Genomic DNA, 57,671 nt, shown 5'->3' with positions numbered 1-57,671 from the left:
TCGATAGCGTTCTTGTGCTAGCGCTGCATAGGCTCTCATCCGTTGAGGCATCTGTGTTGTGTAACGTAGTTGTAGTTCATTTAGTACTAAAAAATCTCCGTGAGTGGCACTGTATGCTTTCACCAACACATCTGTTTCGCGGCTAATCCAGTGAAACTCAGAGCCGAGAATTTCTTTTGCCACAACTTCAGGACACTGTGTCACCCACTGTACCCATGCATCGGGAGCTAAATTAATTAGTCGCTTGCTACCAATATCTGCTGCTTTTGTCACAGGACGCTTGATATGCTTATCAGTAATTAATGGTATATCACAATAATTGCAGTATTCTGGCGTTATTTTTTAAGTTGAAGCAATGACTATAACAGGAGCATTTCAATGAGTCGAAAAACACGCCTGTCCTGGCGAATAGAATTCGCGCGTCAGTTGCTTCTCCTAAGGGACACGCGCAAGGGACAAGTCGAATAACCGCATCGCTCTTGGCGTCTCCCCTTGGGAGAAGGGCGCACTGGCTTGGCTATACGAGACTTTACCTACCTTTATGGGTTTCAAATTCCTTGAGTTTGCGTAGGCGGACGAAAGTTTGTGTAGCTGCGATTTCTAATCGCCAGGTATATTTGCAAAGGTGAGATGCTCCCGACTACAACAGGCTATGACGCTCGAACGCAAGAGCGTGTCGCAGACAAGACTCGCTATCGGCGTCGCACTGTTTTAGGAAATGTATGATTGATGTGTGTTAGGTTTTGAATCAACATTTCTGGATATAAACCGCCAATGAACGCCGATATTAGACCTAATTATACAATTTTAGAAGTTCAAGAACTTGATGTTAATTATGGTGGTATTCAAGCTTTAAACAAGATTAATTTAATTATTAAAAAAGGCGAGGTAGTGACTCTAATTGGTGCTAATGGTGCTGGTAAAACTACTACACTCCGCACCATATCGAAAATAGTTAATCCTAAGAGTGGTGTGATTATCTATAATGGACATAATATTACCCGCCGACAAACTCACGAAGTTGTACAACTTGGTATTGCTCACTGTCCAGAAGGACGCAGAGTATTAGCACGGCAAACAGTGTTTGATAACTTACTTTTGGGTGCTTATATTCGCTCTAATCAAACAGAGATAAAAGCAGATATTCAGCACCAGTTTGAGCTATTTCCGCGATTATCACAAAGACGTGATCAACTAGCAGGAACCCTCAGCGGTGGTGAACAACAAATGTTAGCGATCGCTCGGGCTGTAATGAGTAAACCACAACTCTTACTTTTAGATGAGCCTAGCTTAGGTTTAGCACCTGCGATCGTCCGGGAAATCTTCACTATTATTGAAAATCTCCGGGCTACAGGGGTGACTATTCTGTTAGTTGAACAAAACGCTAATCTTGCCCTACAAATTGCCGATAGAGGATATGTTCTAGAAGCTGGTTCTATCACTTTAACAGGGGCAGCATCAGAATTAATTAGTGATGAGCGAGTGAAAAAAGCTTATTTAGGGTAATTAATTAAATGAAAAATTTGGAGGTACAAACACATGGTAAAATCACCAGTTAAACCCTTAACTTTAGAAGAGTTTTTGAAACTACCAGAAACAAAACCTAGCTCAGAATACATCAACGGTCAAATTATTCAAAAACCAATGCCACAGGGAAAACATAGTATTCTTCAGGGTGAACTAGTCAGTAATATCAATTTTGTAGCCAAACCTGAAAGAGTTGCCCTTGCATTTCCAGAATTGCGGTGTACTTTTGGCGGACGTTCAATTGTGCCAGATGTAGCAGTGTTTGCTTGGGAACGGATTCCCTTAGATGAGCGTGGAGATGTCGCTAATGTCTTCAAGACATATCCAGACTGGACAATTGAGATTCTTTCGCCGGATCAAAGCCAGACTAAAGTAACCGGAAATATTTTACATTGTCTAAAGCATGGTAGTCGCTTCGGTTGGCTGATTGATCCAGATGAGCGTTCTGTTTTAGTCTATCCATCAAAGCAGCAACCGGAACTTTTACAAGAAGAACAAGAAATATTACCAGTTCCAGATTTATTTAGCGATTTTCAGTTAACTGTGGGGCAACTATTTGGGTGGTTGAAGTTGTAAACATCTGTATAAATTCATATCTGGCTTTGGGAATACTAAAGGTAGTAATTTACTGAAGTCAGAGCGAGATAATGGATTTCGTGAATTTAATAAAAACGGGTAATAGTTGGAAATTTGCGACTGAAGCTGATTTAGAAGATTTTGTCTGGGCGAATTTAAAGGAACTTTTCGGATTAATTCCCCTAAAGCGACAATATTATGTTAAAGGTCAAATTTGTGATATTTTGGCCTTGAATGACAAGAAACAGTTAGTAGTGCTGGAATTGAAAAACGGTGAAGATAGATATATTGTTCAGCAACTAACTCGATATTATGAAGCTTTACTAAAGAATAAACCCTTCCAGGAAGAGGTAGACTATGAACAACCTATTAGCTTGATAGTAATTAAGCCTAATTTTCATCGAGATAATTTTACAGATAGAAAGTATAACTGTTTGTCTATTCAATTTTTACGCTTTGAAATTTTTACAGATGATGAAAGATTTTACATACATTTAAGAGATATTGATAATCAAAAAGTTTCAGAGTTAGAAATTCATTACCAACAAAAAAATATTTCTATTGAGGATCTTCCTCAGCAACCAAAAGCATTTTCTAAAATTTTGAGTTTTTGTAATCATCAGCAACAAGAACAGTTAATAAATATTCAGCATAAAATTCTGCTATTTGATAGACGTATGCAAGAAATTTCTGTGCCTGGAAGCATTAAATATGGAAAAGCAACAAGTTGTTTTTGTGCTGAAATTTGTTCCGATAGCAAAGGACAGCCAGTGTTATTTATATGGTTGCCTTTAAACTCTTCTGATGGTAAAAGGATTGGGAGAATGAAAATTTGGACAGATTGGGAATATTATACTTTAATTGAAGACCATGTACCAAAAGGAATCCGCACAAAAGCAATTAGTAAAACAGAAAAACAGCGTAAAAGGGGAGTTGAAATGAAAATATTATGGAGTCATTCAAGAGGTATAAGGTACAAAATAGGTAGCAAGGAAGTGAGTGAAACGGAATACATCAACGAAGACAAAAGACGACATCAAGATTATCAAAATGCTATTAAATCTCGAAAAACTTTGAATGAGCTAGTCGATATTGCTTTAGAGATTTGGCTAAAAAGGCTTTAAGTAAAACTACACTGACGTTACTAATAAGTTTTCCAAATAGTTTATATTATTACAAATTATTACGATTTTTGTCATATATTAATATTTGCAGCCCTCCTTGCAGATATCTATATATTTGTTTAGCGGCGAATTCTATTCACCGGAATAATTAAACCCATGAGTCAAATAGTCTGGATAGCAAGACACGCTAACCGCCTCGACTTCGTAAACCCTGATTGGTTTCTCACCGCCGAACGACGTTACGATCCACCTTTGTCTGATGATGGTATGGTGCAGGCACAGCAGTTAGCTAAACGATTTAAAGGAGAAAATATTGCCCATATTTTCGCTTCTCCTTTCCTGCGAACTGTACAAACGGCAAACGCAGTTGCAGAAGTGCTTAACTTACCGATCAAATTGGAAACAGGTTTGAGTGAATGGCTAAATCCAGTTTGGATGACAGAAGAACCCGAAAGACTCTCAACTCCAGCATTAGCAGAGTTATTCCCCAGGATTGACACCAGCTATACTTCGCGCATTGCCGCCAATTATCCTGAAACTCGCGAAAAAGTGCGAGAACGTTCTGGACAAACTGCTAGATGTTTAGCTACTGAATTCCTTCCAGACAATATCCTGCTAGTAGCACATGGTGCATCTGTGTTGGGGGGAGCAATGGGGCTAGTGGGGGAAATTGCCATAACAGAAGTTAAAGCTTCTTTATGTTCCCTGGTAAAAGTGGTACGCGAAGATCCAGAATGGTTATTAGAACTAAAGGGAGATACTTCCCATTTAACCCACATAGAAGAAGTTATTCGATTTGCTTAAATCTCTGATAGGGATTTGCGTTCATGGCTTCTGCGAGGTTGGGTATATCCTACAAAAAAAGTAATTAATTCACGAATAAATTCTATGACTTTGTTACTAGCAGGAGACATCGGCGGGACGAAAACTATTCTGCGATTGGTTGAAACATCAGACTCACCAAGTTCAGATCCTATTTATCAGGAGAGTTTCCACAGTGGCGATTTTCCCGATTTAGTACCGATAGTGCAGAAGTTTTTGGTCAAAGCTAACACATCTCTACCACAAAAGGCTTGTTTTGCGATCGCAGGCCCGATTGTCAAAAATACTGCCAAGCTGACCAATTTAGCCTGGTTTTTGGATACCGAACGTCTAGAACAAGAATTGGGTATCCCACAAATTTCTTTGATTAACGACTTCGCCGCCGTTGGCTATGGCATTTTAGGTTTACAAAAACAAGACTTGCTGACGTTGCAGGTTGGCAAATCTCAACCCGAAGCCCCCATTGCCATTATTGGTGCTGGTACCGGCTTAGGGCAAGGATTTTTAATTAAGCAGGGAAACTACTATCAAGTCTTTTCCTCAGAAGGTGGACACACTGATTTTGCTCCCCGAAACGAGATCGAGTTTCAATTGTTAAAATACCTGCTGAATAAACATGATATCCAACGCATTTCTGTAGAACGCGTAGTTTCTGGAATGGGAATTGTCTCAATTTACCAATTTTTGCGCGATCGCAAAATTGCCCACGAATCACCAGACATCGCCCAAATCGTCAGAACTTGGGAACAACAAGCCGGACAGGAAGAGAAAATCGATGCTGGTGCTGTCATTGGTACAGCTGCACTAGAAAAACGCGATCGCCTCTGTGAACAAACTTTGCAATTATTTATAGAGGCTTATGGTGCAGAAGCCGGAAATCTTGCCCTTAAACTCTTACCTTACGGTGGCTTATACGTCGCTGGTGGAATTGCGCCCAAAATCCTACCCTTAATGCAAGACAGCAGTTTCTTATTAAATTTCACCCAAAAAGGCAGGATGCGCCGTCTCCTTGAAGAGATACCCGTGTATATTATCCTCAACCCGCAAGTGGGACTAATTGGTGCTGCTTTACGTGCTGCTGGGTTATAACAGCTAGCATCATCAGTGATATCAGCATCTATAAAGGCAAAAAATATGACAGTTAAAAGTCTGTTGCCATTAATCGCCGCCACCTTTGTTTGCGGTGGATCTGTTCTCGTGGAGGCGCGTCAAACCAAACCTTTGGCGGCTGTTGTCAAACCAACCGTTTCTCAACCCGCACAGCCACAATGGAAGTTATTCACCGCTCCAGATGGGCGCTTTTCTATTTTGATGCCGGGAAGCCCCAACAGAAATACCCAATACCAAAAAACTTACATGGGGGAAATTAACTTAGAAATATTTGTCGCTCAACCACCAAAACAGCAAGTAGCATATGTAGTTACTTATAATGATTTTCCTTATAGTTACGGTCAAATGGCTGACCCCCAAACTGTACTTAATAATGCACGGGATATGGCTTTAAAGACTACGAAAAGTAATTTAATTAGTCAACGAAATATTCGTAGTTCCAATAATCATCCTGGCAAAGAAATTGAGTACATCAATTCTGGAGGGAAAATCACTAAAAGTAGAATGTATGTTGCCGAAGGAAGACTATATCAAGTAATGGCAATAACTACAAAAAAACAGCAGAAGACATTAGCTAAAACCATTACGGGATATTTAAATTCTTTCCATGTAGTTTTGAAAAAGTGAAATAACTTAATCAAAAGACCTTTAAAAGGTTTTACTACGCAAAACTGTCCCTCTCGCCCGTCAAAGAGGGATAGACTTGAACTTTAGTTCAAGTCTGAAAGAGGTTCATCGAACTCAAAAAGCTGCAAGATAAGCGTGCGAAAACGAAAACGGAACGACAACAGCAGCGCAAGACTGAATTGTCTTGTCGCTACGAAATTGACGTGACCCCTGAGCCGGAGGAGGCGCGATCGTGTGAGAAATTCTGCATCCAGGACACTTAAGTTTTTAGATTATCTAAATAAATATGTACATATACCACTATCTTTGCTAATTAGCAAAACCCTTTCTCCTTATAGGGCATAGGCTTTTAGAGAAGGTATTATGAATTAATACTTGTTTTTTAACTCAATTTGTGCAAATCTTATCAAGATAATACTACACTAATACGATTGATTTACCGTATTTGAAGCAAAGCACGTAAATTATCTAAACAAACTCAAACATCGTAGTTAAAAAGTTCTTTAAAGCTATGTCTGAGCCACACTACGGGATACAGGCGATCGCATTGGTCACGTTCTTCTGGGGAAGCTGAGTTTATGATTGCTTTCCAGGTGGTTCACTCTGGTTCTGTGTGGCGACCCAGACTGATTTAGGTTTTTTACAAGAGGCGGGTAATGATTTTATGATTGTTACGGAGGACTAATGAGCGGATCAAAGCAATTGAAATTAGGTGCTTTCATGCGCCCTGTAAGTATACATACTGGTGCTTGGCGCTATCCAGGGGCTTTACCTGATGCCAATTTCAACTTCCCCGCGCTGAAACGATTCATCCAGAAACTAGAGCAGGGCAAGTTTGACGCATTCTTCATGGCCGATCACTTAGCGGTGCTGAATATGCCGCTTAACGCGCTGAAGCGCAGCCACACTGTCACCTCCTTTGAGCCTTTCACCCTGCTTTCTGCCCTCGCCAGCGTCACCGAACACATCGGGCTGGTAGCCACCGCTTCCACAACCTATGACGAGCCTTACCACATCGCTCGCCGCTTCGCGTCTCTCGACCATATCAGTGGCGGCCGCGCCGGCTGGAACATCGTCACCACATCCAATCCGGACGCATCACTCAACTTTGGCTTGTCAGAGGAGGTAGAGCATGACGAACGCTACGCGCGGGCTAGGGAATTCTATGATGTTGTAACGGGTCTTTGGGATTCCTTTGCTGACGATGCGTTCATCCGGGACGTGGAATCAGGGATTTATTTCGATCCCGCAAAAATTCACGTTCTGGGTCATCAGGGAAAACATCTCTCGGTGCGGGGGCCATTGAATATCGCCAGACCTGTCCAGGGCTGGCCGGTGATCGTTCAAGCGGGAGCCTCGGAAGCGGGTCGTCAACTGGCTGCCGAAACCGCCGAGGTCGTGTTTGCACCTGCTGGTAATCTGGAGGCAGGCAAGATCCTCTTTGCTGATATTAAAGGTCGCGCCCGGGCGATCGGACGTGACCCAGAAAGCATCAAAATTCTTCCAGGTGTCTTGGTGATCGTGGGTGAAACTGTTGCACAGGCGATCGCCAAGCGTGAACATTTGGACAGCCTAGTGCATTATGAGAGCGGGATTGCCAGCCTGAATAGCGCACTTGGCTACGACGTTTCAGGGTTCGATCCGGATGGACTATTGCCTGAAATCCCGCAGACTAACGCCGGACAGAGTTCGCGAGAACGAGTGATAGCGATGGCGCAACGCGATCACTTGACCATTCGACAGCTGGCTCAACGCATCGGCAGTTACGGGGGCCTTGCGTTTGTCGGCACACCCCAAACCATCGTCGATGACATGGAGCAATGGCTGATTGAGCAAGGGTCTGACGGCTTCAATGTCATGTTCCCTTTCCTGCCTGAAGGGCTGAACGATTTCGTAGATAAGGTTATCCCAGAACTCCAACGGCGTGGAATCTTTCGCCGGGAGTATGAGGGCAAGACCTTGCGCGAAAATCTGGGACTTGCCCGCCCTGCTAACCGCTTCTTCCAGCCGGCAATAGTGTGATATTCATACAAAATTGATACCGGATAACGGCGGTTATCGTCTCAACAAGAAGAAATATTACAGCACTGGCAGCCTTTATGCAGACTTGATCTTCGTGCATCTGTTGTCACCTGATGACACCGTAGTTACGGCACTCCTCCCGACCAAACGCGAGGGGATTGAGCTGGTGGACGACTGGGACGGCTTCGGGTAACGGCTGACCGACACGGGAACGACTACGTTCACGAATGTTCGTGTAGAAGCTGAAGAAGTGATTATTGATACAGATATAGACAAAGATAATCTACCCTACAACATTGTCCCGGTAGTGTGCAGAACAGTGATCGCAAGCTGAATATGGGTGTGGGTTAGTTTTACACTACTAACCCAGTTGCTAATTATGGGGGAATGCGATCGCATTAGATATAGAAGTGAAAACTTTTGTAGAGACGTTACATGTAAGGTTTCTACAAGGGTTTCAGGTAACGCATCCTTAATTTATGGAGATGTCTAATCCCCATCACTAAGCACTTCTTAACGCCACAATCGGGTCAAGTTTAGCAGCGCGACGTGCAGGAACAACGCCAAAGAATAAACCAATACCACCAGAAACACCAACTGCCATAATAATCGCTGTTGGAGAAAGTGCTGCTTCTAAGGGAGTCAACGCTCCCACTAATAGAATGCCACTGACGCCAACCGCAGTCCCAACTAGACCGCCAGCGGCTGAAACTATTACTGCCTCAATGATGAACTGTAGCAAAATATCTTGCTCTGTTGCTCCGATCGCTTTTCTCAATCCAATTTCTTGGGTGCGTTCGGTGACGGAGACAAGCATAATATTCATGATGCCAATGCCGCCGACAAACAGCGATATACTTGCGATCGCTGCTAACATAATTGTCAATGCACCTGTGATTTGACCGACAGTTTGCAAAGCATCTTTTTGAGAGCGAAGAGTAAAGTCATCTTCACCATTAATTTTGTGCCGGAGGCGCAGCAAATTAGTAATTTGAAATTCTGCTGCATCCACGCTATCTGAATCACGAGCGGCAGCGACGAGGTAATCTAAAGCAATACCATAGGGAGAATTCTTTCCCACAAGTCGGTTTGCTGAGGTTGTAATCGGTATTACCGCAGCATTATCATAATCTGCTCCGACGCTGGAACCTTTGGCTATTAACGTCCCAATCACTTGAAAGCTGGTATTTCCAACTCGCAATTGCTGACCGATAGCGTTACTATTACCGAATAGTTTTTCTGCCAAGTCTCCACCTAGCACAACGACTTGGTTACTTCGCTTGATGTCTACCTCGCTAAAAAACCTGCCTTTAGCAGTTTCAAAATCCCGCACTGATAGAAAACTGGGAGTTGTGCCAATAATGTTGACATCAGTGTTTCTGTTGCGATATGTAATTACCTGTCTTGTGTTTAATTCGGGAGCAACTCCTACTACAGTTGGTACCTGAGAGGCGATCGCTTCCGCATCTTGCAACACGAGAGTTTTTGGCACTTCAAAGGAGATACGCTGAGTTTCTCGATTACCTGGCAGGATAAACAGCACATTTGGCCCTAATGACTCCAGCTGTTTATTCACGTACTTTTGCCCACCTTCGCCAATGCCAATCATGCCAATCACTGAGGCGTTGCCAATAACTATACCCAGCATGGTGAGGGCGCTACGTAGCTTATTTGACAGCAGGGTTTTGCCCGCCATCTTAAGGCTTTCTAAGGGGTTCATACTAATTCGTAATTAAAATTTCAAAAATCTTGTAATCAGAGGTTTTCTATGCGTTAACCTGTTGAAACAATATATTCTTGCTAAGGGAATTATTTATTATTTTGTTCCTTGGCCTTTTCGATTTTGTAATCTTTGGGTGGGTTGACAAAAATGCGATCGCCTTCTTTTACTCCCTCTAAAATCTGAGTTTGGTCTTGGATTTGCGCCCCAACTGTAATTTCGCGGAACTGGGGTTTATTCTTTACATCTGGTACAAGTACGCCAGTTTTACCCTTTTCGGTGACGATTGACACCGTTGGTAATACCAAGGCATTATTAACGCGATCGCCCACAAAAGTCAGATCCACATTTAAGCCAGAACGCAGTTTATCTGTGCCAGTATCAAGAGCAACCCGCACCTGGAAGGATGTTACACCTTGTTCTATCACTGCTTCTGGAGCAATCAGGCGCACATGACCTTTAAAAACTTGATCGGGATAAGCATCGGCGATAATTTCCACCTGCTGTCCCTGTTTAATTCTGCCAAGATCGGCTTCGGGAACTTGAGCTAATACTTCTAAACCGCGTGCTACGGCGACAATTGAACTGGAAGTTGCCGACGCACTAGTAGAAGCAGAAGTTGTGGGTGTGACAAACGCACCTGGATCGGAATACTTTTGCGTCACAATTCCCGAAAGAGGAGCGCGAATAATTGTATCTTCCAACTGCACTTGCACACCTTTCAATTGAGCCTCAGCAGCTGCAACAGCTGCTTGGCGCTGGACAACTTCCTCAGGACGGGTGCCATCTTGCAACAGTACCAATGCTGCCCGTGCTTCGGTAACAGCTGCTTGGCGTTGGTCGATTTCCTCAGTTCGAGTGCCAGTTTGGACTAATGAGAACCGTTTTTTAGCTTCTTCTAGACTGGCTTTAGCACTTTTGTCTTCACTGATGGCTTGATCGAGTAATTGTTTATTCTCTGCTCCCTGTTGGTACAAGTATTGATAACGCTTTACCTGTCCACTGGTGTAATTCGCTTTTGCTTGAGCCGCATCCACTTGGGATTGAGATTGAGCAATCTCTTGGGGACGATTACCAGACCGAGCTTGGGCTAGCTGGGCTTGAGCTTGTGCTAACCGCGCCTTTGCTTGAGCGATTTCTTGAGGACGACTACCAGCAACGGCTTCGGCTAGTTGTGCTTGACTTTGGGCTAAGTTAGCCCGGTACTGGCTTCTTTGGGCCTCAATGCTGGCACTATCCATGCGGGCGAGAATTTGCCCTTGTTGAATGCGATCGCCTTGTTGTACATATAATTGCGATAGCACTCCAGGGTTCTTCGGACTAATATTTACGCTCTGAACTGGCACGATTTTACCACTAGCTGTAATCCTCAAGGTGACGTTTTTCGCTGCCACTGGCACAGTTAATTGAGCAATGTCTTCTTTTGTCCCTTGATTTACCAAGGTGTAAGTTGTGATACCAATAACCAAGGCACTCCCTGCTATCAGCCCCATCAGCCAGCGGAATGGATACTTAAGTTTGCCAAAATCAGGAATTTGTATGTGCGTAGCCATATCTAGAAGCCTATAAATCTTGCTTTATGGGAGTAGCCTGTAATAAAAGGACAAGTGCAGGAATGCGGAGTTGTTAAAATTTTTGGATTAAATCTTTAATTAGTGAACTAACAACTAGACGCATAATTAGCTTCATGTTGCTTAATCTTACTTCATAATAGGTATTATATGTCTGTATGTCTTCACCTAAATGGGTGACTTTTACCACATTGTTAGGTGAAACGTTGCCAGCAGACGGACTATAAGTGAGGTTGCACTTAATTTATACCCAAGCTTCAGCCTTTGTCGTTACCCATATCTTTTTAATCTCTGGCTTTGTTGCCAACCCGTAGCTTGCTTTTAATTGCCACATTTTTGGCAAGAGAATAGCGATCGCAAAATGCCTGTAATATTTAAGTTGCTTCTACAGCCAAAACTGGCATCGCCCTCTAACATACTGCTTGGATAAATCCCTCTTAAGCACAATTTAGTAGTCTTATTGGCAACTTCTAAAGTGCCTGATATCTACTTTAATTAAACAGAAATGGTTTGACAGATGAAATCATCCGATCTAACTCAGTCTTATTGTGTTTGAGAAGCTCGTGTCCCCACAATTCATTCGTGTTATCGGAGCAATCTTTTGCAAGAGCTTCTCCGATATTTTCAAAATCCTTGTTAATATCTCTCCTTAACCTCTCTGGTTCAGATAACACTCCCAGAACAAATACTCTATTTTCTAAATCATCTGGAATCTGAGCCTTTACATAACTCAATCTATCTTCATGCTCATCAAAATCAATCAGCAAAGCAATCATTCTGTATGGATATTGTCGCATTGTAGAGGCATAATCATTCGTGAATTTCTCCACAACGTCTATCCAACCACGAACCTCTGGTAGGACTTGAATAGCACGGCTATTGAGGTTTAAATCAAGAATAAATCCGTTCGCAATCTGGCGATTAGCATCGTCTTCTGGCAACACAAGAATGTGCGGTCTATGCTTATTACTGCTCATAGTTATATATCGCCACGAATCAAGGCATCTACAAGATCACCTTGAACAGACATATCACTGAGCAATCTGACTGAAGTTGGCTCCAAGTGGCTTTTTCGATCAAGTACAAAGGTATTTTCATTTGAAAACTTTCGGATTGCTTCCTCATCATGCGAAGTCATCAAAATTTGTCCACTATTCTTAAATGAGCGTCGCAGTGATGCTATAAAATGTCCAACCTCTGACAAGGAGAGATAGTTGTCAGGCTCGTCCCAGAAGCAAAAAAGAGGGCCGTATGATTTGTTTGCAGCTAAGACAACAGCGCAAAGAAAAAAACATTTTTCACCCTCGGATAAGGCTTCAAAATCAACACTCAGATTTGCATTATTTTCATCAAACCGAACAATCATGCTTTTGGAGTCTTTGCCGATTAGTTCATTCAGAAAGTCCTTAATATCAGGCATCACTTCACCGAGATATTGGACAACCTGTGTGTAGGCGGCAGGATAGCGACTGAGTAACCCAGAAAACCACTCCCCAAAGTTTGAACCATCCCGTTTTGGCTCCAAAGTGTCGCCGTTGGACTCTCCTGTCATAAACTTTGGGATTGGGGCTAAAATGATCATGCGAGCAAGCCAAGTCTTGAAAATATGAAGTGGATCAGTCTCTGATTGCTCCTGAATTACTGGAAGGGCAACAAGATGCCAATCTACCAAAAACTGAGCCTCACGATTTTGTGAACTTTTGTGAAGAGTGACTTGGGCTTCTTTTCGAGAGTAGATTGGATCTCCTGAAACTAGCAGTTGCTCTTCAGAAACTCGAAGCTCTTTAAATTTTTCTGGCAACTCCAAGGCAAGGATATATTTGTATAATTTATTGTCAAGTAATACTTCTATTTCAAAGCGGATCGGAACATCAGACCTTCCACGAGCAAAATCTTTCGGGCTAATAAGTTTAAGCTTTTCAAGTTCCCGCATTCTATTAATGCCTCGACCAATGCACTGAAGTAGCTCTAATGCAGAGGCAATACTTGATTTACCTGAACCGTTTTTTCCAATCAAGAGAGCAGATGACATTCCCTTTATGGGCAGTTGAAAGTTTTCTAGGCATCTGAAGTTGTGTATATATAGTCTTTGGAGCATAGAAAAACCATTCCGAGAAGTGGAAAGTGAAAGAACTTTTTCATCTGCCTAAGTAGTGAATAAGCATTGCCATGAACGTCCTGAGAATTCGGGTGCTTTGCTGCTCGACAGAGGGATTAGCTACATATTAGATTACATTTACTTTCATAACAAACGCTATCCTCAAGAAATGGGAGTTGATGAACTTAACAGTTTAGAGGTTGTTTGGAAAGTCGTAAAGACGAACTCTTTTCCAACCATAAGTCTCCCATGCCACCGATCGCGGTTTTTATCGCCCTTGGTCTTTGTGTCCTATTTGGAGGAAATCAGGCTGTTATAGCAATAGTCAAGGCATTATTTGAGTTATCAATCCATTGTAAAATTTTTGACTTCCCTAAGCTCAATGAGTATGGTGTTTTATCATAAATGATCTAGGATTGCTATATATCTGGAAATTGACTTTTTGCCAATAATTATTTATGTAATTCCATCACTTCTACTACGCCTCTGTTTGTTCGTACCTTACGTTTTGTTGCAAGTTGTGTAGTGTGCGATCGCCATCATCTCCTGGCAGCGATCGCACACCACACACTACTAAACTAGAAAGTAAGATGCTCAGGATAGCTTATGGACGCCACAACAACCACTTTACCTTCTACACTCAAATTGAAAATCGACTTGACAGATGAGCAATTTTTCCAGATGTGTCAGAAAAACCGCGATTATCGATTTGAACGTACAGCATCAGGGGAATTATTAATTATGCCACCTACAGGTAGTGATACTGGCAACCGTAATTTTGATCTGGTTGTTGAATTAGGAATCTGGAATAAACAGACTAAATTAGGCAAAGGTTTTGACTCTTCAACTGGCTTCACCCTTCCCAATGGTGCAGAACGTTCTCCTGATGTTTCTTGGGTGAAAATTGAGCGTTGGAATGCTTTAACCCCAGAACAACAAGAAAAATTTGCCCCAATTTGTCCTGATTTTGTAGTAGAGTTGCGTTCTCGTACTGATTCCTTGAAAGAATTGCAGGATAAAATGCAGGAGTATATCGAAAATGGCGCTCAATTAGGCTGGTTAATTGACCGGAAAAACAAGCGAGTAGAAATTTATCGTCCAGGTAAAGATGTAGAGATATTAGACAATCCTGCTAGTTTATCAGGAGAAAATGTCCTACCTGGATTTGTGTTGCATTTACAGCAGATTATGTAGCTTTATCGATTAGGATACACATGGCGCATTTCAAAGCGACTTTGTTCCCAAAGTGGTAGCAAAGCCTGTTTAGCAGCATTTAATTGAGCTTGCGAGAAAGAGATTTTTCCATTTTGTATAATCCAAATAAATGTGCGAGTTATTAAATCTGCCTTTAAACTATTCTCGTATTTACAATTATTTATTCTTGCTACTTGCTGATCTAAGCAATCCATAGCATGTTTAAAAGTTAAGTTTTTCCAGTCTCTGGAATTGTGAGGAATTTCTTCTTGCGTATTTTTCCACTCAATCCTATGCAAATTTCCGATAATATAGTCTATACCTATTATAGACGAATCAGTATTACGCACCAAATTTGTATAGGCTTGGTAATATGGTTTCAAGAACGAAGCAGGAATATTTTCTACATATATATGTAGCCAAGATTGTATATCGCGAAGATAAGGTACTAAATCTCTGAGATGATCAATTTCTTTAATAAGCGCACGGTCACTTGTGTAATTTGTTATTTTAGCTAACAATTCAGCTTCAGATAGTTGAGACTTTCCTGAGTAATAATTAATAACTTTTGGAAGATATTTCTCTAATAACCACTGTTTGGTATATCTAGCTGTCCAGGTTCCCCGGACTCCAATATCTTGCCGCAATAAGGTTAATTTATCTGTATCAATAGATTGTAAATTAACATCATTTAGCTCATAGATTATGTTGATTTGATTATTAAGCAATAAATATAAATTTTTATCAATTTTGGGTAAGATAAATGTATGATCGCGAATTCCACGACTGACTCGAATTGATATATATACTCTATGGAATAGATGCCATTCTGACTTGCCTTTAGTATAATCAAATTCATTAGCAAACTGCTGCATTAACTCCCATAATTCTTGTTTTACAGAAAAAAGGATAAAACCGCGACTTTCTGAAAATTTGACGAATTCAAAATTCCATGTTTCTAAAGTATTTTCAAATTCAATTATTAAATTTTTATATTCTTGGCAAACTCCATCAATACACAAACACAAATCTACTGCTTCTAACTCTGATAAGATTAGAGTTGTTTGACCTAAATATACCTCAAAAGTATTTTTATCTAACTGTTTAAAAAACCGACGACATCCCCAATCTGGCTGGGTGTGCAATCCAATCATTAATTGACCTAAAATATCTTGATGATTTAAGTAAATTTTTAGACCTCTTAAAATGATGCTGCTGAACTCTATTTCACAATTACCCTCTCCAAATGCTTTGGGTAAATTACATGCAATCGCTACTTTCGTTTTCACAACAATTAAGCGATAGCCTTCTCTCGTAGTGGAAGGTTCAAAATCACATTGTTCTAAAACATCCTGTAAATCTGGATAGCGTCTGATAAATCTTTCTATTAAGTTATATTTAGTATAAGTTAAAATACTGGGTGTATTTTTATCAATATTTTTAACCCAATCAAAATTGATTTGATTATAAAACTTTGAGGCAATCTCAATATTTTTAAGTATATTTATATTTATATCAAATATCGACTCTTCCTTATGGTAACGTAGGCGTTTAAAAACTTTTATTTGATATCCGTTAGTAACTATAAAAAATAGTGGATTAAAATGAATACTATAAAATTTAGCTTGCTCAATAGCGTCATAAAATTTATTTTTATACGGTTCTATTACTTTAATAAAAATCAGTGAGGTATCTGTATTTTGTTGCTTAATATTATCTGTTGTATAATAAATATGAGCAATTTCTGGATTTTTGCCGTACTCTACTGACTTAGATGTTTGTAAAGGGTATTCACGATGACATTTATCTGGATAGCAGAGATAGTGAAACATTGGCAAAATTAACTTTTCTTTTACATCATCTTCATTTCGTAAAATTTGATGGTCAAAACCTTGTATCCATGTGATAAATTTTTTAATTGACTCTGGAATAGTCATCAGATAATCTACCTGCTAGATAAGTTTGCTATGCCTTATTTTATTTGTTTGTGTAATTAGCAATTTATCAAGTCAGGTTGGATAGTATAGTGATTTTGAATACTATAATGAAACCATTTGTCTTGAACTTGACCTGGTAGCATCTCAATGAGTGTAAAAATATGCCCAGTCCTGGCGAATAGAATTCATCCGCCAGTTGCTTTAAGTCAGCACCGGACGCCAGTCATCAGATAAAGGAAACCCGTCTTCTAAGGTAGACGCACTAGCTTGGCTATAGCGATCGCAGCTGGCCAATTAAACAATAAAATCAAGAAGCCTTTTTAAGTAGTATTTTTTTAATCCAAAATATATTTGATTAACTAAGTACTTGATTATCCTCCAGGTGCGGTTGCATTGTAGATAACCGAAATTTGATTGTGTGCGATCGCCTAATTAGGAGAACCCTATAATTAATAACCCACGACTTGGTTTATTAGCACTAATAATAACTGAATTATTTATATTTTTAGTATTTTTGCAGTATACATAAGTATGTTATAAAAAAGTTTAAGCTTAAATTAAGGGCGTTACAAAATCAAAATATGATTCAGCAACGCCCTTAATTTAATTTATTAAGCCTCGACAATCCAAAGTCTAGGTACACAATTATGGTTGAGATTATATCAGCAAACAAGGCAAAATTTAGTAAATTAGATGGGGCTTTAATTAGTGAACAAACCACTAATTAAGTAAAGGCAAAAATTTGCGAATTAACCCAATTGTCACTGCTGGCAATTCTAACTGCGGTGTTAACCCCACATCTTCCAACTGTTGAAAAAATCGGATCGCTTGGGGATTAATTTCGGCAAGGCGGCGACCAATTGAGGGACCTGTAAATTCCGACCTTTGTCCCCAAATAATGGCGGTGGGAGTAATTAACTGTTGAATGTAAAGGGATAAATCAAAGCATAAATCGCCACGGACAAAGGACAGTGCTGCATACTCAGCATTAGGCTGTTGGGCGGATTGTAAATAAGCATCTACAATTTCTTGGTACACTCGATTAGACTGAGCAAATTGCCGTTGCTCTAAGAAGCTGCGAATACCACCATCGGTTGCGATTCCAGTGCTGTAAAGTAAACGGTCAACAAGGGGAACGCTGACTAATTGAGCAAAAAAACTATTGGAGTAGTCTTCGCCAAAGTCGGAAAGTCCTGAGGGGGTAGTGAGAATTAAAGACTTGAATAAATCTGGATGAGCTGCTGCTACTCGAATTGTAAATCCTGCGGTCAAAGAAGAAGCGATCGCTGTTACTGGTCCAGTACAAGTCTGCTCGAAAAACTCCCGAATTGTGGTCAAATAATCCTCAATTTTATAACTCTGTGCCGGATGCTCAGACCTACCCCAACCGATCAAATCTGGCGCAATAATCCGATATTCAGTGGCAAAAGCCGGATAAACTTTTGACCACTCATAAGCAGAAGATCCACCACCAAAGCCGTGCAGGAACACCAAAGTTTCCCGATCATCTTTGGCAGTTACATTGTCCTGCCAAGGTGACCCAGCGGCAGTATAATATACCATTCTACCTAGTGAGGTATTTATGGAGCGTTGTTCAAATCCTATTGGTTGAAACATAAGTATTTTTTGTTGAATGTAGTGATTATTGGCATAAGTAACATATATAATATCTGTAGGTTGGGGAGCCACTGCGCCCAAGAGGGTTTCCCGACTTGTTCGCCCTTGGCGTTCTTGCTCTTTAGTAAGTGGCGTTTGAGGAACGTAGACCCAAAGGGGCTTCCCGCAGGGTAACCCAACATTAACAAGAAGTATTTGTTGGGTTTGACTGGCGTACCCCTACGGGGATCTTGCTACAACCCAACATACATTGATAGATTTTATTATAATTAATCACCCGAACTTGATATTACAACCTATTCAGGGCTAACTAATCTTAATGGGAGCGCCTAAAAGCGGATTTTTAGAAGCTACTTTCTTGCGTCCAGTTAGGGACTTCCAGTTAAAAAACATCCCATCGTAGGGGCGCAAGGTCAAGATCCCCTACAAATGTACAAATAATTTTGGATAATTTATTTTTTGTCAGTCCCTTAACTCGGTTAACGCTGTCACTAGTTCGCAACGCCTAGTGCTTTTTGCCGACGATCGCGATCGCCAACTCCTCGATCAAACTCCACTAGCAAGCGCTAATCTTACCAATTCAAACTTGGCAATTTCCTCCAATACCTTATTATCCATAACTGTGAATAACATTTACAGCGTTACCTTCTGTGCTTTTGATGGTCAATTCACCCTTGATAACTTTCGTTTTTGTCTTTAAATTCGCAAAATTCACGCATTCAAAATTTAAAAAGCCTTTACGCCCTTGCTCTAAGGCATTTAAAATGTTATCTTGATTTCCGCCGTCCTGTACTAGTCTACTATCCGTCCATAAAAACCGGGCATCTTGTAGTTTGGGGCTTCACCCTTTCTTCATCCCTAGTAAAACTTATACAATAGGTAATTTTGTAATCAAGTAGGTAAACACTGTGGCACAGGCTTCGTCTTCTTGGCAGCAATTGATCAACCAGATCCCCAGATGGAACTGGTCGCTGACAAAGTTCAAGACAAAAGGAGCTACAAAGCAGCAAACATTTAAGCGCTTCTCTGGGCCTGGGGGCTTTCTTGGGTTTCTGACAATCGTCGTTGCCATGTTGTTGTGGAACTGGAAACTCCTATTGGCTCTCTTAATCGGCGTTGGGATAATGGTATTGGTTTACTCAATGCAGGATTGGGACTGGCAATTGCACTGGTCTAAGTTCCGTAAGTTCTTAAATAGTTCAAATCGTCGGTTAGCCTTAGCAGTCGTCAGTGGTGGTCTTGCTACTGTCAGCACTTACATGGCAGCTGCAATTTGGGTTGACTCTCACAGTCCCTGGATTGCTGCTGGTGCGATTGTGCAAGGCGTGGGAACCCTGTTAACTATAATTTTATTAGTATGGCAAATTATCAACTTCTATGAAAATCGAGAAGAAGACCACCTCGATCAGTTGTTGGTCAATTTAACAGAAAAAGATCCATTGAAGCGGTTGATTGCCTTACGTCAACTAACTAAAATCATCAGCAGTAAGCGAGTTGATTCTTCAGTGCAGCAAAATGTTGTCGAATGCTTGCAACTGCTACTCAGTCGAGAGGAGGAAGTTGTGATCCGAGAGGCAGCTTTTAAAAGTTTACAAGCCTGCGATCGCCTACAAGTCCTAGCACCCAAAACAGCAACAACTTTCGTACCCGTATCAGCAAAAGTCAAGCACCACGTTTATTAGTTATTTGCCCAATGACGCCACTTGACGCCAGTCCGCTCAAGTCGGGATACCATGCACGGCAGTTCCTCCTGGGGGAAACCCCCTACAGCCCTACGGGCATCCTACGGCAGGCGCTAGCCTCTCACGAATGGGAGAAGACCGCAGTGGCTCCCCCATACCCAATGCTTAGGGACTGACAAAAATTAAATTACTCAATTCCTGTAATCCAATACGACTATCCGATTTCTTCTCCCCCTGCTTCCCCTGCTTACCAAAACGATTGATTATTTTTTTATTTGGAAGTCCCTTATTTTCGAGACAGCCGTCCATTGCGAACTTGCACTACCCGATGATTGCATCGCCGCACCAACTGTTCATCGTGAGTGGTAACAATTACTGTAGCCCCAAAGGAATTTAACTTCTGGAGAATCTGGATCACTTGCCAGGAATTATCTGGATCGAGATTTCCAGTAGGCTCATCCGCCAACAGCAGCGGTGGTGTACCAACGATCGCTCGGGCAATACTCACCCGCTGTTGCTCTCCCCCAGACAGTTGATCTGGAAAGCAGTCAGCTTTACTCAGCAAACCCACCAGCTTCAAGGTTGGTTCTAGGCGTCGTTGAATTTCTTTACGGGTATACCCTTGAGCTTGCAGCACAAAAGTTACATTTTCCGCTACTGTTCGTTGGGTAATCAATTTGTAGTCTTGAAACACAATGCCAATCCGTCGCCGCAATAATGACAAGCGATCGCCCCGTAAACCTGCTACATTACATTCCTCAACAATTACTTCTCCCTGTGTGGGTAACTCCTGGCCATACAGCAGTTTCAAGAGCGTTGATTTACCTGAACCACTTGGCCCGGTGATAAACAGAAATTCTCCCTTTTTTACCTCAAGGTTCGCATTCAACAAGGCGTGAGTGCCGTTAGTATAAGTCTTGGTTACAGATTGCAATTGCACCTTTGCAGTAGTATTACTACCGTGATGTTGAGTTTCAGTGTTTTCTCTATGAACGGATTTGTGTGTTTTAACTTGAGTTGTTAATACTGGCATTGTTAAATTTTCCTCATACCCACAACCAAACAGTTTGCCGACTTAGGTGTGACATTCCTCTCAAAATAAGGATTCCCAGGTTTCGCCTGGGAATTTAAAATTCAACAAAGAAAATTTAAAATTTTTTAAAGACTTTAATACTAACTAAGTAATAACACCCAGTACAGACGCGATTAATCGCGTCTCTCCCCTCTTAACTAATTGCACCCCTTGCTGTCAAACGATAAACAAACGCTTTCACAGCAAACGCTGGCAAAGCTAACATCCGCCGCCAGCGCCAAGGTTCTCGATAAAGCCGATACAACCATTCCAAATTATTATTTCCTAACCAGGCGGGAGCACGAGTTTTAGTTCCCGACCAAATATCAAAACTGCCACCGACGCCAATCCAAATTGCTTGAGGACACAAATGGCGGTTTTCGGCAATCCATAACTCTTGACGTGGCACTCCCAAACCAACAAAAATCACTTGTGGCTGCAATTGAGCAAGAGTTTGTTGCAATTGTGCTTCTTCTTCTGGGGAATGGTAGCCTGAGTGAGTGCCTACTATACGCAAATCTGGAATTTGCTGCTGCCAAAAATCTGCCGCAATTGAGGCCACTCCAGGCGCTGCTCCATAGAAAAATACCTTTGCCCCTGTCTTCTGTTGCCCAAGTTCTTGCAAAAGTTTTTCTGCTAGTTCAATCCCTGGAAAACGCTGCACTTTTTGCCATAACAGCCACCGCAAATACAGAACAACCCCGGCTCCATCTGGAATCACTAATTCAGCATTTTTAATCACCTGAGCTAAGAAATGATTTCGCTCTGCCTGCATAATCATTTCTGCATTGAGCGTTACTACATGAGTTCCTCTGCCTGCGTGCAGGCATTCTAACAACCAGCCTGGATAGTTAGCCATTACATGAACTGGTATTCCCAACACTGAAAATACTTGATTGCCGTTAGACATAGCCTATTCTTGAGTAATTCTCACACCAGATTTCCTTGAATGTTAAGTTTATCAAATTTTTTATATTAGAACTTAGGCAGGAGAGATTCCCCCTTGCCCTGCAACAATAGAAAGCATAATTAAACTAATTAGTCTTGGGCGCTTGTAGTTGGGCTGAACCAGTCCAAATTTTATTGTTAAGGTGTAATATTCACTCAGTATAAAACGCTCAACTCGCAACTCTGGTTCCGGGAACAGAAGCCCCCACTATACTGCTTGCAGTTAGTGTGGGAGTATGTCACGAAACTCGACTTTACGGTTAAGGTAGTGTAACGGGCTGAAGTTGGCTATGAGTAAAATTCGTATCGCTCTGATTGAAGATCATGATCTAACTCGTGTGGGTATTCGGACAGCATTACTGCAAAAGGATGAAATTGAAGTTGTAGGTGAAGCTGCCAATGCTGTTGAGGGACTAAAAATGTTAAAAATGGTACAACCAGATATTGCCATTGTAGATATTGGTTTACCAGATAAGGATGGCATTGAGCTGACACGGGAGGTTAAATCTACTGCTAATGGGCAGCAGCTAGTCACAAAGGTGTTAATTTTGACACTGCGGGATAACAAAGAAGCTGTGTTGGCAGCTTTTGCAGCTGGTGCAGACTCTTACTGTATGAAAGATATCAAATTTGATAATTTGCTGGAAGCAATACGAGTAACTTACAATGGCAACGCCTGGATCGATCCAGCGATCGCTCGGATTGTATTACAACAAGCGCAACAAAATCCTCAAAAGTTGGAATCGGCTTTTGTAGATATCAAAACTATTGCCTCTAACCCTGATGATGTCGAGAATCTGGAAGGAATTCAACCTTATAGCCTGACAGAAAGGGAGTTAGAAGTGTTACAGTTGATTGTCGAAGGTTGTAGTAATGCACTAATTGCGGAAAGACTTTACATCACCGTTGGGACTGTTAAAACTCACGTTCGCAATATTTTGAATAAGCTATGTGCCGATGACCGTACCCAAGCAGCAGTCCGCGCCTTGCGTTCTGGGTTAGTTGGATAAAGTTAATTTTGCTGTGGAGCAATTGAGGATGATCAAGAGAAACTCACAACTTTGAGAAAGTTATTTCAAAGTGAATGGGTTCTCTAATTTTCTGTTATTTATCAAGTGGGATAAACATCACACTATCTCGCTATTCAAATATGTGAAAACTAAAGTCAAATATGGCTGAGATCGGTTTGGAGAAACTTAAGCTCATGGTGGTAGATGATGAGCCAGATAACTTAGATTTACTCTACCGCACTTTTAGGCGAGATTATCAAGTATATAAAGCCAATCATGCCTTTGGTGCTCTGGAAGTCTTGGATCAATTTGGCGAAATGGCGGTGATTATTTCTGACCAAAGAATGCCAGAAATGAGTGGTACGGAATTTTTTAGTCGCACTGTAGAGCATTTTCCGGACACGATTCGGATTTTATTAACTGGTTTTACTGATGTCGAAGATTTGGTGGATGCGATTAACTCTGGTCAGGTCTTCAAGTACATTACCAAACCCTGGAATCCAGATAAACTCAGGGCATTAGTTGAGCAAGCCGCTGATACATATCGCCTAGTTAAGAAGCGCACGCAAGAGTTGCGTCGGTCCCTACGGCGAGAATCTTTGTTTAATGCGGTAACAACGGCAATTCGGGAATCTTTAGACTACGACAGTATGCTGCAAAAGATTGTAACAACTATTGGACAAAGATTTGAAGCTACTAGTTGCTTGCTCAGACCAGTAGAAGGCGATCGCTTGACACAAGACCAGTTCTTATACCGCGATCCTCAATCGCGTGTATCAGATTCCTTCTTCGATCCCAGTCCTTTAATTGAAAAAGTACTGGAAACCCGTCATTATCAACTTGCTCAAGAAATATACGACGGCAACCCCTGTCACCACCTGGTTGTGCCACTTAGCTACCAGCAGCATTTGTTGGCTGTGCTGGCCCTCCACCAATGTGGAGGCGATCGCTTCTGGCAAGACGAAGACATCCAACTGATTGCAGGTGTTGCCGAACAAGCAGCCTTAGCCCTCTCTCAAGCAAAACTCTACCAGCATCTCCAAGAAAAGCAACAGCAGATTCATAATGAGTTGGAAGTAGCTCGCCAAATTCAATATAACTTGCTACGCCAAAGTTTACCTGACATCAAAGGTGTGAAGGTGCAAGCCTGCTGTTACCCAGCGCGAGAAGTTGGAGGCGATTTTTTTGAAGTTTTTGTTCATCCCAAAGGTGATTTGTGGTTAGCAGTGGGTGATGTCTCTGGCAAGGGCGTCCCAGCTGCTTTATTTATGGCTAGTATTATTTCAGTTTTGCGCCGGGAATTATCTCAAGAAGCACCAGCCGAGCCGAATGTGGTCATGCAAAACCTCAACCACGCTCTCAGTGAAGATTTAATTAGCAACAATTATTTCATCACTCTTGTGTTAGCCTGTTATACCCCTACCACTAAGGAACTCGTCTACACTAATGCTGGTCATATCTATCCACTATTATGGTCACGCCAAGGCGCTTTAGCCGACAATCCCAATTACCTCAAAGTCCGTAGCGTTCCTTTAGGGATCTTGCCCAAGTGGCAGGCACAGTCTGGTCGCTTGGTTCTCGCTGCTGGAGACACATTGTTACTAGCCAGCGATGGAATTACAGAAGCGATGGTATCGAATAATTTGGATTTAGCAGTAGAAACTGGGTCTGGCGTTGAGTCAGTTAATCGTTCTATGCTGAATCAAGATGGTCTTTGGCAACTGTTACAAGAAGAGCAACAACCACTTTCTCTTAACCATTTACTAGCTCGCATCCAGGCAGATAATCACGTTCAAGAAGACGATCAAACTATACTTTCGCTGGAGATTTTGTAAGTAATGAAAAGTGAGCTTCATGTACCAAGTGACTTGAATTTTCTCAATATTGTCGAAAACTGGTTGCTGGGATGTTTGAAAATCCAGTTAGGAGATTCTGTGGATTGGTCGCGACAATCAAGTCGTTTGAGACTGGCTTTGGTGGAAGCCTACTCAAATGCAGTCCGTCATGCCCACAAGGACAAACCAAATTTACCGATTTTATTACGTTTGGAAGTCAAAGATCGGGATCTTGCCTTAGAAATTTGGGACTACGGCGAAGGCTTTGATATGTCTACCTACTACGCTCCAAACCCTATGGAAAAACAAGAAGGTGGTTATGGTTGGCTAATTATGAATCGTCTCATGGATAAAGTAGATTATCAGTTGCAGATTAATGGTGCCAACTGTCTCAAGTTGGAAGCTACTTTACCCGAATTAGTCCAATAGACAAAACTTACTATTTTTCAAGTAATCTGATTTATACAAATTTTCAATGCCGAGATTTTGTTTTGGGTATAAACACACTTTTTTAAGTAATTATACTTACTTCCTAAATTTCACGACGTAAAGAAAGTAACTCTTGGGGAGAGGCTAAAAGTTTGATTCTAGTATAGGAAATTTGCCGTTGTTGATTAAGGATAAATAGCCACAATACATTCACACTACACCATGAGGTTTGTGCTTTGCCTGTTATCTGAACTTGGATATCACCATTTTCTAAAGTCTCAGCTATTCCTATATTGGGATAAGCTTTAATGTTTTGACCTTCTTGTTTTAAGTAGGCTGCGATCGCATCTGTCCCCACAATATCAGATTCAAATGGTGGACGCATCACACCATCTACCGCAAATAAGGCAGCAGTTGCCTCAAATTCTCCTGCATTTAAGGTTTCAAAATAACGCAGTACACTTGTTTCTGTAATTCCCTCAATCTGGAATTCTTCTTTCAACTGCGCTGAGGATATAAATTCAGCAGAGGTCACGTTGCTTCGCTCCCAATTCAAAATTCACGCATTACAATCCCTATAAAGAAATTTAGTTACTCTGTATCCTTTTCTTTGTCGGTGATAGAATTGCCTGTATCATACTGAATATCAATTTAAATACAAAAATAGGTAAAAATAAAGCTGCTATTGAGATAGATTATTACATATTGCTAAATCTTCCTCACGATGGAAGTTTTAAAGCATAATTCATGATTTAGAAGTAAAACAGCCTTGATTTCTGGCTTCGAGACTTAGGTTGTATACTTCACTAAATTAAAATCCGCTGTAATTAACTGGAGTTTAGACTAAATTCTATTTTCACGCTACAAACCTTGTGTAGCAAGCATTTTAGACTTCGGAATCAAAATAAGCCTGTAAATTACATAAGCCCGTCTGGATAAGGGTTTGACGGTCTTTTAAGCCAAATTAGTCTAAACTCCAATAATTAAACAAACCTGAATTAACATCTTATAAAGAAGTAGTTTCTAGGCTATAAATAAAATTTCTATCTAGGTAAGTAACAAATCTTAATCAAGGGTATTGACTAGGTAATGTAAAATTAACATGCCTTTAGTTAGGCAAAATCTAGATAAAAAAATGAATCAGTATTCCGTAACAAGCAGCAGTGTAGTAAAAGAGAAAGCCAGCGAGTTGGGCTTTCACAAAGTTGGAATTGCTGCTGTAGATAGGGTAGATGCCACAGAAGCGCAGAGGTTACAAGCATGGATTGAACTGGGTTATCACGCCGATATGGAATGGATGACTAACCCAAAACGTCAGGATATCGACTTAGTTATGCCAGAAGCGCGATCGCTAGTGTGTGTGGCGCTGAATTACTATACACCACATCAACGTCCCGAAGGCGAGGAATACGCCAAAATTTCCCGTTATGGTTGGGGAAGGGATTATCACAAAGTGATGCATAAAAAACTCAAGCGGCTATCTACATGGCTAGAATCACTTGATCAAGGTGTACGAGCTCGTTATTATGCAGACACTGGCCCGGTACAAGATAAAGTGTTGGCTCAACTTGCCGGAATTGGTTGGATTGCCAAAAATGGTAATGTGATTACACCGCAATTTGGTTCTTGGGTATTTTTGGGAGAAGTGTTGACAAATTTGGAATTAGAGAGCGATCGCCCGCATACAGAACACTGCGGTAGCTGTACTCGTTGTCTTCAGGCTTGTCCTACGGGTGCAATTACTCAGCCTTTTGTTGTGGATGCTAATCGCTGCATTGCTTATCATACCATTGAAAATCGGGCGGAGGAACTGCCACAGACACTCACACCTCATTTACAAGGCTGGGTTGCTGGTTGTGATATTTGCCAAGATGTTTGTCCTTGGAATCAACGTTTTGCCAGCACAACTGATATTGAAGACTTTCAGCCTTATCCTGGGAATATTGCTCCCCAGCTGCTAGAATTAGCCCAAATCTCAGATCAGGAGTGGGATAAACAATTTCCAGCATCTGCCTTGCGGCGGATTAAGCCAGAAATGTTACGACGCAACGCCCTAGCTAATCTTGACGCATCCAGGCGAAAGAATGACCCCGAAAGTAATTATTTTTGATTTTGATGGCACTATTGCTGATACAGTAGATGCCCTTGTTAGTATTGCTAATCGTCTAGCTATAGACTTTGGTTATAGACACATAAGTCCAGAGCAATTAGCCCTCCTTAAAAACTTAACATCTAGGGAAATTATTAAGTACTCAGGAGTTTCTCTATTTAAGATCCCTTTTCTAGTTAAAAAAGTTAAAGGGGAATTAAAAAACAAAATCCCAGAATTAAAGCCCATTCCGGGAATTAAAGAAGCATTAATGCAACTCCAAAATCAAGGATATAAACTGGGCATTATCACTTCTAATTCTAAAGATAATGTTACGCAATTTTTGAGAATTAATGATTTAAATCACCTATTTGATTTTATCTACTCAGGAATTACAATTTTTGGCAAAACAACCATAATCAATAATGTATTGAGGCAAAATCAACTCAAACCTGAAGAAGTTATTTATGTTGGAGATGAAACCAGAGATATAGAAGCATCAAGAAAAGCAAATATCCAAGTGATTGCAGTGACTTGGGGCTTTAACTCACCAGAAATACTAGCCAAGCAAAATCCAGATTATTTAATTCAGCGACCTAGTGAACTACTCGAAGTGATGAATAGTCGCTAATTGATCAATTATAAAAAGTCGATAGTAAAAATCTTAACTATTGGCGATTGACCAAAACAGTAAAGAGGGCAATATCTACCAATGCCAAAACTTCAATTTTAATATTTGTGACATTGCCCACCCAACAAAATAGCAAGATATCAGGAAAACTTAATTTTTACGTTCACCCTTTTCCAAAGCTTGTTCTACTAAATCGTCACTGACATTAGTTACACCCTGAGCCGGAGAATTCCCAACTTCCTTTGCTGACTCTAGAAAATCATCAGGATTACCAGTTGACTGCGCTTGAGTTTTTGTCTCTTGTGGCTGAGAGGTTTTCTGATTAGGTGCAGTAGCTGCTTGAGCTGCTGCTGCACCTTTACCTGTGCGATCTACATCACTAACGCTGAATTGTTGTGCAGCTGCATAATCATTATCAAAATCCACCGTTGGCACTTTTTCTTCACCACTAGCTATGCTTTCGGCAGCTAATTGTGCATCCTGGGTGGAAGCTTCATTTAAATTGGGCTTCACTTCTTCATCAGGCATAATTAAAACCTTAGGTAAATTTTTTATTGCTGTGGTGATCATAGCAAAGTGATCTGCTGCTTTGTTGCTTCTTGCGGGAGACTTTTACCTCTATTAAAAGGTAGATTATAGCTACAATTTTAAATTATTTTAACTCTTTCTATAGATAGTAGAATTTGATACTCAAACTTTGGTAAGCCTTAGTTTGGGAGTAAAATTTCCTTGGAAACAAATTTATGACTGCAAGTTACGATAAAAATATTTCTCAAGCTCAGAGCAATGAAACTCAAAACTTGGTAGATGCGTTTAACGCCTTAGATACCGATGCAAAATTAGCTTGGTTCTATTTGGTTTATAAAAAAATGGGTGACTCGATCACCCCAGCTGCTCCTGCTGCTGCCGATTCAGATTTAGCACCACTTCTGCTAGGAGACTATTTTGAGTTATCAGATGAGCAGCAACTAGATATTATGCGGGATATAGTTAACCGCAAAGATACAGAATATTCTCGTGCTTATGGGGCGATCAAAGAAAACAACCAACTGTTAGTTTGGTATGCTTGGGCGGTAGCTATGGGGGATACAGTAGTTGATTTGCCAAGCAGCTACCAGCCAGCTAAAGAAATTAATGATTTGGTTTCCCAAATTGAAGGATTAGAATTTGAAGAACAAATGTCGGTGTTTCGGACAATAGCTGGTGAAGTGGGTTACACGGATGTTAAGCCGATCGCAACACAAGCAGAAACTGGCAAAACCTCAAGTTTGTAATTAGACTAAATCCATATCCATAACTGTGAAAAACAAGATCCCCGACTTCTTTAAGAAGTCGGGGATCTTGGGTTTTCAATTATTAAAAATCACATAGGCTTGCAATTTAGCTATCTGTTAATGATGTGTTCACCAGCCATTTACCGATTATCTGCTCCAGACAAGTTTCTCTTTCGGTAAACCCAAGTTTTTTGTAAAATTGGATAGAATCATCTGTAAACAAACAGACAACAAATTAAGAATTTATCACATAGCAAGCTGACTCAAGTCAGATGGTGTGAGATTGGAGTGTACTACTTGACCATCACGGAACCAAATGATGCGCTGGGTTTGACGAGCAACTTCTGGTTCATGAGTTACCATGACAACGGTGATTCCACTGGCATTGAGTTCGCTAAAGATATCCAATACTTCTTGGGTTGTGCGCGAATCAAGTGCGCCTGTGGGTTCATCGGCTAGGAGTACTACAGGACGATTGACAATGGCTCGAGCGATCGCTACTCGTTGTTGTTGTCCACCAGATAGCTGAGTTGGTTTGTTGTTGAGGCGATTTGCTAAACCGACTCTTGTCAGTGCAACTGTTGCGCGATCGCTTCTTTCTTTTGGGTTGACATTAGCATACACCATCGGCAACATCACATTTTCTAATGCTGTTAGTTGGGGCAATAGGTGGAATTGTTGGAACACAAATCCCAGTTTTTTATTACGGATATGTGCCAATGAGCGATCGTCCATTTGAGCTACATCGAGGTTATCTAAGTAATAACGTCCACCTGTGGGACGGTCTAAACAACCGATAATATTCATGGCTGTGGATTTACCAGAACCTGAAGGTCCCATGATTGCACAATATTCGCCCTGTTCCACAATTAGGTTGACATCATTCAGCGCTCGTACTTCTGTTTCGCCACTACCATAAATCTTGAAAATGTTTTCTAGTCGAATGATTGCTGGTTTCGGTACGGGATTAGGAACCAGGGAATCGGTAATTGAAATAGTGTTTGTCATAAGGAAATAGGTAATCTTGGACTAGGAAGAGAGTAGCTTACCAGTTGTCACTATAGTAACCACTGTCGCTTTGAATATAAACGCTTACCATTTTCTGACGACTACCCTATCAGAAAAATTGATCATGAAAGTTGCTGGAGAGAATCAGGTATTGACGACGATGTAGATACTTTTCTCTCATGGTGAAAGTCGCACGGTTTCGGATGGGACGGGGAGGTTAGCAATAACTTCTCTCGACCCTACCAATCCCCCCAATTAAATTGGGAGAGTATGTCAAAATACTTTATAGTCTAAATCCTAAGAAGGGATCTTAAACAAACAGGACTTACGCAAAATCATGAAAAAACGTAGACGCGTTGGCGCAGCCTCTCGTAGAGAAGCGGCTTGCCGCAGGCTACCGCAAAGGACGCATAGACACCTACTCCTACGGAGAAGCAAGCTACGCAAAGCGTCTCCAAGAGTTGTGGCTTCCCGCAGGGTAGGACACAAAGGAATAAGGTTTCAGAGAGTTATTGCCTAAGTCCTAACAAAGAATATCTGCATAGATAAGAGTTAGACCGCTCATGCTTGAGGGAATGACCGAAAGACAAGGAGGATAAACCAGTGTCCAAGTTTGTAGACAAAGTAGCGATAGTCACCGGCGCGGCGACCGGTCTCGGTGAAGCGATTGCCGTCAAGCTGTATGAAAATGGTGCGAAAATTATCCTTGCGGACATCGACGTCGCCCGGGCGCATGAAGTCGCCGGGCGGCTGGATTCGTCTGGCAAGCGTACATACGTCATCGAGACAGACGTATCCGATCATCGTGCCGTCGAAGCAATGGTGGCCGGGACGGTGGAGCGCTTCGGTGGGCTGCACATGGCAGTCAATAATGCCGGCTTCACTGGACCACACCAGATCAGCACCGCCGACTATGAAATCGAATGGTGGCATCGCGTGATTGCGGCCAATCTCAGCGGCATCTTCTTCGGACTGAAATACGAGATTCCGGCAATGATCCAAAGCGGCGGCGGGGCAATCGTCAACATGTCGTCGGTCGCTGGCGCAGTCGGGGTCGCTGGTATCGGTCCCTACGTCGCCGCGAAGCACGGCATCATCGGACTGACGAAGGCGGCAGCACTGGAATATGCCAGCCAAGGTATCCGGGTGATCGCAATCGGGCCGGGCTATGTTGACACGCCCAATATGCGCGAATTGCCGGAGGAAGCACGGGCACAGATGGCCGCCTCGCACCCTTTAGGTCGCCTCGCACGGACCGAGGAGGTCGCGGATATGGTCAGCTTCTTCTTGTCGGAGCGTGCCTCCTTCGTCACCGGCAGTTTCCACCTGATGGACGGCGGCTACACGGCGCAGTAGCGATCGCAGATTCTTTCTTGTTGGGCTGAGTCTGCAAAACCAGAAGTAGCACAAATTGTTTCCAAACATCTTGCACTTCAAAGTAAAACCTATGTAATTCAAAATAGAAGAATATTGGTATATCAACTTTTAAAGTCTGGTCTGGATTCTCATACAACAAATCGAACTATTACTGTACTTGTATCAAGTCTGGTTTTACAATTAACCAACAAAAACCAGTGTGCAATTAATTATAGACAAAAGTAACTATACAGGCATTCAATGATGATATTAGACCTATCTTTTCAGTTTTTCTCTGTCTTGTAAAGTTCCTAAAACTGGCTTCATCTCAAACGCTTTGAGCTTTTGTGCAGATGCTTCACTTTTAGTCAAACCAAAAACGTTGTGACCAGTCTCTTTGAGTCGTTGTGCAACAATTGAACCAATATACCCTGTTGCCCCTGTCAGAAAGATGTTTATAGTTCACTCCCTTGAAATCAGAACATTACTGCGGTCTGACTATCTAGCAAAGTAATAATATGCAGTTCAGCACACCTATCTATGGGATTATTCTATATTTTTGTCGGCTAACTCTTATTAGCTCGCTTAATTTTTGAAATAGCGATCATTTATCGTAGTATCATTCGAGCTTGAGCAACTGGTTACAAGCTAGGCAAACTGACGCCACAGTGTACTAGTCCCCAGTTCAACGCAAACAACGAATCGCCTCTAATAGACCTCTAGCTTTATTCAGTGTCTCTTCGTATTCTTTCTCTGGCTCAGAATCAGCCACCAAACCTGCACCGGCTTGTACACTCACTGTCTGATTATGCACTACCATTGTGCGAATTGCGATCGCAGTATTTAATTGTCCTTCAAAATCGTAATATCCATACACACCGGAATAAACACCTCGACGACTAGACTCTAACTCGTAGATAATTTCCATCGCCCTAATCTTGGGTGCGCCGCTTACCGTACCTGCTGGGAAGGAAGCTTTCAGTAAATCCCATGCTGTTTTATCAAGTCCTAATTTACCCACAACATTGCTAACAATGTGCATCACATGGGAGTAGCGCTCAACTACCATTAATTCGTCAACTTTGACGCTACCACTTTCACAAACACGCCCTAAATCATTCCGCCCTAAATCAACAAGCATTACATGTTCGGCAATTTCTTTAGGATCTTCAAGTAAATCCTTAGCGAAGGCTGCATCTTCATTGATGGTTTTACCTCGTGGACGCGTTCCTGCAATCGGACGTACCGTTGCTATCACTCCACCATGTGGATCAGTTTCAGCTTTCACCATCACTTCGGGACTGGAACCGATGATTTGCCAATCTTGGAAGTTAAAGTAAGCCATGTAAGGCGAAGGATTTATCTGACGTAGGGAGCGGTAAAGGGCAAAGGGGTCGCCTGTGTATGGTGTTGATAGTCGCTGGGAAATTACTACTTGGAAGATATCGCCTGCTTTAATATGTTCTTTTGCTTTTTGGACACTAGCACAAAAATCTGGGCGGGTGAAGTTGCTGGTGTATTCCTCTGCTCCTCCAGATACGCGACTTCCAGGCGGTTTCCATTCCAATCTGGTTTTTTGCGGCGATAAAGGTAAAGATAGCTTTTCGAGCATTTGGGTGACGCGATCGCCAGCTTGTTGATATGCTGCTTTTAAATCTACTTTGGGGTCACGTAAATCAGCATAAGCGATCGCCCAAATTTTCCGCTTTACCTGGTCAAAAATCAATAGGTGGTCTACCTGCATCCACAACCCATCAGGGATATTTCGCTCATCTGGTGGATAAATTGGCACGCGCGGCTCAATCCAGCGAATTAATTCATAGCCCCAAAACCCAAATAACCCGCCAATTCCTGGCGGTAGCTGTGGTAACTTAACTGGGTTATAAGGTGCTAAACATTCGGCTAAAGCTGTAAAAGGGTCGCCTGCAAAAACGACCTGCGAACCATCGCGGTTTGTCTGTGTCGTGCGATCGCCCCTTGCTTCCAAAACCCAAACCGGATCACAGCCCACTAAACTATAGCGTCCTAGTTTTTCTCCGCCTTCTATCGATTCCAACAAAAAGCTATAGGGCTGACCTGCACAGACTTTATACCAAGCAGATACTGGCGTATCTAGGTCTGCTACCCATTCTTCATATACTGGGACGAAGTTGCCTTGCTGCGCTAGGGTGCAAAACTGGGAGAAATCCGGAAAAATCATTATTTTTAAAAGATAATTGGTAATTGGTAATGGGTAATGGGTAATTCTTTTTCTTACCAATTATCCATTACTAATTACCCATTAGCCACTAAAGCTAGTTATGGAGCGTCGTAGGTATTAACACCGCTAAACTTAAGTTTAGCTTGACTGGGGTTTTGTCCGATCCGACGGTCTACATAACGCACTATGTCACGACCTTGCTTCACCTTTTCGGGGAATTCACCATCAGCTGGGTGAATTAAAGTGGTTTCTCCATTGGGTAAAATCCGGTAAATTTTGTAATCTGTAATTTTGAGTTTCCGGAGTCTTTGACCGCCCAAAGCGATGCCATATTCTTTACGAGCTAAATACAGCAGGTTTTCACCTTTTTGCATAATAGCGGCACCACCTGTAGGCAGTTCAAATACTTGCTCTTTCGGGCTAGTCCAAGTGATAGCGTACTTTTCTTCCACTTCTGCTTTCTTTAGCAAGCCACCAGTGCTGCCAGCAAATAGCGGGGTTTGTCCAGAGAGTGTTTCTGCCATAAAGATGATTCTCTCAACGTTTTTAGGGAATCCTAACACCGCAACCAGGATCATATTGCGATCGCGTCATAGACTGTAACAGTTTTTAGTCTTTTAGTCATTTGTGATTAGTCAAAAACCAATGACCCATGCCAATACTATTTACTCTTGACTTTTGTCCGCTTTTCCTCATAGCTACTCTGAACAATCGGTATGGTGAAGTGAAACTGACTACCCTGGTCTTTGCCAGTTGACTCTGCCCAAATTTCCCCACCCCAGCCATTAACAATTTGACGGCAAATTGCTAAACCAAGTCCAGTTCCGCTAGTGGTGCGGCGTAGCGCTCCTTCTTCTTGATAGAAGCGGTCAAAAACTACTTCTAAACGATTCGGTTCAATGCCGCGTCCAGTGTCAGCTACAGTCACCTCGACCATTTGATGGCTATTCTGAACTGCTTTAATAGTGATTTCTCCTTGGGGTGGTGTAAATTTACAAGCATTGTCTATGAGTTTTGCCAGTACTTCTACCAGCCAATCACCATCAGCTCTAACCAAAGGTAAGTTTTGGGCAATTTGAGTTTTGATTTTGGGCGGCTTTTCCGTTGAGGAATGCGTGCGATTGCGGCTAAGTGATAAATCCACACACTCTTGTAAAGTGAGGGATTCTGGATGCCATTCCACCCGACCACTTTCTAAGTTGGAAAGTGTGAGGAAATCTTGTACCAGTTTTCGCATCCGCTCTGAGTCGGAAAGAGCAGTGTTGAGCATGACCTGCTGCAACTCCAAGGGCATATCCGGCTCACTAGCAAGACTTTCTAGGCACACTTGAATTGTGGATAGGGGGGTACGCAGTTCGTGCCCAGTAATGGCTATGAGGTTGCTGCGGGTGCGGTCTAGGGCTTCTAGCTGCTGGTTAAGTTCTTCTAGGTTGGCGTAAGCTTCCGCTTGGATGAGAGCTGCTCCCACTTGGGTAGCGATCGCTTTTACCAAATCTAATTCCCCAGGTTGGCACTCGTGCGGTGGCATTCGGCAGTAGTGCAACTCCACGATGCCCAATAATCGCCCCTGATAAAATACTGGTTCCATCAGCCAAGAACGAATGGCAAACTTTTTGGCAATTAAGGAAAGTCCCGGCGAATCGGTAACGCGAGGGTCAATCAGCGTATCGCTTACACAAACACCTTCGCCAAGTTCTACTATGTCCTGAAAGAGAGAATTTTTCTCTAATTCCCAGGTTTGCCCACGAACAGATAAAATACCAGGAGTCAAAAACTCGTGTTCCATTATGGCTTGGCTATCTGTGGCTTGAGCGCGGTAAATTAGACAGCGACAAGCTTCTAAATGTTGTCCTAATTCTTGTGCCGCCACCTGGAGAACTTCGTGAGGATCAAGCGATCGCCGAATGGCAGTGCTAATCGTATTGACTAATCGTTCTTTACGTGCTTGGGCAGCAATTGAACGGTAGGCTTTGTGCAATTTGTACTGGCTAGCTTGCAAATAAGTTAGTAAGCGCTGCACAAAGGGATCAGTATCGATGTCACAAGCATATTCGTTGATCTGTTCTGCTCCAGAGTAGCTTCGCGGCTCTTTGATGCCAAACCTTTGGCATCCCTCCTCAATTTTGCTTGCTAGTTCTGGTCTGTAAACCAAAACCCTGTCTAAGAGCAATTCGGCTGCTTTGAGGCTAACTCCCCTTTCTGATGTCCAAATTCCCTCAAATCTTCGCGCTGCGTCTATATCCAGATTCGGGCTTAGTTCCGGTAGTTGCTTGTTTTTGGCGATAGAACCAAGGCTTTCCCGGCAAACCAGACAAGTCGCGTAATTGTCAGCAATCACTATCAAATGCCACTCTTGACTTAAGCCATCATTTAGCTCAAAAGCTACCCTTTCATAGTGTTCTGAACTATTGGTAAAATTGGTAAAATCAGTTTCTGGAGCAGATAATACGTATACTTGATTACTTCGTAAGGCTAGTCGCTGGTAGCGATGAGCTTCTTGGCGGTAGAATCGCTCTCGCTGGAAACTAGCAATTACAAGGGGTTGGGCTAAAGTCCCAGCCAAAACTTGATCTTCCATCGCATGGGAGAGCGCCGTTAGTGAAGCCTTGAAATATAGCTGGGACCGCAAGTAGGGTAGGGACTTTAGCAGATCACTCAGCACAGAAGTTGAAATGCTCATGAATTATCGTTTAACGCCCAATCTCAACAAGATCCACGTCACAGCTGCATTGTACAAATTACAAGGGGCTTTCAAGTTAAATAGACTAGTTGCAATATGTAAAGAACGCTAAAAAGCACTTTTCACCAACGTAAACGCAACACTTTGTTACTAACTAGCAGGAGCGCATACAGCTTCATTTACAGAAAGTCGGCTTGTAGTCCATCTCTTCTAGGGGTGGAATCAACCGCTCGACTTGGAGCATGGTTTTTTCCAATGTCAAATCATCCAATGACCCGAAATCCCACGCCTTCAGGCAGTAGGATCAGGTTAAAAAGATGTTTTAAATCATCGGCTACTACGCCCAATATACATTCTCGACTAGCTTTGCATATCCTTGTACAGGTAAAATCTTTCAGCACTAAGTACCAAATAATTAATTACTACTAACCACTGATCATTGATTGATAGTCCATGCGACTTTACTTACATTGTATTTATGCTCACTAAAAAATTTTCTTAGCCAAAAATCATTACTGCTACATTCACATAATTTAATCCATAATTAGTGATTAAATTTAATCAATTAATTATTTATCATAAATTTGTCTAATCAAATACCAAAGAGATTTAAGACAAAATCCTATAATGGTAGGGAACGAATGCTCTCTACATCCAACAAAAACTGTAAATTTCGCCTTTTTGCTGAGTATACTAGATGTTTTGTGTCTTGAGAAAGTTGAATGACTAATGAATTATCTCAAAATCCTCAGTTTTCACTCTTGACTTTAGACTTATAAAATAGAAATTTCTCAAGATTTACTTATATGGATTTGAGCGCTGCTATTTTGTCAACAGTATGTAAGGATTACTTTGGCTAGAATAGCTCAAACGAGTTTTAGAGAGCGGATTTTTTCGGAAGTTGTGAGTGTCAGCGACCTCTACTCGGAAGACCACAAAAATCTAGACCTGTACACGGAACTTTGACTAATGACACCGGATACGCTAATAACCCCGGAAAAAATTTTCCTGGATGGAAAAACTTTTATTCCTGCCGAACAATTACCAATCCCGGAGTGGCCTTGTGTTGTGAGTCAAAGGCCACAACCGACACTGACGGTGAAAGATGATGATTTATTTTTTGTAACAGATACTATCGGGAACATTTCTGGCTGTTCCCTCAACGATGGCAATCCCAGCATGGGACTGTTTTGTTGTGATACAAGATTTCTCAATCGCTTAGAGTTGCAAATTGAAGGGCGATCGCCTGTACTCCTCAGTAGTACTGCGGAAAAAGGGTTTTCACTCTCAGTTTTGTGTACCAACCCTAGAATCGATGAACGCCTGAAAGCTGACACTGTAGGAATTCGCCGGGAAATCGTGCTGAATGGGGCACTATTTGAAGAAATAGAGATATCTAACTACAGCACAACTACCGTCAGTTTTGAACTAAGTATCAGCTTTGATGCAGATTTTCTTGATTTATTTGAAGTCCGGGGCTATGACAGAGAAAAACGAGGTAGGCTTTTACGTCTAGTGGAACCGACGGCTGAAGAAGGAACATTTTCTCCCGTCGATGGCGTTTTGCCTATACCCAAAGAGCCACCATCTTTTAGGGAAGAATCCTTAACACTTGCCTATCAAGGTCTGGATGAGTCGGTGATGGAATCCCGTATTCTATTTCAGCAGCGGCAACCAAACTATTTCAAGGGTTACACTGCGGTTTGGCAGCTAGAGTTGGCTTCTCACGAAACTCAAAAGCTGGGCTACCGAGTGAATATGTTGAAAAATAACCAGTCCAGTTCAACTGTAAGCGCAGCTTTCACCTTAGGACAGGCGAAAGCTGCTGAGTTTATGGAGAAGCAAAACTGGGTACAGCAAATTACACGTATTAGCTCAGATAAGAATACCTTCAATCGAGTGATTGAGCGGGCTGAACAAGATATGTATTTGTTGCGCCAGTCTTTTGGTAAGCATAAGACTGTTTCTGCTGGAGTGCCGTGGTTTTCTACACTATTTGGACGGGATTCGCTGATTACAGCTTCCCAAGCCCTGATGTTAAACTCGCAAATCGCCAAGGAAACCCTGATACTACTGGCGACACACCAAGGTCAAATCGACGACGAATGGCGCGAAGAAGAACCGGGTAAGATTTTGCACGAGTTACGTTTGGGAGAAATGGCTCGTTGTCAAGAAATTCCCCATACACCTTACTATGGTACAGTTGATGCCACTCCGCTGTGGCTGATGCTGTATGCCGAACATTATGCTTGGACTCATGATCAAGAACTCTTAGAGCAACTTTGGCCGAATGCTCTAGCCGCAATGGAGTGGATTGATCGCAATACCAAACAAACCAGCTACCTCAGTTACTTCCGTAAATCTAAACGCGGTCTTGTTAACCAAGGTTGGAAAGATTCTGGCGACTGTATTGTAGACCACAAGGGAGAATTAGCCAATGGCCCAATTGCCCTTTGTGAGGTGCAAGCTTATGTCTATGCTGCAAAAATGCGCCTAGCAGAAATAGCTAGGATGAAGAAGCGGCTTGATTTGGCAGATCGTTGGCAAGAAGAAGCTAGAAGTCTTAAGGTTCGTTTTAATCGAGATTTTTGGGTGGAAGACCAAGATTTCTGCGCTTTAGCTTTGGATGGAGATGGCAAGCCAGTAGACAGTATTACCTCAAATCCTGGTCATTGTCTACATTTGGGCCTGTTCACACCCGAAAAAGCCTATAGTGTAGCAGAACGCTTGCGGGCACCAGATATGTTTAATGGTTGGGGCATTCGTACCCTGAGTAGTTTGTCACCTGCCTACAATCCAATGGGCTATCACATTGGTTCAGTTTGGCCCCATGATAACGCTCTGATTGCAATGGGATTGCGATCGCTTGGTCTGATCGATCAAGCCCTAGAACTTTTCCAAGGTTTATTCGACATGACTAGTCGGCAGCCTTACCAACGTCCTCCAGAACTTTTCTGCGGCTACGAACGGAACGGTGATAATGCCCCTGTGCAGTATCCAGTTGCCTGTACTCCCCAAGCTTGGGCTACTGGTAGTATCTTCCAACTGCTGCAAATGATGGTTAACTTGGTGCCTGACGCTCAAAATAACTGCTTGCGAATAATCGACCCCACTTTACCAGAATCGATTAATCGCCTGTCCTTTCATAATTTGCGAGTCGGCCCCACCATCCTCGATTTAGAATTCGAGCGTTCTGGGACTACGACTGCTTGTCGCGTTGCAAGAAAACGAGGCAATCTTCGGGTAGTTATTGAAGCTTAAGAAGAGTAGGGAGTGCGTAATTCACCACTCCCTATTTTATGCTTAGTGCGATCGCTCTAAGCATCACCTGAAATTCAGCAGCATGTCTGTCCTACCATCCACTCCAACCAACGCAGTGTTAATCTGCTTCATCACCAGTGTGTAGAGTTCTCAATAGCTGCTCTGTAAGCTCGATCAATTCATATACAGAATTTTGCGTAAGTTCTGTAGTTTTGAAGCCATGAGCAATAGAATTACGTAATGGGAGTAAATTCATTAGTAACTGATACTCAGATTTTGAAATTACACCTTCAGTTGCTAATTGGTTTATTAAGTAGCGTGGATCAAATCTTTCTAAACTTAGCTCTTCTTTTTGGGCAAGAAGTCTCAAAGTTGCTTCTACCAAAGACCAGGAATATAGGAGAGCTAATTCTGAATGTCGCGTTGTAAGTTGCCTTGCTACTTGCAAATGTGATTCTATTTCATGTTCTTGAAGAGAACCCTCTGCTTTCAGAGGATACGTTGTATCCTCCGGGTTGGTCATTACTAATTCAAATCTCCAACCAGGATGTCTTTCTACCGCTTGAGCTAAATTACCTAAGTATTGATTAGAAGAAGAGTTAAGTGAGGAGCGTGATTTGACTTCAATAACTACATTTTCTTCTCCCCGACGTACTATCATGTCGGGGCGATAGGTTTTAAGGAAGTCAGGCAAGTCTTCTATATTTGGATGAAAAAAAACTTCGTAACCCTTCTCACGATACTCCTCTGCTAGTTTCAGTAATCGCTCTCTTTCTAGGTTTGCAGTTGGAATTGCCATCAAGTAAGTACCTCCTGGTCAGGAGCATCAATTACGACAATATGCAAGAACTCTTTGCCACGGTCAAAGCCTTGCGCCAATATCGAGCTCATGTCTTCTACTTTAAAGTTACCTGATAAATTCCTCTTTCTAACTAGGAGGTCGCTTACTTGCTTATCATCGACGTAGGCTAATCCAATAATTGCATCTTGAATAGGCTTCACTATATTATCTACATCTATTTCAATAGAATCATAGAAATAGGTTATCTGGAGCATAACCAACCCAGTAGCTGTTTTTTGTTCCGAAGACCAGTATTTTTCAGCCTCTTGTCGCACTGTCGTTTTCCAATCTTGAAGACGATTGCCCTTACCGCGATTACGAGCCTGTTGTGATACTGGTGGCCCATTCACTATGAACTCAAATCTCGTCAATGCACTTCTAAACTAAGATACCAGGGATTATTTTATATGACTGCTAGTGTCATAATTACATCCGCTGATGGCTGATAGCAGGCTAACAGACAAATACTGCAACCCATAAAATAGTAAACTTCGTTCCGGTGCAGTGGGTTTATTAAACTACTCAACTTAGTATTTCTTTTTAAAAGGCTAAATCGCTATCACTCAACAACAGCAAAAGACGGGACATACAAAATTGGACGACTTTTATCGAGTCCCTTTGTTAAGACTTCAGCTTTCATATCTATCAGGTCGTAAGCTTTCCATCTACTCAACTTGACCAAGTTTTCTAGTAGCTTCAGGATTATCTTGAACAATCTAACAAATGATAAGTTAAGGATGTAAAAACAACAATTATTTACACCCAAACTGCTAATTCCTAACTCTTAGAGGATGTTTGAAAAGTATTGTTATTAACATCAAAACTTCAGAAACCTAACCCCCCGATCAAGCCTTCTCTGCAAGGGAATGGGGGTTTCAAAACCTTTCTCCCTATGGGGCAGAGGAATGGAAGCGGGGTTTTGAGTATACTTTATGACTTTTCAAACAACCTCTTACGCTTCCTCTGAATTTTCTCTCTTATGTCCTGGGGATGCTTCGTAAAGTGCATCGAGATGTTGACGCGCATCTTCAACGTTAATCGAACGCATTACCAAAAGTGGCTCTTTAATTAAGTTACCCGCGCTATCTAATAACTCTGGATGAGGTACAAACTGTTTTTTTGATGAATAATAACCATAGTTGCCTTGATTATTCATTGCCGAGGAATTCGTCGGATAAGTTCGATCCCGATCAAAACTGAACATCATCAGGTTGCGAATTAAGTTGCCAACAGCTATAAATGCAAGGATTGTAAAAGCAAGAATGTAAAGCAGGTGTAACATTAGATTTTCCTCCAAGACAGCAATTTTTAAAACTTTATTTTGTAACGCTTTACTTCGGCGATACTGTGACTTACAGTGAGGACGAGTATTTAACGCGCTCTTTTACGTGCGCTTACATTTATATGGAGCTATTTGTCAACCGTTATCCAACTTACGGTAACATATGATACATTATTTTGTGAATCTAAATAATGTTAAGAAATTGTTAAGATTTTTGTACTCTCTGTTTAACGACTGATCTAGCGTTTTGTCGTTATACATCGCTAAGTAGTCTGCCAAAATTTAGCAGATGCTCCTATCTGCTGCTTAGACTTCACGCCCCTGACGGTAGCGCATTGCCACATTCCAGCATTCTGTTACTAGTTGATGCCAAGGCATTATTGTTGCCATATCAATCCCGACTTGTTTATCAGTTGCAGTAAATAGCATCTTCGCCGTATTTAGTTCATCTTGCGCTTGCTTAACCCGCAAGAGCAAGTCAGATTGCTCTTGGTCACTCATAAATGATAGTTGCTCAGTTTCGAGTAAATGGCGCGATCGCGTAAACCAATGCTGAAAATCTTCTAGCAGAGGTTCTAAAACCGTTTTCAGCAACTCAGGCCCTGGTACATTTGAGTTTGACATAAATGAGAACTATATTTCCAACTTGCTTACTAATATTAACGTTCTTTATGTTTCTTAACACTTTTATTATTTCTCTCATAATTCAAAAGAGGTGAAAAGATGTAACAAAGAACACATAATTCATTATATAGTCTTGATATCGGGTTTGTACACTTCCTTTGGAGAGGCATCTATAGGTATAGCTGACACCGAGTTACAATTCATCAGATAATTTAGCGATCGCCTGGAATCCTGAGTTTGACACTCAGCTAACCGCTCAAAAATTTATCTTCATCCCCGATCAGAAATTAATTCAGTAGTTGGAAGAGAAAGCCGAACTGGCAAAAATCAAAGTCGTTATAGTTGAATAAGCCTACAGATTCAGATAAATCACCTTTTGTAATCACTTCGCCAATGGTTCAGCAGCCAATGTCGCCAAATTCATCAAATCAGTCAGAACAAGTTGAAAAAATTTATTTACCGCGTACCAGCGAATCGGAGAACTTAAAAAAGATTCGCCACACTGCTTCCCATGTAATGGCAATGGCAGTACAAAAGCTGTTTCCCAAGGCACAAGTTACAATCGGCCCTTGGATTGAAAACGGTTTTTACTATGACTTCGACAATCCAGAACCATTTAGCGAAAATGATCTCAAAGCCATCAAGAAAGAGATGGTGAAAATTATCAATCGCAAACTCCCAGTCATTCGGGAAGAAGTCAGCCGCGAAGAAGCCGAACGCCGGATTCAGGAAATAAAGGAACCTTACAAGCTAGAAATCCTGGGAGATATCAAAGAGGAACCAATCACGATTTACCACGTGGGGAATGAATGGTGGGATTTGTGTGGAGGGCCTCATATGGAAAATACCAGTGAATTAAACCCGAAAGCAATTGAACTAGAAAGCGTTGCTGGTGCTTATTGGCGTGGGGATGAAACTAAAGCCCAACTACAACGCATCTACGCCACCGCTTGGGAAAGTCCAGAACAACTCACTGAATATAAGCGACGCAAAGAAGAAGCCCTACGGCGAGATCACCGGAAACTGGGTAAGGAACTAGGATTATTTATATTTTCTGACCAAGTGGGGCCGGGTTTACCTTTGTGGACGCCCAAAGGCACTCTGTTGCGGAGTACTTTAGAAGATTTCCTCAAGCAGGAACAGATAAAACGGGGTTATTTACCTGTAGTAACACCTCACATCGCCAGAGTAGATTTATTTAAAACCTCTGGACATTGGCAGAAATATAAAGAAGATATGTTCCCCTTAATGGCGGATGATCAGGAGTCCGCAGCCAATGAACAGGGCTTTGTCTTGAAGCCGATGAATTGCCCTTTTCACATCCAAATATATAAGAGTGAGTTACGCTCCTATCGGGAACTACCTTTGCGATTTGCAGAATTTGGTACTGTTTACCGCTACGAACAATCAGGGGAATTGGGCGGCTTAACGCGGGTGCGCGGTTTTACTGTGGATGATTCTCACCTGTTCGTCACTCCAGAACAGCTAGATAGCGAATTCCTCAGTGTAGTGGATTTAATTTTGTCGGTGTTCAATAGTTTGCAACTGAAGAATTTTAAAGCTAGACTCAGTTTCCGCGATCCAGCTAGTGATAAGTACATCGGTGACGATGAAGTTTGGGACAAAGCTGAAGGTGCAATTCGCCGTGCAGTTGAAACCTTGGGGATGGAACACTTTGAGGGAGTTGGGGAAGCCGCATTTTATGGGCCAAAACTTGACTTTATCTTTAGTGATGCCCTAGATCGGGAGTGGCAATTAGGAACTGTGCAGGTAGATTACATTTTGCCAGAACGCTTTGATTTAGAGTATGTCGCCGAAGATGGTGTTCGCAAACGCCCAGTGATGATTCACCGTGCGCCTTTTGGTTCTCTGGAACGGCTAATTGGGATCTTAATTGAAGAGTATGCAGGCGATTTCCCTTTATGGTTAGCGCCAGTGCAAGCTAGATTACTGCCAGTGGGTGATACACAGTTAGACTTTGCTAAAGATGTGGTGACGAAAATGAGAGCGTTGGGCATCCGTGCAGAAGTTGATACCAGTGGCGATCGCTTGGGTAAACAGATTCGCAATGCAGAGAAAGAAAAAATACCCGTGATGGCTGTGGTGGGAGCAAAGGAAGTAGAAGCCAACACTTTGAGTATCCGTACCCGCGCTTCTGGGGAATTGGGAGTCATCCCTGTAGATGAGGTGGTGGATAAGATGAAGGATGCGATCGCTAAGTTCGAGAATTTCTAAAATCTAACCGCAGACGCACACTAATTACAATTGGTGTGCGTTTTGTTTAGTAGGGTACAGAGGCTAGTACCGCAAGGCGGAAGTCAAAAATCAAAAGTCACTTGTATTGAGCGTGACCGTAAAGCCTGCGGCATAGCTACGCCCTAAGCGCCAGCCTCTCGTAGAGAAGTAAAAGTCAAAAGTATTATGGAATGGGCTTTTTAGGAATTTTAAATGGTTGCTCCATTTACGGCGTAGGGTACTAGCTGGTAGGTTTTGGCAAAGGTGCGATCATAATGTATTTACAGCTATTTTCAGGTAAATAGACCATGCGGTAGGGGCACAGCAATGCTGTGCCCTTACGACAGATGTGGTTCAAATACATGAAAACTGCTGTAATATGACGTCAGTTCCACAAACCTCTCCCTGGCTTGAACTAATTTCAAGTCTGTGCCTTTGGAAGTCGGAGAGGGACGGTTTTGCATAATAAAGCCTCTTATATCATGTCCGCTTGATTACTTATTAAACCCCAAGAACCCCACCCCACCAAAGCGTAGCTGTCTCCCCAAGGCTCATTAATGGAGTTCAAAGACTCGTTAACGGAGTTCAGAGGTGGATTCATCCAGTTCAAAGACTCGTTAACGGAGTTCAGAGGTGGATTCATCCAGTTCAAAGACTCGTTAACGGAGTTCAGAGATGGATTCACGAGTATCAAAGACTCGTTGACGGAGTTCAGAGGTGGATTCACGAGTATCAAAGACTCGTTAACGGAGTTCAGAGGTGGATTCACGAGTATCAAAGACTCGTTAACGGAGTTCAGAGGTGGATTCATCCAGTTCAAGGACTCGTTGACCGAGTTCAAAGGTGGATTCGTCGAGTTCAAAGACTCATTTTAATTTTAACTTTTCACTGCATCTGGAAAGTCAGAAAGTATCACAGACAACAAAACCTTTCTCAATCACCGCACCCAAAAAAACTTTTTGAGTTATTCAAGATTGATAGGATTGATTTAAACACTTATGGAATCTGCTCTTCCTAAACAGACTGGACTTGAACAGACTGGACTTGCATAAATTACTATCAACAATTTTTGACTGACATCATGAACCGCTTTACCTCTATTTTGCTTGCAGGCTTGATAGCATCTGCATCAGCTTTGGGTATTTCTCCAAAAGCTGATGCTAATACACGAGTGGATTATCTTGCTGGGTTAGATACCTACGGCTATCAACACAACAATGATGGTTACTACGAACGTCAGAGTCGTCACCACAGAAATGATAATTATGAACGTGAGAACTATCTTCTCAACATTCGTGACAATAACTATCGCTATGAGCGCGAAAATTATCGCCGCCATGACCGCGATTATAACCGTCGCTATGAGCATGACAATAACTATCGCTATGAGCGCGAAAATAACCGCCGCCATGACCGCGATTATAATCGCCGCTATGAGCGTGACAATAATCGCCGCTATGAGCGCGAAAATTACCGCCGCTATGATCGCAATAACATTCGCAACAATCGTGATAATAACAACCGCTATGAGCGCGAGCGCGACTGGGGTCGTGGTTAATCCCTTTGCCTTAATTTATTAAGCTTAGTTCCAGGTGAACTGAGCATTGATTCTAATTGGCGGTAGGACAGACACAATCTCTTTTTCCACTCATTCCAATATCTGACTTTTCACTCTTATCATAGAAAACCTCGCTTCCATTCCCTAGTAACAAAGCTTCCTCAGGGATTAGGTTTAGCGTGAGTTTTTCTATATAGCAGTCCTAAATCATTCGTGAAAAGTTAGATTCCCGACTTCTTCAAGAAGTCGGGAATCTAGACACCGCCAATGACGTGAAAAGTCAGCTTTTTATTAACGCCACAACAGTTAGGGACTGACAAAAAATAAATTATTTATTCAAAATTATTTGTACATTTGTAGGGTATCTTGGCCTTGCACCCCTACGATAGGATGTTTTTTTAACTGGAAGTCCCTTAAATTCATTGGGTTAGAGAGAACTCTTTGATCAGCAGCTAATTCCTCTGATAATCGAAGAAGCTATTCGGTGTGAACTACCTGCTGTTGCATGATTCAACCCCAGTCCATTACTTTTTTTATAGATAGATGTCTTGGTAACAGACGCATTGTAGAAACGCTTCGGGCCGCAGGCATCACTATCAAAATCCATGACGAACACTTTGACAAAGGCGCTCAAGATGTGGACTGGTTGCCAGAGGTCGGCAAAATGGGCTGGGTTGTTTTGACCGAAGATGGCCAGATTAGCAACAATTTATTAGAAAGGATTGCTGTTGCGCGCGCTCAGGTCAAGATGTTTATATTTGTTTCCCAAAGTTTATCAGGGGCAGATATGGCCGCAATTTTTCTGAAAGCAATTGTGCCGATGTAAGAATTTGTTCGGAATCCTGCTCCATTCATTGCGAAAATCTATCGTGATGCAAGTATTGCCCTATGGAAAGACACTCAGGCGCTAGTAGAAGAATTAGAACGGTTTTTTAGATTGCGCGATCGCCTTTTTTGGATACTTAAGCGTCCAATCAAGTAGGCAGATAAGGGCGATCGCTTTTTAATTTGGTGTAGATGCTTAGGCATGGTTGAAGCCAATTTGTAATGGGCTACCTCCCGACGAGTTGAACTGATCAACTCGCCACCCATATTAGAGTTCAATTAACTTGAAGCCCCAAGGTTTGAGAGCCGCTTCAGCTATTTCTGAATTTACACCTTCATAAGCCTCCCATTCCAAGGGATGCTCTTTCGGATGTCCGTCGCCGACATTACCTGCAACTTTGATAATCGGACAGTTGGCGATGCGATCGCGCTCCAACCCTTTTGGCACTACTAATTCGATTTTGTGACCGACAAACTTCGCTGTACTTTCATTAGCTACAGATTCACGGATTAAACAAATATCACCAGCAGTCCCCCAAGTCGTTTGGTAGATGTAAAGGAACGATATATAGGTTTGTGGTTTGATGGATCTTTTTAGAACTTGCATTATCTGTAATCCTTACACTATGAGCGAAAAATCATATGAGTATTTTCTATCACCTTCGTAGAGAAGAATGTTTTTAACTCACATTTTGCACCTAGCCCAGGCGATTAGAAACCGCCTGGTGGAATAGATGTGAAGCTCAACAGGGCTATTTCATTCTCCGAAAAGCCTGCCTCAGAATGAATTCACCAGTCTAATAGCGAAAGTAGTCTTTAGACAACCGAGAAAAGGTTATATTCTGTTAAAACAGACTTTGCTCGTTTTGAGTCTGAGACTCGGAATGCCTAAAATAGGCTGCTGCCTCCTACACAAGCGGCAGCAGCCCAATGAGGTGCATTTCCTTCGTTAGACCTGGAAACGAGATAACAAGCGATGCCTACGCTAGATGTGAAACTCAAAACACGATAATCGCCCACATACTAACTCCCAAAGCGATCGCTGCTAAGTGTTGCCAAAGGAGCGATCGCACTGGTTGCTTGGCAATTTTTTGTGTTAATAACATAGTCATCAACACTGAGAAAATTATCGTTGCACCTTGCAAAAAGGCAATCACAGCCGGGTGAGCAACCAATATTGGTAATTGTTCACTACTCAAACCAAGAGTAGCAAAAGTAACGGGTAAAATTCGCCCACCTTCGCCTAAGCCCAAACGCAGATAGTGAGCCAAGTTTCCCCCCAAAACTAATGGTAGATAGCCATAGGCAAGTTCTACAAATGATCGAGGCTTACGGTTAAAGTTGAACACTTGCAGCAACCCATAAGCTGCAAAGGTAAAAATTGCTGGGATAATTAACACTAAGAGCGATAATCCAAAGTGCTGCCAAAACTGAGTTAAATCTAGTTGTAACCCCAACCAAGATTGCAATTCTGGCAAGCGATGCAGATATATCCCGCCCAACAACAAAAACAATAATGCTACTTCATAGGTGCGGGGTACATGAGTTGTCCACAGTTCAATTCCAGGGGGACGCAAGTTGAACTCAACGGAACGATGAGGACAGGCTTTTAGGCAAGTCATGCACAGTACGCAATCTCTGTTATCTTCTAACTGTGCTGGGTGCGAGTATAAAGGACATCCATTCGTTTCCATCCCTTCGCCCTTTTGCGGCCCACCTTTATAGCACTGATACGTGGTACAACTGGCAGAACAAATACCTTGCTGTGCCCGGAGTTCCGTCATTGAAAGTTTGGCAAATAAACCATTCATCCCGCCGATGGGACAGAGATACCGACACCAAAACCGCCGCTCAAAAAGAGCAGAGAAAATCATTGCCCCAGCGGTAATTAACAGTAGCAAACAAGCGCTAAGATAGGCGGTATTTTCTAAATGCCACAGTTCTTCCCATAAGAAAATTAGGGTGAACAAACCAAACATGAACCATCCGCCCCATTTCTCAGCTTCTTCTCTCGGCCAACGCTTGAGTTTTCGAGGCCACAGCCAGAGAGATAACTTTTGGGTAATTTCCCCGTAAATCATGAAGGGACAAACAGAACACCAGATACGACCCAAAAAGGGAAAGAGAAATAAGAAGAAAGGCCACCACCAAGCCCAAAATAGATTTAATACGAAATTGCGATCGCGGGTTTGAGGGCCAATAAATAACACTGCAACAATAATTGCAAAAGCCGTTGCAGTGAAGCCATAGTTAATGCGATCAGGCCACCAGGGACTACGTAAAAACCGCCGTAAACGGGGATAGGCATTTAAAAGATTCACCCGAAATCGTTTTTTCTTAGTTTCGGCTGGCCAGAAAATTTCTTCTGTTAATTCATTCGCCCCCTCCGCTTGCACGATCGCCCTTTCTACCAGATTTTTCAATTCCTTGAGGTTACCAGGAAAATCATAGGACTGGAGGCGACGCAAAGCTTCTGGGGTAATGTGCGGTTTTGGAACGCCTCTAGCCCGAATGTAGAGACTAGTATAATATTCAACCTGTGCCTGAACATCGGTTTTCCGCACCCGTAGCGGTGGTACTTTAATAATGTGACCAACAGAACGTTCAATTGTCGGCTGAGTTTTTTCTGAAACAATCAGAATTCTGGCTGTACTGGGGCGAGGTTCAGATGCTGGTTCTCCTGAACGAGCCACGGGGGTATATGTGCCAGTTTTGATCAACTGCGTCACGGGAGGTAATAATTCTTTGGGCAATTCTTGAATATTGTTCAGAACTAGAGTCCCTTCTCCCAACCATTCCAACAGTCCTGGTTTACCGCCTGCGCGACCGAATAAATCTGCACCGCTCGTTTGCAGAATACCACAATTTACTTTAATAATTGGTTCTCGCCGTTTTGGAGAACCAAAGTGGATTAGGGCTGCTATATTGTCTTTTTCTAACCCTGGTTCTCCAAAAATATCCACTGATTTGCGGTCAGCAGCCGCTTCTCGAATTTGTTCCCGCAGCCGCACAGCATAGCGACTTGTACCGATAATTCCGCGTTGTGCTTTGGTGACTAAATATGGTCGCAAAGCTACTGATCGTTCTTGTTCATAGCCAAGTGCAGATGTAACTTCAGCTAATTCTTGAGCCAATTGGCGGGAAAAAGCCAGAGCAATGTCGGGGTATTGGGTGACTAATTCCCGAAATTTAGCAGCAGGTACAACCCACAAGTGACATTCAGTTACCGTAGTAATTGTGAATGGACTTAATTCATCCAACAGCAATTCTTGGAGTTCAATCACTGCTCCGGGGAGGAATCCACAAGCTAAAGCTGGGTTGGTTTCATTGGTACTATTGCTTTCAAGTTGACCTTCGACAAGAATATAAAGGGCTTCTGAAGGAGTGCCTTCGCTAACTAAGTCAGTTTCGGCACTCACTACTTGTTCTTCAATTACTTGAGCGATCGCATCTAACACTTCAGGCGAGAGAATTCCTAAAGTCGTCCGTTCTTGTAGCCATGTAACCGTTTCTGGAGATGTCATATTAATTTCTCCGTGTAGGCTGCTGTATAACAAGAATTATCCCTTGAAAGCTGGGTCAAAATATCTGTGTGTGGCGATGCATGACAAGTTATCTCATGTCTGTCTATATACCGATGATTCCGTATTGGAGTATAGCGTCGCCACCGCCTCAGTGAAGTTGTGAGTAGTATTAAATGTAAATGTCTGGTTCTTGCAGCCATCGGGCGACCCTACCCGCCAAAACTCCACCTAAAATTGGAAACTCAATTGATTTTTTTATAGCTATTTTTGACTTTTTTTTCTTTTGTGCTTGCTTGTTGAAAGAGGTGTGCATATTCTAAAACTACTATAGACAAAGAATTTTTCTATTTATATATAAAAGCTAGAAATGAAAATACGGTTATAAAAGCGGCATTTTGATACTAACTATAAGGTTTTCCTACATCAAACAAAGCAGTATATTTGCGCTGTAAGAATAAACAAAAAATAAAAAATGATTGACTTTAGCCTCACTCAAGAACAGCAGATGTTGCAGTCACTTGCGCGTGACTTTGCTCAAAACAAAATTGGGCCTATTGTTCAAATAATTGAAGAGTCTAACAATCTAGAGATGGAACCTTGGGATTTCTGCAAACAGATGTTTTATAAAGGGGCTGAATTGGGATTCACATCCTTGATGGTTCCAAAAGAGTTAGGAGGTGTGGGTGGAAAGTGCATAGACTTAGCTGTAGTGTTAGAAGAAATAGGCGCTGTTGATGTCAGCATTGCTTGTAGTTACTTTAATCTCACCGCAGCGATGTCGCTGTTTGTCAGCAGAGCAGCAACCCAAGAACAGCAAGAACGAATACTATCTTTTGTCAAATCAGGAAAACCACATCTATTTAGCGCCGCAGAGAGTGAATCTAATGTCGCCACCTCCGATTTGTTCTGCCCGCTCCCAGATCCCAATATTGGGATGAAGACCTTTGCAGCACGTGAGGGCAATGGATACATCCTCAATGGAACAAAATCCTCCTTAGTCACAAATGCTGGAATTGCGGATGCCTACTTCATCATTGCCCGTACAGCGATAGATAAACCATTGCGCGAAAGTTTGTCTATCTTTTATGTTCCAACAGATACACCTGGGATTAAGTTTGGCAAAAAGACACAGATGATTGGCTGGAAAGCCTCCCATCATGCTGAGATTTGCCTGGATAACGTCTTAGTCCCTGCACAAAATCTGATTGGACAAGAAGGGGAAGCAGGAAAACTACTGATGTTGGTTCCAGAAGTAGCTATTGGGCTGGCAGCTTCTTATGTTGGTTTGGCTCGTGCTGCTTATGAGTATGCTTTGAATTATGCCAAGCAAAGAGTTAGTTGGGGTCGTCCGATTATCGAACATCAAGCAGTGGCTTTAAAATTAGCAGATATGATGATTAATACCCAGGCTGCACGACTGGTAGTATGGGATGCTGCCCGTACAGCAGAAACTTCTCCCCAACTTGCCGCCACAGTCAAAGCACCAGCCGCCAAGACTTTTGCAGTGGATGTTGCAATCAAAAATGCACAAACAGCAGTTGAAATTCTTGGCGGCTATGGGGTGACAAAAGAGTGTTTGGCTGGCAAGTTTCTTGCTGATGCAACTATCGGGTATTCCTGTGACTTTACGCGAGAAGTCTTGCGTCTGGGGATTGTGAATTTTTTGTAATGGATTGAGGAGTAGCTAGTACCGCAAGGCGGAAGTCAAAAGTCAAAAGTATTATGGAATAAGCTCTTTAGTGCTTTTCAATGGTCTGCTTATTTACGCCATGCTGTACTAGTTACTTCCAGTAGCGGGCGTGCTAGGACAATATCTTATACCAAGTTGCCCCTTGTGTTTAATCCTGACTGATTCCCCTCTTGGCAAAAAACTGGGATGCTCCCACCTGTGTTCTATCCAATTAAAAACTGTTGTAACTTGGCACTAATTATGTGCAGCTATTGCATACTAATATCGGGGAATTAATCGGGAGAAATTATGGCAATTTATTTAGACTCGGCGATCGCATCTGAAGCTGAAGTTGTTAAGCTTTGGGGATGGGTGAAAGGCATTACAACAAATCCCACGTTGTTGTCTCAAAGCGATATCCCACCAGAAACTACACTCAAAAAATTGGTTGCCTTGACTTCTGGCCCGTTATACTATCAACTTGTGGCATCTGATAAAGCTGGGATGCTAGCTGAAGGTAGAAAAGCTTTCGAGATTATTGGTTCGCAAACAATTTTGAAGATTCCTGCAACACCGTTAGGTTTTGAAGTGGTGGCGAGTCTATCACCAGAGATTACCTGTTCGGTGACAGCGATTTACAGTGCAGCGCAGGCAGCAGTAGCACGGGAAGCAGGTGCTAAAATTGCCATAGCTTATGTAAATCGCGCTACGCGGTTGTTAGGTGATGGTATTGCCTTAATCCGGGATATGGCTAGCGTCCTCCAAGGCAGTGATACTGAAATCTTGGCAGCTAGTATCAAATCTCCTGAAGAAGCAGCGGCTTCATTGCAAGCTGGAGCTGATCATTTGACTTTACCATTGGCAATGTTGCAAGCGATCGCTACTCATGAATTTTCACAAAAAACTGTTGAAGAATTCGCTAAAGGAGGCATCGGCTTAACGATTTAAATATTGTGTCATAACGACAATTTAGGCATTAACAGCCAGTTACGTTTATAAATTCAGTCCTACTTTCTTGAATCTTGAATCACCGAATTTACGATGTTTAAATTTTGGATAATGGAATTAAAGATTCTTTTGTTCTATTATTTAATACATGTTTGAGACTTGCGAATTTAAACGCGAGAATAATTCTATTATCCAAAATTAATTGACTTTTCAAGTGACTTGATTGCTGGGGTCAATCCAAAATCTAAAATCTAAAATCCAAAATGGTATGAGTTTGTCAGATATCCCGAATCTCTGGGTTCCTTTAGCACTTTTAGGTTTAATTGTCCTAGCTGCTATATTTTTTAGTCGCAGTTAATCAGGACTTACGCACGGGTTATGAAAGAACGAACCACAGAGACACAGAGTACACGGAGGAATGAGAGTTTGAGAGGTTTTTTGCGTAAGTCCTATTAATCTGTGACAACTCCAAGATTGAATTACTACCTTCGCAGTGCAAAATTAGTTAATTCCTCTACTTCTCTTTCTCTATGTTCTTTGTCTTGAAAAGTTCCGATCACTTTCCCTTGAGTCCTCTTAATAATCTCACCGTTCGTGTTTTGTAAAAAAAGAAGAGAAACGGCGTTTGTGTCGGGCTTGCAGACTCATACTGAGCAACACACAGGCAAATATGGCGGTTGAAAGCAGCACTACACTGGCTCCAGAGGCGATATCGAGATAGTAGCTGAGGTAAATCCCCACAAAGGAAATTGCTGCTCCTAGAATGCCAGAAATAATCATCAGATAACCAAAGCGATCGCTCACTAATCGGGCAATTGATGCTGGAATTACCACTGCTGAAATAATCAGTGTCACCCCCAACACATTCAGTGTTGCCACCAGTAAAGTTGCTAACATCAAAGCAAATAAAGTATCCATTGCAAAAACGGGTACACCGTGAACCTGAGCAACTTCTCGGTCAAAACACCAAAACAGCAATGGGCGATAAAACAAGAAAACAAGACTCAGTAAGATGATCGTCACACCAGTCACCACCCACAAATCATTAGGGGAAACCCCCAATACATTGCCAAACAAAGCAGCTTCAAAGTTTTGGCTAAACTTACGATAGCTGCTGATCACAGCTACTCCCAAAGCGAAGCTAGCAGTTGTCACAATCCCAATCGCTGCATCCGAGTAGACTTTGCGTCCAGTCAAATATTGAATCAACAAGGCAGCTGCAAAACCCCAAATACCAGAGCCAATGTAAAAATTCAAGCCCAGTACATAACTCAGCACAGCTCCACCCAAAATTGCATGAGATAAACCGTGGGCAATGTAACTCATCCTGCGAGTTGTAATATAAACTCCCATAATGCCGCATAATAGCCCCGCCATCATGCCTACTAAAATCGCACGGCTAAAAAATTCATAATGAAAGGGTGTGAGTAAAAAATCCATATAAATTATTTAGGATTGCTGAATTTGAGAATGAATTATATAACTTTTAACTCATCTCAAAACCTGATTCAATCGTCTGACCCGCGTCGAATTCAAAAAATCGCGCCGCAACATCACTATCGATCAAGGAGGTTGACTCATTAGTGCAAATTAGCTTAAGTTATTTAGATAATAGATGATATTTAGATAATATATGACTACATTAATTTTCTCCGGCGTCCTTGCACTTGTAGTCGCTGGATTAATGGTAGGGAACGAAATCACGGTCGGTTTTTTCGTCCACCCGCAGTTATGGAAGCTCGATGACGCTACACATGTTAAAGCAGCCCAACCGCTAGCACGTATATTCGGTGCGTTCATGCCCTTCTGGTACGCTGCTACCCTTATCACTTCATCTTTTTTTACTTATCAGTTGCATACTCTTTCCAACCCCATATTTTTCAGGCTTGCCATTGCAGCCACCGTGATCTGGCTTCTTAGTATTATCTGTACTATCGTTGCTCTGGCACCAATTAACGACGAGGTTGCTAAATGGAATTTGGAGAACTTACCCAAAAACTGGAAAGAAAGGCGTAGACTTTGGGATAATCGTCATGCAATTCGGGCAATTGCATTGCTTATCGCATTCATTTTCCTGACAATTGCGTGCGTTGGAAGGTAAACTCAAGCCATTCATATATGCACGAAGCTCTCTACCCAGAAGTAGATATATTATCCCTCACTTTGCTAGCTCAAAACCACTCTATAACTGTAGCGACCTGCAATACTAATCACTCAAACCTGCAATCAAGACATTTTCTAACCAGGATTAATTGCAGCTAGAATTTCAGTTTAACCAGGATTAATTGCAACTAGAAAAGTTAAAAAAAGGAACGGTTTCTTTACTGCTTCACTGGTAAGGCTTAGTCCTTCTTAACCCGTCGGTTTTCCAGTAAAAAAACTCGATAAAGAATTCAAAGTTAACAAAGTTTAAGGGTTTAATTCCCCTGCCTCCACTGGCAGCAAGTTTTGATGCCTGATCTAAATCCCCGTCACAAAACGTAATTGCGAATTGCGAATTGCGAATTGCGAATTGGTTTAATATTAGTCTTTTTTCTTTGGCTCCTGGAGTGTGAGCTTTTAATCCTGTTAATCAGCAACACTAAGTATTTATCTTAAGCAGACTTCGAGTCAGATCGCCGTAGTGCGTCGGGCAAATTATCTTGCATTTGATGGCGTAGAGAAGTACCGCCACTAGCGATTAAGATTCGGTCTTGTTGGTAGAAAACTACCATTTCTCCACCAAAAGTCTGCTCAAGGTTGGCGGGAGTGAAGACATCAATCGGTTGACCTTGGCAGATTAAACCGTGGTTGAAACAAACTACCCAAGGCAAATGAGTAGCTACTGAGTTGAGGTCATGGGTGGAGAGGATAATTGTCAAACCTTGCTGATTCAAATCAGCTAATAGGTGCAAAAGTTCATGTTGAACGTGCAAGTCTGAACTACTGGTAGGTTCATCTAAAAGAACGATTTTCGGCTCTCCTACTAAAGCACGGGCAATGAAAACCCTTTGCTGTTGACCACCGGATAGATTACCGATAGGTTGATGGGCAACATGGGCAACGCCGACGCGTTCTAGGAGTTCGCTGGCTACTTGGCGATCGCGTTTTGAAGACCAAGGCAGCATTTTTTGTTTTTGGTAACGCCCCATCATTACCACTTCCAAAGCCGTGACTGGAAAAGTCCAATCTACTGTTTCCACTTGCGGCACATAGCCCACTAAAGGCGGTGCTAATCCAGGCTTTAAGCGCTTTCCGCCAAACCAAATCTCTCCAGCCCAAGGAATCACCAACCCTAATATCGCTCTAATTAAAGTGCTTTTACCACTGCCAGAAGGCCCCACCAAGCCGGTCAGTTGACCAGGGTAAAGTGTCAAATTAACATCCGTAAAAACTGGCTGGGTTTGGTAGCCACAAGTCAAATTTCTAACTTCAAGTATCGGTTCCATGCACTTATTTTCTCAATGCTACTTAGTTGCTGTTGGACCGACGACATTTGCAGTATTCAAGTTTTTCACTAAATCAGAATTTCCCCCTAAGCTAGAGGCGATAATCCGCATATTGTTAGCCATCATGCCAATATAGGTATGCTCAGGATTAGTATTTTCAATTGCATTGGCTGACCCCTTACCTGGTAACTCGTCATCGGCTGTGTTAGCGGTTTTTACATTTGCTTCGCGGGCAATTTGTTCTTCTACTTTGCTGGGGTAGACCTCAGAACCAAAAATTGCTGGGACGCCTACTTTCCGAACTTGGTCAATAAGCTTTGCTACATCTTTAGCGGAAGGTTCTTTAAAATCTGAAGGTTGGATTGCACCAATCACTTGAAAACCATACTCTCTAGCCCAATAGGCCCAAGAATCATGGTAGGTCAAAAGTTTACGGTTTTTAGCGGGAATACTGGCGACGATTTCCCGTGTTGCTTTGTCTAGGGCTTCTAGGCGTTGTAAATAATTTTTCAGATTGGTAGCGTAGTAATCTTTGCCAGCAGGGTCTAAAGTGGTTAACTGTTCGGCAGCTAGTTTGGCATAAGCCTCAGCATACTTGGGGTTTACCCACAAATGAGGATTGGGATCACCTTTTTCTTTCGGAAAGCTGAAGTCGAAAAGCCATTGGTCTTGGGTAATAGTTTTACTGCCTAGTTCAAAGATTTTAGTTTCTTTGGGCTTGGAGGCGATCGCTAGTTTTTCGGTTGGGGATTCTAAATGCAACCCATTGGCGATGATCAGATTAGCTTTGGATAGTAGATCGGCATCGCTAGGACGAGGCTCAAAGGTGTGAGAATCGGTTCCTTCTGGAATAATGCCTTTAACTTCTAGGCGATCGCCTGCAATGTTGCTGACAATATTTGTTAAAGGAGCAACTGTCGTGACAACTAAAAGCTTACTTTGTGTCTTTTGCTCTGCTGGAACTGGAGTGGTTGTTACTTTAGGGCTGGGAGACACCGCCGTATTCTGGGGCGGACTGCAAGCTACTACCATGAAGCTGAGTGCCAATAGCAATCCAGAGAGAGTCTTCATTACACTCAAGCCTTCTAAAATTCAAGGGTCAGCCTATTATTAAAGCTCTACTCAGTATAAAGATGCAATGCCCCCATAGAGTATTTTCGCAGTGAAATAATTTAGATTTTTTTTACCAACTGATCTCAGGACTCATTTGTTATTTCGGCGGACTCATTTGTTATTTCGGCGAACGCATTTGTTATTTCGGCGAACGCATTTGTTATTTCGGCGAACGCATTTGTTATTTCGGCGAACGCATTTGTT

At 42.2% G+C, this 57,671-nt stretch carries 50 protein-coding genes and 1 pseudogene (1 of these 51 running past the window's edge); 25 read left to right on the top strand and 26 right to left on the bottom strand.

The genetic code is table 11. From position 1 onward, the window contains the following. Positions 1-273: the start of an Rpn family recombination-promoting nuclease/putative transposase gene (locus V7K40_RS05740; RefSeq protein WP_334957539.1), read on the bottom strand. 567 nt of this gene lie to the left of the window's left edge; the window shows 273 of its 840 coding nt (coding positions 1-273); it begins with the start codon at positions 271-273; its stop codon lies beyond the left edge, outside the window. Between the two features lie 501 nt (positions 274-774). On the opposite strand from V7K40_RS05740, the gene V7K40_RS05735 reads away from it, so the two are divergent. The 7 genes from V7K40_RS05735 to V7K40_RS05705 all read left to right on the top strand — a co-directional run bounded on the left by V7K40_RS05735 (position 775) and on the right by V7K40_RS05705 (position 7,808). Then, positions 775-1,506, top strand: a complete 732-nt coding sequence (locus tag V7K40_RS05735; protein WP_334957537.1) for an ABC transporter ATP-binding protein — start codon at positions 775-777, stop codon at positions 1,504-1,506. Positions 1,507-1,539: 33 nt separating this feature from the next. Beyond that, positions 1,540-2,103, top strand: a complete 564-nt coding sequence (locus V7K40_RS05730) for a Uma2 family endonuclease (protein WP_334957535.1) — start codon at positions 1,540-1,542, stop codon at positions 2,101-2,103. Between the two features lie 80 nt (positions 2,104-2,183). Further along, positions 2,184-3,227 carry an endonuclease NucS domain-containing protein gene (locus tag V7K40_RS05725; RefSeq protein WP_334957533.1) on the top strand — a complete coding sequence of 348 codons (1,044 nt, stop codon included), beginning with the start codon at positions 2,184-2,186 and terminating at the stop codon, positions 3,225-3,227. 156 nt (positions 3,228-3,383) lie between these two features. Beyond that, positions 3,384-4,031, top strand: a complete 648-nt coding sequence (locus V7K40_RS05720) for a histidine phosphatase family protein (protein WP_334957531.1) — start codon at positions 3,384-3,386, stop codon at positions 4,029-4,031. Positions 4,032-4,115: 84 nt separating this feature from the next. After that, entirely contained in the window at positions 4,116-5,138 is a 1,023-nt protein-coding gene (locus V7K40_RS05715; RefSeq protein WP_334957529.1) for a glucokinase, read from the top strand. Positions 5,139-5,183: 45 nt separating this feature from the next. After that, positions 5,184-5,786: a hypothetical protein gene (locus V7K40_RS05710; protein ID WP_334957527.1), complete on the top strand. Its 603-nt coding sequence runs from the start codon at positions 5,184-5,186 to the stop codon at positions 5,784-5,786. Between the two features lie 684 nt (positions 5,787-6,470). Further along, on the top strand, positions 6,471-7,808 hold the full coding sequence (locus tag V7K40_RS05705; RefSeq protein ID WP_334957525.1) for an LLM class flavin-dependent oxidoreductase: 1,338 nt from the start codon (positions 6,471-6,473) through the stop codon (positions 7,806-7,808). A 502-nt stretch (positions 7,809-8,310) separates the two neighbouring features. Here V7K40_RS05705 and V7K40_RS05700 read toward each other — a convergent pair. The 4 genes from V7K40_RS05700 to V7K40_RS05685 all read right to left on the bottom strand — a co-directional run bounded on the left by V7K40_RS05700 (position 8,311) and on the right by V7K40_RS05685 (position 13,197). Then, the gene (locus V7K40_RS05700; protein WP_334957523.1) at positions 8,311-9,528 is read right to left on the bottom strand and encodes an ABC transporter permease; all 1,218 of its coding nucleotides are present in this window, start codon (positions 9,526-9,528) and stop codon (positions 8,311-8,313) included. Positions 9,529-9,617: 89 nt separating this feature from the next. Continuing rightward, positions 9,618-11,081: an efflux RND transporter periplasmic adaptor subunit gene (locus V7K40_RS05695; protein WP_334957521.1), complete on the bottom strand. Its 1,464-nt coding sequence runs from the start codon at positions 11,079-11,081 to the stop codon at positions 9,618-9,620. A 509-nt stretch (positions 11,082-11,590) separates the two neighbouring features. After that, positions 11,591-12,076: a hypothetical protein gene (locus V7K40_RS05690; protein WP_334957519.1), complete on the bottom strand. Its 486-nt coding sequence runs from the start codon at positions 12,074-12,076 to the stop codon at positions 11,591-11,593. Positions 12,077-12,078: 2 nt separating this feature from the next. After that, on the bottom strand, positions 12,079-13,197 hold the full coding sequence (locus tag V7K40_RS05685; protein ID WP_334957517.1) for an AAA family ATPase: 1,119 nt from the start codon (positions 13,195-13,197) through the stop codon (positions 12,079-12,081). Positions 13,198-13,803: 606 nt separating this feature from the next. Between V7K40_RS05685 and V7K40_RS05680 the strand changes: the two genes are divergently transcribed. Then, a complete protein-coding gene (locus V7K40_RS05680) occupies positions 13,804-14,391 on the top strand; it encodes a Uma2 family endonuclease (protein WP_334957515.1) in 588 nt (195 codons plus the stop codon). Positions 14,392-14,393: 2 nt separating this feature from the next. Here the strand turns inward: V7K40_RS05680 and V7K40_RS05675 are convergent, their stop codons facing one another. Further along, positions 14,394-16,328 carry a hypothetical protein gene (locus V7K40_RS05675; RefSeq protein ID WP_334957513.1) on the bottom strand — a complete coding sequence of 645 codons (1,935 nt, stop codon included), beginning with the start codon at positions 16,326-16,328 and terminating at the stop codon, positions 14,394-14,396. Between the two features lie 720 nt (positions 16,329-17,048). Beyond that, the gene (locus V7K40_RS05670; RefSeq protein WP_334957511.1) at positions 17,049-17,945 is read right to left on the bottom strand and encodes an alpha/beta hydrolase; all 897 of its coding nucleotides are present in this window, start codon (positions 17,943-17,945) and stop codon (positions 17,049-17,051) included. Positions 17,946-18,423: 478 nt separating this feature from the next. Between V7K40_RS05670 and V7K40_RS05665 the strand changes: the two are divergent. Together V7K40_RS05665 and V7K40_RS05660 are read left to right on the top strand one after the other, a co-directional pair. Beyond that, positions 18,424-18,645, top strand: a pseudogene (locus tag V7K40_RS05665) (hypothetical protein); the annotation flags it as partial. A 208-nt stretch (positions 18,646-18,853) separates the two neighbouring features. Then, positions 18,854-19,627 carry an armadillo-type fold-containing protein gene (locus V7K40_RS05660; RefSeq protein ID WP_334957509.1) on the top strand — a complete coding sequence of 258 codons (774 nt, stop codon included), beginning with the start codon at positions 18,854-18,856 and terminating at the stop codon, positions 19,625-19,627. Between the two features lie 286 nt (positions 19,628-19,913). Here the strand turns inward: V7K40_RS05660 and ftsE are convergent, their stop codons facing one another. Both ftsE and V7K40_RS05650 read right to left on the bottom strand, forming a co-directional pair. Then, positions 19,914-20,660: a cell division ATP-binding protein FtsE gene (ftsE, locus tag V7K40_RS05655; protein ID WP_334957507.1), complete on the bottom strand. Its 747-nt coding sequence runs from the start codon at positions 20,658-20,660 to the stop codon at positions 19,914-19,916. A gap of 193 nt (positions 20,661-20,853) precedes the next feature. Further along, the gene (locus V7K40_RS05650) at positions 20,854-21,609 is read right to left on the bottom strand and encodes a WecB/TagA/CpsF family glycosyltransferase (RefSeq protein WP_334957505.1); all 756 of its coding nucleotides are present in this window, start codon (positions 21,607-21,609) and stop codon (positions 20,854-20,856) included. Positions 21,610-21,937: 328 nt separating this feature from the next. Here V7K40_RS05650 and V7K40_RS05645 point away from each other — a divergent pair, with 328 nt between their 5' ends. The 3 genes from V7K40_RS05645 to V7K40_RS05635 all read left to right on the top strand — a co-directional run bounded on the left by V7K40_RS05645 (position 21,938) and on the right by V7K40_RS05635 (position 24,921). Next, on the top strand, positions 21,938-22,657 hold the full coding sequence (locus V7K40_RS05645) for a response regulator transcription factor (protein ID WP_334957503.1): 720 nt from the start codon (positions 21,938-21,940) through the stop codon (positions 22,655-22,657). A 161-nt stretch (positions 22,658-22,818) separates the two neighbouring features. Beyond that, positions 22,819-24,492, top strand: coding sequence for a SpoIIE family protein phosphatase (locus V7K40_RS05640; RefSeq protein WP_334957501.1), 1,674 nt, complete (start codon positions 22,819-22,821; stop codon positions 24,490-24,492). A gap of 3 nt (positions 24,493-24,495) precedes the next feature. Further along, the gene (locus V7K40_RS05635; protein ID WP_273763103.1) at positions 24,496-24,921 is read left to right on the top strand and encodes an anti-sigma regulatory factor; all 426 of its coding nucleotides are present in this window, start codon (positions 24,496-24,498) and stop codon (positions 24,919-24,921) included. A 103-nt stretch (positions 24,922-25,024) separates the two neighbouring features. Here the strand turns inward: V7K40_RS05635 and V7K40_RS05630 are convergent, their stop codons facing one another. Further along, the gene (locus tag V7K40_RS05630; protein ID WP_334957499.1) at positions 25,025-25,456 is read right to left on the bottom strand and encodes a ketosteroid isomerase family protein; all 432 of its coding nucleotides are present in this window, start codon (positions 25,454-25,456) and stop codon (positions 25,025-25,027) included. 600 nt (positions 25,457-26,056) lie between these two features. Here V7K40_RS05630 and queG point away from each other — a divergent pair. Together queG and V7K40_RS05620 are read left to right on the top strand one after the other, a co-directional pair. Then, entirely contained in the window at positions 26,057-27,031 is a 975-nt protein-coding gene (gene queG / locus V7K40_RS05625) for a tRNA epoxyqueuosine(34) reductase QueG (protein ID WP_334957496.1), read from the top strand. Next, positions 27,006-27,641, top strand: a complete 636-nt coding sequence (locus V7K40_RS05620) for an HAD-IA family hydrolase (RefSeq protein WP_334957494.1) — start codon at positions 27,006-27,008, stop codon at positions 27,639-27,641. Before queG ends, V7K40_RS05620 begins: the two co-directional genes overlap by 26 nt. A gap of 150 nt (positions 27,642-27,791) precedes the next feature. Here the strand turns inward: V7K40_RS05620 and V7K40_RS05615 are convergent, their stop codons facing one another. Next, positions 27,792-28,169: a hypothetical protein gene (locus tag V7K40_RS05615; protein ID WP_334957492.1), complete on the bottom strand. Its 378-nt coding sequence runs from the start codon at positions 28,167-28,169 to the stop codon at positions 27,792-27,794. Positions 28,170-28,384: 215 nt separating this feature from the next. On the opposite strand from V7K40_RS05615, the gene V7K40_RS05610 reads away from it, so the two are divergent. Next, positions 28,385-28,915 carry an orange carotenoid protein N-terminal domain-containing protein gene (locus tag V7K40_RS05610; RefSeq protein ID WP_334957490.1) on the top strand — a complete coding sequence of 177 codons (531 nt, stop codon included), beginning with the start codon at positions 28,385-28,387 and terminating at the stop codon, positions 28,913-28,915. 246 nt (positions 28,916-29,161) lie between these two features. Here the strand turns inward: V7K40_RS05610 and V7K40_RS05605 are convergent, their stop codons facing one another. Further along, entirely contained in the window at positions 29,162-29,923 is a 762-nt protein-coding gene (locus V7K40_RS05605) for an ABC transporter ATP-binding protein (RefSeq protein WP_334957488.1), read from the bottom strand. Between the two features lie 356 nt (positions 29,924-30,279). Here V7K40_RS05605 and V7K40_RS05600 point away from each other — a divergent pair, with 356 nt between their 5' ends. Continuing rightward, a complete protein-coding gene (locus V7K40_RS05600; protein ID WP_334957486.1) occupies positions 30,280-30,405 on the top strand; it encodes a hypothetical protein in 126 nt (41 codons plus the stop codon). A gap of 121 nt (positions 30,406-30,526) precedes the next feature. Beyond that, a complete protein-coding gene (locus V7K40_RS05595) occupies positions 30,527-31,279 on the top strand; it encodes an SDR family NAD(P)-dependent oxidoreductase (RefSeq protein WP_334957484.1) in 753 nt (250 codons plus the stop codon). Positions 31,280-31,964: 685 nt separating this feature from the next. Here the strand turns inward: V7K40_RS05595 and trpE are convergent. The 3 genes from trpE to V7K40_RS05580 form a co-directional block, all read right to left on the bottom strand. Continuing rightward, on the bottom strand, positions 31,965-33,479 hold the full coding sequence (gene trpE, locus V7K40_RS05590; protein WP_334957482.1) for an anthranilate synthase component I: 1,515 nt from the start codon (positions 33,477-33,479) through the stop codon (positions 31,965-31,967). A gap of 98 nt (positions 33,480-33,577) precedes the next feature. After that, on the bottom strand, positions 33,578-34,003 hold the full coding sequence (locus tag V7K40_RS05585; protein ID WP_334957480.1) for a photosystem I reaction center subunit II PsaD: 426 nt from the start codon (positions 34,001-34,003) through the stop codon (positions 33,578-33,580). Between the two features lie 137 nt (positions 34,004-34,140). After that, entirely contained in the window at positions 34,141-36,159 is a 2,019-nt protein-coding gene (locus V7K40_RS05580) for a DICT sensory domain-containing protein (protein ID WP_334957478.1), read from the bottom strand. 969 nt (positions 36,160-37,128) lie between these two features. Between V7K40_RS05580 and V7K40_RS05575 the strand changes: the two genes are divergently transcribed. After that, complete coding sequence (locus tag V7K40_RS05575; RefSeq protein ID WP_334957476.1) at positions 37,129-39,420, top strand: amylo-alpha-1,6-glucosidase; 2,292 nt, start codon at positions 37,129-37,131, stop codon at positions 39,418-39,420. Between the two features lie 118 nt (positions 39,421-39,538). Here the strand turns inward: V7K40_RS05575 and V7K40_RS05570 are convergent, their stop codons facing one another. The 4 genes from V7K40_RS05570 to V7K40_RS05555 all read right to left on the bottom strand — a co-directional run bounded on the left by V7K40_RS05570 (position 39,539) and on the right by V7K40_RS05555 (position 42,167). Further along, positions 39,539-40,219, bottom strand: a complete 681-nt coding sequence (locus V7K40_RS05570) for a hypothetical protein (RefSeq protein ID WP_334957474.1) — start codon at positions 40,217-40,219, stop codon at positions 39,539-39,541. Then, on the bottom strand, positions 40,219-40,632 hold the full coding sequence (locus tag V7K40_RS05565; protein WP_334957472.1) for a RusA family crossover junction endodeoxyribonuclease: 414 nt from the start codon (positions 40,630-40,632) through the stop codon (positions 40,219-40,221). Before V7K40_RS05565 ends, V7K40_RS05570 begins: the two co-directional genes overlap by 1 nt. Positions 40,633-41,213: 581 nt before the next feature. Then, positions 41,214-41,543 carry a DUF2973 domain-containing protein gene (locus V7K40_RS05560; RefSeq protein WP_334957470.1) on the bottom strand — a complete coding sequence of 110 codons (330 nt, stop codon included), beginning with the start codon at positions 41,541-41,543 and terminating at the stop codon, positions 41,214-41,216. A gap of 306 nt (positions 41,544-41,849) precedes the next feature. Continuing rightward, on the bottom strand, positions 41,850-42,167 hold the full coding sequence (locus V7K40_RS05555; RefSeq protein WP_334957468.1) for a DUF2605 domain-containing protein: 318 nt from the start codon (positions 42,165-42,167) through the stop codon (positions 41,850-41,852). Between the two features lie 393 nt (positions 42,168-42,560). Here V7K40_RS05555 and thrS point away from each other — a divergent pair, with 393 nt between their 5' ends. After that, positions 42,561-44,402, top strand: coding sequence for a threonine--tRNA ligase (thrS, locus tag V7K40_RS05550; protein WP_334957555.1), 1,842 nt, complete (start codon positions 42,561-42,563; stop codon positions 44,400-44,402). A 475-nt stretch (positions 44,403-44,877) separates the two neighbouring features. Here the strand turns inward: thrS and V7K40_RS05545 are convergent, their stop codons facing one another. Then, the gene (locus V7K40_RS05545) at positions 44,878-45,264 is read right to left on the bottom strand and encodes a hypothetical protein (RefSeq protein WP_334957466.1); all 387 of its coding nucleotides are present in this window, start codon (positions 45,262-45,264) and stop codon (positions 44,878-44,880) included. 219 nt (positions 45,265-45,483) lie between these two features. Between V7K40_RS05545 and V7K40_RS05540 the strand changes: the two genes are divergently transcribed. Further along, on the top strand, positions 45,484-45,960 hold the full coding sequence (locus tag V7K40_RS05540; protein ID WP_334957464.1) for a hypothetical protein: 477 nt from the start codon (positions 45,484-45,486) through the stop codon (positions 45,958-45,960). A gap of 505 nt (positions 45,961-46,465) precedes the next feature. Continuing rightward, positions 46,466-46,786 (top strand): hypothetical protein, encoded by a 321-nt coding sequence (locus V7K40_RS05535; protein ID WP_334957462.1) that lies wholly within the window; start codon positions 46,466-46,468, stop codon positions 46,784-46,786. Positions 46,787-46,860: 74 nt separating this feature from the next. Here the strand turns inward: V7K40_RS05535 and V7K40_RS05530 are convergent, their stop codons facing one another. The 3 genes from V7K40_RS05530 to V7K40_RS05520 form a co-directional block, all read right to left on the bottom strand. Continuing rightward, positions 46,861-47,064 (bottom strand): hypothetical protein, encoded by a 204-nt coding sequence (locus V7K40_RS05530; protein ID WP_334957460.1) that lies wholly within the window; start codon positions 47,062-47,064, stop codon positions 46,861-46,863. Beyond that, a complete protein-coding gene (locus tag V7K40_RS05525) occupies positions 47,054-47,392 on the bottom strand; it encodes a hypothetical protein (protein WP_334957458.1) in 339 nt (112 codons plus the stop codon). The genes V7K40_RS05530 and V7K40_RS05525 overlap by 11 nt, the downstream gene beginning before the upstream one ends. Positions 47,393-47,783: 391 nt before the next feature. Further along, positions 47,784-50,309, bottom strand: coding sequence for a cyclic nucleotide-binding domain-containing protein (locus tag V7K40_RS05520; protein ID WP_334957456.1), 2,526 nt, complete (start codon positions 50,307-50,309; stop codon positions 47,784-47,786). A gap of 472 nt (positions 50,310-50,781) precedes the next feature. Here V7K40_RS05520 and V7K40_RS05515 point away from each other — a divergent pair, with 472 nt between their 5' ends. Both V7K40_RS05515 and V7K40_RS05510 read left to right on the top strand, forming a co-directional pair. Further along, on the top strand, positions 50,782-51,978 hold the full coding sequence (locus tag V7K40_RS05515; RefSeq protein ID WP_334957455.1) for an acyl-CoA dehydrogenase family protein: 1,197 nt from the start codon (positions 50,782-50,784) through the stop codon (positions 51,976-51,978). A gap of 309 nt (positions 51,979-52,287) precedes the next feature. After that, entirely contained in the window at positions 52,288-52,926 is a 639-nt protein-coding gene (locus tag V7K40_RS05510; protein WP_334957453.1) for a transaldolase family protein, read from the top strand. Positions 52,927-53,511: 585 nt separating this feature from the next. Here V7K40_RS05510 and V7K40_RS05505 read toward each other — a convergent pair. Next, positions 53,512-54,366: a metal ABC transporter permease gene (locus tag V7K40_RS05505; protein ID WP_334957451.1), complete on the bottom strand. Its 855-nt coding sequence runs from the start codon at positions 54,364-54,366 to the stop codon at positions 53,512-53,514. A gap of 193 nt (positions 54,367-54,559) precedes the next feature. Here V7K40_RS05505 and V7K40_RS05500 point away from each other — a divergent pair, with 193 nt between their 5' ends. Further along, positions 54,560-55,027 (top strand): DUF1772 domain-containing protein, encoded by a 468-nt coding sequence (locus tag V7K40_RS05500; RefSeq protein ID WP_334957449.1) that lies wholly within the window; start codon positions 54,560-54,562, stop codon positions 55,025-55,027. 493 nt (positions 55,028-55,520) lie between these two features. Here V7K40_RS05500 and V7K40_RS05495 read toward each other — a convergent pair whose 3' ends face one another. After that, on the bottom strand, positions 55,521-56,354 hold the full coding sequence (locus V7K40_RS05495; RefSeq protein WP_334957447.1) for a metal ABC transporter ATP-binding protein: 834 nt from the start codon (positions 56,352-56,354) through the stop codon (positions 55,521-55,523). Positions 56,355-56,372: 18 nt separating this feature from the next. Next, complete coding sequence (locus tag V7K40_RS05490) at positions 56,373-57,425, bottom strand: metal ABC transporter substrate-binding protein (RefSeq protein WP_334957445.1); 1,053 nt, start codon at positions 57,423-57,425, stop codon at positions 56,373-56,375. Positions 57,426-57,671 lie beyond the last annotated feature (246 nt).

This window comes from Nostoc sp. (genome assembly GCF_036917195.1).
Taxonomy (GTDB): domain Bacteria; phylum Cyanobacteriota; class Cyanobacteriia; order Cyanobacteriales; family Nostocaceae; genus Nostoc.
The sequence above is the reverse complement of the archived record's forward strand: the minus strand, read 5'-3'. Positions and strand labels throughout refer to the sequence as shown.

Bases quoted from the DNA above. Each gene is read 5' to 3' on its own strand.
- V7K40_RS05720 (WP_334957531.1), top strand. From the start codon at position 3,384: ATGAGTCAAATAGTCTGGATAGCAAGACACGCTAACCGCCTCGACTTC.
- V7K40_RS05735 (WP_334957537.1), top strand. From the start codon at position 775: ATGAACGCCGATATTAGACCTAATTATACAATTTTAGAAGTTCAAGAA.
- V7K40_RS05640 (WP_334957501.1), top strand. From the start codon at position 22,819: ATGGCTGAGATCGGTTTGGAGAAACTTAAGCTCATGGTGGTAGATGAT.
- V7K40_RS05730 (WP_334957535.1), top strand. From the start codon at position 1,540: ATGGTAAAATCACCAGTTAAACCCTTAACTTTAGAAGAGTTTTTGAAA.
- V7K40_RS05615 (WP_334957492.1), bottom strand. From the start codon at position 28,169: ATGCCTGATGAAGAAGTGAAGCCCAATTTAAATGAAGCTTCCACCCAG.
- V7K40_RS05705 (WP_334957525.1), top strand. From the start codon at position 6,471: ATGAGCGGATCAAAGCAATTGAAATTAGGTGCTTTCATGCGCCCTGTA.
- V7K40_RS05700 (WP_334957523.1), bottom strand. From the start codon at position 9,528: ATGAACCCCTTAGAAAGCCTTAAGATGGCGGGCAAAACCCTGCTGTCA.
- V7K40_RS05605 (WP_334957488.1), bottom strand. From the start codon at position 29,923: ATGACAAACACTATTTCAATTACCGATTCCCTGGTTCCTAATCCCGTA.
- ftsE (WP_334957507.1), bottom strand. From the start codon at position 20,660: ATGCCAGTATTAACAACTCAAGTTAAAACACACAAATCCGTTCATAGA.
- V7K40_RS05695 (WP_334957521.1), bottom strand. From the start codon at position 11,081: ATGGCTACGCACATACAAATTCCTGATTTTGGCAAACTTAAGTATCCA.
- V7K40_RS05555 (WP_334957468.1), bottom strand. From the start codon at position 42,167: ATGTCAAACTCAAATGTACCAGGGCCTGAGTTGCTGAAAACGGTTTTA.
- V7K40_RS05710 (WP_334957527.1), top strand. From the start codon at position 5,184: ATGACAGTTAAAAGTCTGTTGCCATTAATCGCCGCCACCTTTGTTTGC.
- V7K40_RS05670 (WP_334957511.1), bottom strand. From the start codon at position 17,945: ATGTTTCAACCAATAGGATTTGAACAACGCTCCATAAATACCTCACTA.
- V7K40_RS05650 (WP_334957505.1), bottom strand. From the start codon at position 21,609: ATGTCTAACGGCAATCAAGTATTTTCAGTGTTGGGAATACCAGTTCAT.
- V7K40_RS05510 (WP_334957453.1), top strand. From the start codon at position 52,288: ATGGCAATTTATTTAGACTCGGCGATCGCATCTGAAGCTGAAGTTGTT.
- queG (WP_334957496.1), top strand. From the start codon at position 26,057: ATGAATCAGTATTCCGTAACAAGCAGCAGTGTAGTAAAAGAGAAAGCC.
- V7K40_RS05540 (WP_334957464.1), top strand. From the start codon at position 45,484: ATGAACCGCTTTACCTCTATTTTGCTTGCAGGCTTGATAGCATCTGCA.
- V7K40_RS05715 (WP_334957529.1), top strand. From the start codon at position 4,116: ATGACTTTGTTACTAGCAGGAGACATCGGCGGGACGAAAACTATTCTG.
- V7K40_RS05680 (WP_334957515.1), top strand. From the start codon at position 13,804: ATGGACGCCACAACAACCACTTTACCTTCTACACTCAAATTGAAAATC.
- V7K40_RS05635 (WP_273763103.1), top strand. From the start codon at position 24,496: ATGAAAAGTGAGCTTCATGTACCAAGTGACTTGAATTTTCTCAATATT.
- V7K40_RS05685 (WP_334957517.1), bottom strand. From the start codon at position 13,197: ATGCTCCAAAGACTATATATACACAACTTCAGATGCCTAGAAAACTTT.
- trpE (WP_334957482.1), bottom strand. From the start codon at position 33,479: ATGATTTTTCCGGATTTCTCCCAGTTTTGCACCCTAGCGCAGCAAGGC.
- V7K40_RS05560 (WP_334957470.1), bottom strand. From the start codon at position 41,543: ATGTTACACCTGCTTTACATTCTTGCTTTTACAATCCTTGCATTTATA.
- V7K40_RS05690 (WP_334957519.1), bottom strand. From the start codon at position 12,076: ATGAGCAGTAATAAGCATAGACCGCACATTCTTGTGTTGCCAGAAGAC.
- V7K40_RS05520 (WP_334957456.1), bottom strand. From the start codon at position 50,309: ATGACATCTCCAGAAACGGTTACATGGCTACAAGAACGGACGACTTTA.
- V7K40_RS05535 (WP_334957462.1), top strand. From the start codon at position 46,466: ATGATTCAACCCCAGTCCATTACTTTTTTTATAGATAGATGTCTTGGT.
- V7K40_RS05620 (WP_334957494.1), top strand. From the start codon at position 27,006: ATGACCCCGAAAGTAATTATTTTTGATTTTGATGGCACTATTGCTGAT.
- V7K40_RS05570 (WP_334957474.1), bottom strand. From the start codon at position 40,219: ATGGCAATTCCAACTGCAAACCTAGAAAGAGAGCGATTACTGAAACTA.
- V7K40_RS05675 (WP_334957513.1), bottom strand. From the start codon at position 16,328: ATGACTATTCCAGAGTCAATTAAAAAATTTATCACATGGATACAAGGT.
- V7K40_RS05525 (WP_334957458.1), bottom strand. From the start codon at position 47,392: ATGCAAGTTCTAAAAAGATCCATCAAACCACAAACCTATATATCGTTC.
- thrS (WP_334957555.1), top strand. From the start codon at position 42,561: ATGGTTCAGCAGCCAATGTCGCCAAATTCATCAAATCAGTCAGAACAA.
- V7K40_RS05580 (WP_334957478.1), bottom strand. From the start codon at position 36,159: ATGAGCATTTCAACTTCTGTGCTGAGTGATCTGCTAAAGTCCCTACCC.
- V7K40_RS05515 (WP_334957455.1), top strand. From the start codon at position 50,782: ATGATTGACTTTAGCCTCACTCAAGAACAGCAGATGTTGCAGTCACTT.
- V7K40_RS05505 (WP_334957451.1), bottom strand. From the start codon at position 54,366: ATGGATTTTTTACTCACACCCTTTCATTATGAATTTTTTAGCCGTGCG.
- V7K40_RS05575 (WP_334957476.1), top strand. From the start codon at position 37,129: ATGACACCGGATACGCTAATAACCCCGGAAAAAATTTTCCTGGATGGA.
- V7K40_RS05610 (WP_334957490.1), top strand. From the start codon at position 28,385: ATGACTGCAAGTTACGATAAAAATATTTCTCAAGCTCAGAGCAATGAA.
- V7K40_RS05645 (WP_334957503.1), top strand. From the start codon at position 21,938: ATGAGTAAAATTCGTATCGCTCTGATTGAAGATCATGATCTAACTCGT.
- V7K40_RS05585 (WP_334957480.1), bottom strand. From the start codon at position 34,003: ATGGCAGAAACACTCTCTGGACAAACCCCGCTATTTGCTGGCAGCACT.
- V7K40_RS05490 (WP_334957445.1), bottom strand. From the start codon at position 57,425: ATGAAGACTCTCTCTGGATTGCTATTGGCACTCAGCTTCATGGTAGTA.
- V7K40_RS05495 (WP_334957447.1), bottom strand. From the start codon at position 56,354: ATGGAACCGATACTTGAAGTTAGAAATTTGACTTGTGGCTACCAAACC.
- V7K40_RS05500 (WP_334957449.1), top strand. From the start codon at position 54,560: ATGACTACATTAATTTTCTCCGGCGTCCTTGCACTTGTAGTCGCTGGA.